General features: G+C 65.1%; 46 protein-coding genes and 1 pseudogene (2 of these 47 cut by a window edge). 27 read left to right on the top strand and 20 right to left on the bottom strand.

Features of this window, described 5'->3' with window-relative positions:
- Window positions 1–1,609 carry the 5' portion of a M16 family metallopeptidase gene (locus FR728_RS00535; RefSeq protein WP_188318747.1) on the bottom strand. 1,256 nt of this gene lie to the left of the window's left edge, so only the first 1,609 of its 2,865 coding nucleotides appear in the window; its start codon is at window positions 1,607–1,609; its stop codon lies beyond the left edge, outside the window.
- Between the two features lie 680 nt (window positions 1,610–2,289).
- Here FR728_RS00535 and FR728_RS00530 point away from each other — a divergent pair.
- The 10 genes from FR728_RS00530 to FR728_RS00485 all read left to right on the top strand — a co-directional run bounded on the left by FR728_RS00530 (window position 2,290) and on the right by FR728_RS00485 (window position 13,881).
- Entirely contained in the window at window positions 2,290–3,336 is a 1,047-nt protein-coding gene (locus FR728_RS00530) for a C4-dicarboxylate TRAP transporter substrate-binding protein (protein WP_149890714.1), read from the top strand.
- A 115-nt stretch (window positions 3,337–3,451) separates the two neighbouring features.
- Window positions 3,452–3,973, top strand: a complete 522-nt coding sequence (locus tag FR728_RS00525; protein WP_149890713.1) for a TRAP transporter small permease — start codon at window positions 3,452–3,454, stop codon at window positions 3,971–3,973.
- Complete coding sequence (locus FR728_RS00520; RefSeq protein WP_244304339.1) at window positions 3,970–5,313, top strand: TRAP transporter large permease; 1,344 nt, start codon at window positions 3,970–3,972, stop codon at window positions 5,311–5,313. The genes FR728_RS00525 and FR728_RS00520 overlap by 4 nt, the downstream gene beginning before the upstream one ends.
- 31 nt (window positions 5,314–5,344) lie before the next feature.
- A complete protein-coding gene (locus FR728_RS00515; protein WP_149890712.1) occupies window positions 5,345–6,145 on the top strand; it encodes an IclR family transcriptional regulator in 801 nt (266 codons plus the stop codon).
- A 92-nt stretch (window positions 6,146–6,237) separates the two neighbouring features.
- On the top strand, window positions 6,238–8,340 hold the full coding sequence (locus FR728_RS00510) for a 3-hydroxyacyl-CoA dehydrogenase NAD-binding domain-containing protein (protein WP_149890711.1): 2,103 nt from the start codon (window positions 6,238–6,240) through the stop codon (window positions 8,338–8,340).
- Window positions 8,337–9,512: an acetyl-CoA C-acyltransferase gene (locus FR728_RS00505; RefSeq protein ID WP_149890710.1), complete on the top strand. Its 1,176-nt coding sequence runs from the start codon at window positions 8,337–8,339 to the stop codon at window positions 9,510–9,512. The genes FR728_RS00510 and FR728_RS00505 overlap by 4 nt, the downstream gene beginning before the upstream one ends.
- Before the next feature lie 11 nt (window positions 9,513–9,523).
- Window positions 9,524–10,720 carry an acyl-CoA dehydrogenase family protein gene (locus FR728_RS00500; protein ID WP_149890709.1) on the top strand — a complete coding sequence of 399 codons (1,197 nt, stop codon included), beginning with the start codon at window positions 9,524–9,526 and terminating at the stop codon, window positions 10,718–10,720.
- Between the two features lie 9 nt (window positions 10,721–10,729).
- The gene (locus tag FR728_RS00495) at window positions 10,730–11,863 is read left to right on the top strand and encodes an acyl-CoA dehydrogenase family protein (RefSeq protein WP_149890708.1); all 1,134 of its coding nucleotides are present in this window, start codon (window positions 10,730–10,732) and stop codon (window positions 11,861–11,863) included.
- Window positions 11,860–12,306, top strand: a complete 447-nt coding sequence (locus tag FR728_RS00490; RefSeq protein ID WP_149890707.1) for a PaaI family thioesterase — start codon at window positions 11,860–11,862, stop codon at window positions 12,304–12,306. The genes FR728_RS00495 and FR728_RS00490 overlap by 4 nt, the downstream gene beginning before the upstream one ends.
- 69 nt (window positions 12,307–12,375) lie before the next feature.
- Entirely contained in the window at window positions 12,376–13,881 is a 1,506-nt protein-coding gene (locus tag FR728_RS00485) for a class I adenylate-forming enzyme family protein (RefSeq protein ID WP_149890706.1), read from the top strand.
- A 126-nt stretch (window positions 13,882–14,007) separates the two neighbouring features.
- Here the strand turns inward: FR728_RS00485 and FR728_RS19765 are convergent.
- Window positions 14,008–14,442 (bottom strand): annotated as a pseudogene (locus FR728_RS19765) (substrate-binding domain-containing protein); the annotation flags it as partial.
- Between the two features lie 139 nt (window positions 14,443–14,581).
- Between FR728_RS19765 and FR728_RS00475 the strand changes: the two are divergent.
- Window positions 14,582–15,463: a ribokinase gene (locus FR728_RS00475; protein ID WP_149890705.1), complete on the top strand. Its 882-nt coding sequence runs from the start codon at window positions 14,582–14,584 to the stop codon at window positions 15,461–15,463.
- Between the two features lie 165 nt (window positions 15,464–15,628).
- On the opposite strand, the gene FR728_RS00470 is transcribed toward FR728_RS00475, so the two are convergent.
- Window positions 15,629–16,807 carry an MFS transporter gene (locus tag FR728_RS00470; RefSeq protein WP_149890704.1) on the bottom strand — a complete coding sequence of 393 codons (1,179 nt, stop codon included), beginning with the start codon at window positions 16,805–16,807 and terminating at the stop codon, window positions 15,629–15,631.
- Window positions 16,808–17,058: 251 nt separating this feature from the next.
- On the opposite strand from FR728_RS00470, the gene FR728_RS00465 reads away from it, so the two are divergent.
- A complete protein-coding gene (locus tag FR728_RS00465; RefSeq protein WP_149890703.1) occupies window positions 17,059–17,985 on the top strand; it encodes a LysR family transcriptional regulator in 927 nt (308 codons plus the stop codon).
- Between the two features lie 8 nt (window positions 17,986–17,993).
- On the opposite strand, the gene FR728_RS00460 is transcribed toward FR728_RS00465, so the two are convergent.
- Entirely contained in the window at window positions 17,994–18,878 is an 885-nt protein-coding gene (locus FR728_RS00460) for a helix-turn-helix domain-containing protein (protein ID WP_149892129.1), read from the bottom strand.
- Between the two features lie 226 nt (window positions 18,879–19,104).
- On the opposite strand from FR728_RS00460, the gene FR728_RS00455 reads away from it, so the two are divergent.
- From FR728_RS00455 to FR728_RS00400, 12 genes are all read left to right on the top strand, one after another.
- Window positions 19,105–20,337 (top strand): ABC transporter substrate-binding protein, encoded by a 1,233-nt coding sequence (locus FR728_RS00455; RefSeq protein WP_149890702.1) that lies wholly within the window; start codon window positions 19,105–19,107, stop codon window positions 20,335–20,337.
- Between the two features lie 240 nt (window positions 20,338–20,577).
- The gene (locus FR728_RS00450) at window positions 20,578–21,396 is read left to right on the top strand and encodes an ABC transporter permease subunit (protein WP_149892128.1); all 819 of its coding nucleotides are present in this window, start codon (window positions 20,578–20,580) and stop codon (window positions 21,394–21,396) included.
- Window positions 21,396–22,247 (top strand): carbohydrate ABC transporter permease, encoded by an 852-nt coding sequence (locus tag FR728_RS00445; RefSeq protein ID WP_149890701.1) that lies wholly within the window; start codon window positions 21,396–21,398, stop codon window positions 22,245–22,247. The genes FR728_RS00450 and FR728_RS00445 overlap by 1 nt, the downstream gene beginning before the upstream one ends.
- Window positions 22,244–24,343, top strand: a complete 2,100-nt coding sequence (locus FR728_RS00440) for an alpha-galactosidase (RefSeq protein WP_149890700.1) — start codon at window positions 22,244–22,246, stop codon at window positions 24,341–24,343. The genes FR728_RS00445 and FR728_RS00440 overlap by 4 nt, the downstream gene beginning before the upstream one ends.
- Entirely contained in the window at window positions 24,336–25,445 is a 1,110-nt protein-coding gene (locus FR728_RS00435; RefSeq protein ID WP_149890699.1) for an ABC transporter ATP-binding protein, read from the top strand. Before FR728_RS00440 ends, FR728_RS00435 begins: the two co-directional genes overlap by 8 nt.
- Complete coding sequence (locus tag FR728_RS00430; RefSeq protein ID WP_149890698.1) at window positions 25,445–27,379, top strand: beta-galactosidase; 1,935 nt, start codon at window positions 25,445–25,447, stop codon at window positions 27,377–27,379. The genes FR728_RS00435 and FR728_RS00430 overlap by 1 nt, the downstream gene beginning before the upstream one ends.
- A gap of 277 nt (window positions 27,380–27,656) precedes the next feature.
- The gene (locus FR728_RS00425; RefSeq protein WP_149890697.1) at window positions 27,657–30,287 is read left to right on the top strand and encodes an AMP-binding protein; all 2,631 of its coding nucleotides are present in this window, start codon (window positions 27,657–27,659) and stop codon (window positions 30,285–30,287) included.
- Between the two features lie 122 nt (window positions 30,288–30,409).
- Window positions 30,410–31,090, top strand: a complete 681-nt coding sequence (locus FR728_RS00420) for a Crp/Fnr family transcriptional regulator (RefSeq protein ID WP_149890696.1) — start codon at window positions 30,410–30,412, stop codon at window positions 31,088–31,090.
- Between the two features lie 111 nt (window positions 31,091–31,201).
- Entirely contained in the window at window positions 31,202–31,411 is a 210-nt protein-coding gene (locus FR728_RS00415) for a YgaP family membrane protein (RefSeq protein ID WP_149890695.1), read from the top strand.
- A gap of 19 nt (window positions 31,412–31,430) precedes the next feature.
- Entirely contained in the window at window positions 31,431–32,315 is an 885-nt protein-coding gene (locus FR728_RS00410) for an MBL fold metallo-hydrolase (protein ID WP_149890694.1), read from the top strand.
- An 84-nt stretch (window positions 32,316–32,399) separates the two neighbouring features.
- A complete protein-coding gene (locus FR728_RS00405; protein WP_149890693.1) occupies window positions 32,400–34,079 on the top strand; it encodes a bifunctional protein tyrosine phosphatase family protein/NAD(P)/FAD-dependent oxidoreductase in 1,680 nt (559 codons plus the stop codon).
- A gap of 100 nt (window positions 34,080–34,179) precedes the next feature.
- Window positions 34,180–35,928, top strand: a complete 1,749-nt coding sequence (locus tag FR728_RS00400) for a SulP family inorganic anion transporter (RefSeq protein WP_149892127.1) — start codon at window positions 34,180–34,182, stop codon at window positions 35,926–35,928.
- A 78-nt stretch (window positions 35,929–36,006) separates the two neighbouring features.
- Here FR728_RS00400 and FR728_RS00395 read toward each other — a convergent pair whose 3' ends face one another.
- The 3 genes from FR728_RS00395 to FR728_RS00385 are packed head-to-tail and all read right to left on the bottom strand — an operon-like array spanning window position 36,007 to window position 41,900.
- The gene (locus tag FR728_RS00395; RefSeq protein ID WP_377175322.1) at window positions 36,007–37,503 is read right to left on the bottom strand and encodes an efflux transporter outer membrane subunit; all 1,497 of its coding nucleotides are present in this window, start codon (window positions 37,501–37,503) and stop codon (window positions 36,007–36,009) included.
- A 12-nt stretch (window positions 37,504–37,515) separates the two neighbouring features.
- The gene (locus FR728_RS00390; protein WP_149890691.1) at window positions 37,516–40,659 is read right to left on the bottom strand and encodes an efflux RND transporter permease subunit; all 3,144 of its coding nucleotides are present in this window, start codon (window positions 40,657–40,659) and stop codon (window positions 37,516–37,518) included.
- The gene (locus FR728_RS00385; RefSeq protein ID WP_149890690.1) at window positions 40,659–41,900 is read right to left on the bottom strand and encodes an efflux RND transporter periplasmic adaptor subunit; all 1,242 of its coding nucleotides are present in this window, start codon (window positions 41,898–41,900) and stop codon (window positions 40,659–40,661) included. The genes FR728_RS00390 and FR728_RS00385 overlap by 1 nt, the downstream gene beginning before the upstream one ends.
- Window positions 41,901–42,026: 126 nt before the next feature.
- Here FR728_RS00385 and FR728_RS00380 point away from each other — a divergent pair, with 126 nt between their 5' ends.
- Entirely contained in the window at window positions 42,027–42,719 is a 693-nt protein-coding gene (locus tag FR728_RS00380) for a TetR/AcrR family transcriptional regulator (RefSeq protein ID WP_149890689.1), read from the top strand.
- 9 nt (window positions 42,720–42,728) lie between these two features.
- Here the strand turns inward: FR728_RS00380 and FR728_RS00375 are convergent, their stop codons facing one another.
- The 9 genes from FR728_RS00375 to FR728_RS00335 all read right to left on the bottom strand — a co-directional run bounded on the left by FR728_RS00375 (window position 42,729) and on the right by FR728_RS00335 (window position 52,422).
- Window positions 42,729–43,760 carry an energy transducer TonB gene (locus tag FR728_RS00375; RefSeq protein ID WP_149890688.1) on the bottom strand — a complete coding sequence of 344 codons (1,032 nt, stop codon included), beginning with the start codon at window positions 43,758–43,760 and terminating at the stop codon, window positions 42,729–42,731.
- Window positions 43,757–44,155 (bottom strand): ExbD/TolR family protein, encoded by a 399-nt coding sequence (locus FR728_RS00370; RefSeq protein WP_149890687.1) that lies wholly within the window; start codon window positions 44,153–44,155, stop codon window positions 43,757–43,759. Before FR728_RS00370 ends, FR728_RS00375 begins: the two co-directional genes overlap by 4 nt.
- A gap of 25 nt (window positions 44,156–44,180) precedes the next feature.
- The gene (locus FR728_RS00365; RefSeq protein ID WP_188318746.1) at window positions 44,181–44,561 is read right to left on the bottom strand and encodes an ExbD/TolR family protein; all 381 of its coding nucleotides are present in this window, start codon (window positions 44,559–44,561) and stop codon (window positions 44,181–44,183) included.
- Complete coding sequence (locus tag FR728_RS00360; protein ID WP_149890686.1) at window positions 44,551–45,276, bottom strand: MotA/TolQ/ExbB proton channel family protein; 726 nt, start codon at window positions 45,274–45,276, stop codon at window positions 44,551–44,553. The genes FR728_RS00365 and FR728_RS00360 overlap by 11 nt, the downstream gene beginning before the upstream one ends.
- Before the next feature lie 208 nt (window positions 45,277–45,484).
- Window positions 45,485–46,273 carry an ABC transporter ATP-binding protein gene (locus FR728_RS00355; RefSeq protein ID WP_149890685.1) on the bottom strand — a complete coding sequence of 263 codons (789 nt, stop codon included), beginning with the start codon at window positions 46,271–46,273 and terminating at the stop codon, window positions 45,485–45,487.
- Complete coding sequence (locus tag FR728_RS00350; protein WP_244304336.1) at window positions 46,264–47,346, bottom strand: FecCD family ABC transporter permease; 1,083 nt, start codon at window positions 47,344–47,346, stop codon at window positions 46,264–46,266. The genes FR728_RS00355 and FR728_RS00350 overlap by 10 nt, the downstream gene beginning before the upstream one ends.
- Window positions 47,343–48,467 carry an ABC transporter substrate-binding protein gene (locus tag FR728_RS00345; RefSeq protein WP_188318745.1) on the bottom strand — a complete coding sequence of 375 codons (1,125 nt, stop codon included), beginning with the start codon at window positions 48,465–48,467 and terminating at the stop codon, window positions 47,343–47,345. The genes FR728_RS00350 and FR728_RS00345 overlap by 4 nt, the downstream gene beginning before the upstream one ends.
- A gap of 80 nt (window positions 48,468–48,547) precedes the next feature.
- Window positions 48,548–50,269, bottom strand: a complete 1,722-nt coding sequence (locus tag FR728_RS00340; RefSeq protein WP_149890683.1) for an alpha/beta hydrolase-fold protein — start codon at window positions 50,267–50,269, stop codon at window positions 48,548–48,550.
- Between the two features lie 11 nt (window positions 50,270–50,280).
- Entirely contained in the window at window positions 50,281–52,422 is a 2,142-nt protein-coding gene (locus FR728_RS00335) for a TonB-dependent siderophore receptor (protein WP_149890682.1), read from the bottom strand.
- Window positions 52,423–52,615: 193 nt separating this feature from the next.
- Here FR728_RS00335 and FR728_RS00330 point away from each other — a divergent pair, with 193 nt between their 5' ends.
- The gene (locus FR728_RS00330) at window positions 52,616–53,500 is read left to right on the top strand and encodes a helix-turn-helix transcriptional regulator (RefSeq protein ID WP_149890681.1); all 885 of its coding nucleotides are present in this window, start codon (window positions 52,616–52,618) and stop codon (window positions 53,498–53,500) included.
- Window positions 53,501–53,510: 10 nt separating this feature from the next.
- Here the strand turns inward: FR728_RS00330 and FR728_RS00325 are convergent, their stop codons facing one another.
- The 4 genes from FR728_RS00325 to FR728_RS00310 all read right to left on the bottom strand — a co-directional run bounded on the left by FR728_RS00325 (window position 53,511) and on the right by FR728_RS00310 (window position 57,212).
- Window positions 53,511–54,029, bottom strand: coding sequence for a glycine cleavage system transcriptional repressor (locus FR728_RS00325; RefSeq protein ID WP_149890680.1), 519 nt, complete (start codon window positions 54,027–54,029; stop codon window positions 53,511–53,513).
- A 113-nt stretch (window positions 54,030–54,142) separates the two neighbouring features.
- Window positions 54,143–55,432: an Hsp70 family protein gene (locus tag FR728_RS00320; protein WP_149890679.1), complete on the bottom strand. Its 1,290-nt coding sequence runs from the start codon at window positions 55,430–55,432 to the stop codon at window positions 54,143–54,145.
- A 125-nt stretch (window positions 55,433–55,557) separates the two neighbouring features.
- Window positions 55,558–56,754, bottom strand: coding sequence for an APC family permease (locus FR728_RS00315; RefSeq protein WP_208998599.1), 1,197 nt, complete (start codon window positions 56,752–56,754; stop codon window positions 55,558–55,560).
- Window positions 56,755–56,804: 50 nt separating this feature from the next.
- The gene (locus FR728_RS00310) at window positions 56,805–57,212 is read right to left on the bottom strand and encodes a carboxymuconolactone decarboxylase family protein (protein ID WP_149890678.1); all 408 of its coding nucleotides are present in this window, start codon (window positions 57,210–57,212) and stop codon (window positions 56,805–56,807) included.
- Between the two features lie 445 nt (window positions 57,213–57,657).
- Here FR728_RS00310 and FR728_RS00305 point away from each other — a divergent pair, with 445 nt between their 5' ends.
- On the top strand, window positions 57,658–57,671 hold the 5' end (the start) of the coding sequence (locus FR728_RS00305; RefSeq protein ID WP_208998598.1) for a DUF6732 family protein. 259 nt of this gene lie beyond the right edge of the window; only the first 14 of its 273 coding nucleotides appear in the window; the start codon lies at window positions 57,658–57,660; its stop codon lies off the right edge, out of view.

Genomic DNA, 57,671 nt, shown 5'->3' with positions numbered 1-57,671 from the left:
GCCCTGCATCCCCGGTCGCCTCAGACATTTCCGGAAGCTCCAGCCGCGCGGTCGGCTCTTCGACCTCCAGCTCCTCGTCCTCGTCCTTGGCCTCGGGGACGGAGACGCCCACGCCTTCGGTCACAGGGGAGAAACGCTGGCGCGCAAAACCGGCCTCGAGGGACATCACGTGTTCCTCAGTGGGCAGCTCCCGTTGAACGCTGCCCGGGACTTGATAATACACGAGCCGGTCTGCGGCGCCCAACCACTCGACAAGCCGCCGGTTCAGGTCTTCGAAGGTAATCTCGTCGAGCGCTGCCAGAATCTGGTCCCGCTCCGTTTCCGGATGGGTCAGGACCTTGCCCTGCACGAGGCTGCTCGCGATCTTGTCTTCCCAGGTCTGATACGTCCGCGATCCGGCCGCCTTGACGTTGCGCCGGGCGATGTCAGCGACCTTCTCCCTCAAAGCAGCAAACTCCGTCTCGCTCACGCCATTCTGCCGCAGCCGTTCCACCTCGCGCAGCAACACGGCCAGTCCCATGTCGTGGTCATGGGTCTTCGCCGCAAAGGCCAGGGTCAACCGCTCATTCGTGGTTTCCTGAAGCACGAAGGTCAGCCCCTCCACTTCCCCGGAAAATGCCGACGACTGGGCGGAAATGCGGTCACGGATCAGACGGCCGAGGAAATATTTCTCCAGATAGAAACGGAGCCCGTCGATGGTGTCGCGCTTTGGTGCGGAAACCCGAAACGCATAGGTTACCCGGGAAGACATTCCCGCCGGATCCTGAACTCGTCCGATGTGAATTCCGGGTCGGAGCGGGAGCACCAGGTAGGGACGCTCAGGAGCACTCAAAGAGGGATAGGACCCGAAATGCCGATCCAGAGCTGCGACCACCGTCGCCGGGTCCACCCGCCCGCTGACGATGACGGTCATGTTGGATGGGCGATAGAACCGCTCGTGAAACGCCTGGATTTCATCGATGCCGACGGCCTCAATCCGCTCACGGGTGCCGATCGGCGTCGTTGCGGCATAGTTCGAGCCATTGCGCACCTGGGCCTTCTTGAGACGATTGACCCGCTCCGCGACGGAGCTGTTGAGGCGCAGTTCCTCCAGAATGACCTGCCGCTCCCGGCTCCAGTCGTCCGCGCTCAGAACCGGCGCGAGGAGCATGTCTGCCAGCAGTGCCATGACCCCATCCACGTCGAGGGCGTCGTGGGGCCGCGTGCGGACCATGAACTGGGTCTCCGTGTCGCGGGTCATCGCATTGATCTGAACCCCGGTCCGCCAGCCGAGGCGAGCGATGTAGCGGTGGATGGTTTCCGGATGCGCCTTCGTGCTCTGGAACACCATATGCTCGAGAATATGCGCCAGCCCTCCGGGCGCGGCCTCGTCGACGGACCCGGCATTCACAATCAGGCGGATATTGTACGGATCTCCCTCCCGCTTGCTGTCATGGATGACGTAGGACAACCCATTGTCGAGCGTGCCACGGACGAGACGCGGATCCCACTCGAGAAGATCAGCGCTGTCCTGCTCCTGCGCCGGGACAGGCACGAAAGACAGGGTCAGGAAGACGGCGCAAAAAACGGAGAAAGAGAGAGCGGCGAGGCTCCGAAACAGGCTGGTCACGACAATGGCTCGGGATGGGAACGGCGTGAGGGCCATTCAAGGGAGGAAGGAAGGCCGGCAGCGGTTCAACGCCCGCCGCCAGATCCGCGTCGCGGCTCTCTACAATTTATAACTCTAATATTCAACATTTTGAGTCCGACGGTTTCGCTCGGGAAACGAGAGCCCTCCAGAGCCCCCCGTGATCGTCAGCACTCGCAAATCACAGCGAAACCCGAAGCGGCATCCAAGTATTTTTGGAGCAATCCAGGCTGCATCCATTTTTGGAAACGTCGCCGAAGATGGTCGCGCCTTGAGATGCGCACCTGCATCTAGAAGCTCACGGTTTTGCTCGGGTCAGCCTGGCGCTTCAGACCACGCCGCCAATTGATCGTCGGCATACCTTGCTAGCAGCCTGTGATCCCGACGCTCCATCCTCTGCGCCTTCACTTCGTAGCCACCGCCTGAGCCCGTGTCGGAAGAGTGCAGCGTCCTGGAAGGCATTCCTCGTTTTCTCAAGCACTCCTCCAAGAGGAACCGGGAGGGCTAGGGGATCGCCTTGGGTGAGCCATGTGAAGGCACGAGAAAAACGCTGTGAGGGATTGCCTCCACGCGCAACCTCCGTTAAATTTCCATTATGCAGTAGTTAGTTTCGCATAGTGGAATTACTGCCTGCGATCTTTGTCCAAGGGAGGGAGGCCCTTATGAAACATCTTCTTGCAGCCACCGCTGCGCTTGCCCTTTGCATGTCCGCCGGTGTTGCGGCCGCACAGACGACGCTCATCCTCGGCGAGGCCGGTCCGAACCGGGGCGCCCGCGCCAAGTCCCTCGAGCATTTCGTTGCCGAAGCCGAGAAGCGTTCCAACGGCGACCTCAAGTTCGACGTGCAGTGGGGTGGTGCCCTGTTCAACGCGAGCGGCGCGGTTCAGGCGATTGCCGATGGCGTCGCCGATCTCGGCACCGTGATCTCGGTCTATTTCCCGCAGGAAATGATCGGCTACGGCATCGCCGACCTGCCGCTCCTGAACGAGGATGCCTGGGTGGGCATGCGCGCGACCGACGAACTGATGCGCACCGCACCGAGCATCCAGGCCGACCTGGCCGAGAAGAACCTGGTGTTCATCGGCACCTTCACCACCTCGCAGGTTAACATCGGCTGCAAGAACGCCGCCATCCGCACCACCGAGGATATCGCCGGACTGAAGGTGCGCGGCACCGGGGCCTATGGCGACACCTTCGGCGACTTCGGCGCCAACATGGTCAACATGTCGGTCTATGACGCCTATCAGGGGCTGGACACCGGCCTGATCGACTGTTCCCAGGGCTATTCCTATGCAGTGGCCGCCCTGAAGCAACAGGAGGTCATGACCTCCTACACCCTGCTGAACTGGGGCCAAGTCGGTGGCCTGGGGATCCTGATGAACAAGGATTCCTATGACGCCCTGGACGACGCCCAGAAGACGGCCATGACGGAAGCCGGCGTCGCCATGGCCGACAAGCTGGGCGAGCTGATCAACGCCGACAATGACGCAGCCGTCGCGAAGATGAAGGACGCGGGCGTGGAGATCATCTCCCTGCCGGTGGCCGAACGCGACAAGCTGGTGGAAGCCGGCAGCAAATATGTGACCGAATGGGTGCAGCGGGCCGATGCCGCCGGCCTCGACGGCGAGGGTCTGCTGGCGCAGTACAAGAGCCTGCTGGAGAAATACGCCGCCGAACGGGACGAGAAGGGCTATCCCTGGACGCGCTGAGCGCGCCCTGCCCTTCGAGACATTCCGCAGGGCCCTTCCCTGCGCTGTCCCCGGCCGAATGGGCCGGGGACACTTCGGACCTGCGCCTTCTGATCATCACCCCCGGATCCCAGCCATGTTGCGACGCCTCGAACGCCTGCTGCTCGACCTCTCGGTCTGCGCAATTGCGGGTCTCTGCCTCCTGATCACCGTCAGCGTGCTGCTGCGGGCCCTGTTCAACTCGGGCATTCCCGACACGGTCATCATGGTGCGGGAACTGATGGTCGCCTCGATCCTGCTACCGCTGGCCGCAGCCACCACGGCCCGCAGTCACATCGGCGTCGAGTTTCTGGCCAAGATGATGCCCCTGCGCGTGCAGGCCGGCCTCGTCATCTTCGGCAGTTTCGTCGGCCTCTTCGCGCTCTGCCCGCTGATCTATGCCGGCTGGCGCGAACTGGCCCATACCTATTCGAGCGGATCCTTCTTCTTCGGGCAGTTCTCCCTGCCCAAGTGGCCGGGACGCCTGATCTTTCTCATCGGCCTGTGTGCCTGCTGGCTTCGGCTGCTGAGCTTCGTGATCTCCGACCTGCGCCTGCTCGTCTCCGGCGAGGACATCCGCGAGCTCGCCGACCCGAAACCCGCGATTGGAGACGAATGATGGACGGCACTCTCGTCGGACTGGCAGCCTTTGGCGCGGTCATTCTCCTCTTGGCAATCCGCGTGCCGATTGCCTTTGCCCTGGCCTCGGTGGCCACGATCGGCAGCTTTGTCATGTTCGCCTTCCGCACAGGGACCTTCACCCCGGAACGGGCGATCAAGCCGACAACCTCCATGGTCTTTTCGAATTTCTTCGATCTGATCCATTCCTACGACCTGTCGATGGTGCCGCTCTTCGTGGCCCTCGGGCACATTGCCTACCGCTCCGAGATCACCACGCGCATCTATGACGCGGCACGGGTCTGGCTGGTGCGCATTCCCGGCGGCGTGGCCATGGCGTCGGTGGTTGGCTGCGGCGGTTTCTCCGCCATCACCGGCTCGTCCATCGCCTGCGCCTCGACCATGGGCCGCATCTGCTCGCCGGAAATGCTGCGCATGGGCTATGACAAGCGCTTGGCGACCTCCTCGGTTGCCGCCGGCGGCACGCTCGGCTCGCTCATTCCCCCGTCCGTGCTCTTCATCATCTACGGCATCTTCACCGAGACCTCGATCAGCAAGCTGTTCCTGGCCGGCATCCTGCCCGGCCTGCTGACCCTCGCCGGCTTCCTCGTGGTGATCTACCTCTGGGTGCGCAAGGACCCGGCTTCGGCACCGACCTTCACGGGTGAGATCCGCCGGGGCGCCAAGCGCCGCGCCGCGCTCAAGGCCTGGCCCGCCATCGCGCTCTTTGCCGTCATCATCGGCGGCATCTACGGCGGCATCTTCACGGCCACCGAAGCGGCAGCCATCTGCGTCTCGGCGGCAGTTGTCATCGGCTTTCTCCAGAAGAAGCTCACCTGGGACGGTCTGCTGCGCTCCTTGCGCGAAACCGCCCTGCAGTCGGCGGCCATCTTCGTCATCGCCGCCTCGGCCAAGATCTTCGTCGCCTTCGTCGCCCTGACCGGTGTCGCCAGCGCGCTGGGGGAAAGCATCACGGCCGCACAGCTCTCGCCCGTCGTTCTTCTGGCCGCCATTGCCGTCCTCTATCTGGTGCTCGGAATGTTCCTCGACCCGATCGGCATCATGGTGCTCACCCTGCCGCTGATGATCCCGCTGGTGGAAGGCTACGGCTTTGACCTGATCTGGTTCGGTGTGGTCATCATCAAGCTGCTCGAAATCGGGTTGATCACGCCCCCCGTTGGCCTGAATGTCTTCGTCATCGGCAACGTGGTGGGCAAGCAGGTCAGCATCGACCAGATCTTTGCGGGCATCGTTCGCTTCCTGGCTCTGGACTTCGTCGTTCTCCTGCTTCTTATGGCGTTTCCGATAATCTCCACGCTCATTCCGTCGACGATGCAATGAGCCTGAAACGACGCGCAGCCGAGGGCCCGAGATGAGTGATTTCGAGAATGACAGACGGTTCGCAACGACCCTTGCCCGGGGTCTGAGTGTGCTGCGCGCCTTCCGCGTTTCCGACAATGGCCTCGGCAACGCGGAAATCGCCGAACGCACCGGCCTGCCCAAGTCGACGGTCTCCCGGCTGACCTTCACCCTGCAGGCGCTGGGGTATCTGAGCCATGCGCGGCGGCACGACCGCTACCGGCCGGGCCCCGCCCTGCTGGCCCTCGGCAACATAGCAAGCGCGGCCATTTCCTTCGTCGACCTGTCCGAAACGCTGATGCAGCGCCTGGCGGACGACACCGGGACCATGGCCTTGCTGGCGGTGCAGGACCAGGACCGGATGATGCTGGTGAAGACCTGGCGGCCGCGCACGGTGGCATCGATCTGGCTCGAGATCGGTCATCGCCTTCCGATCAACGGATCCTCCTCCGGTCACGCGCTGATGGCGTCCCTGTCCGAGGAAGGGTTCGACCGGCTCTATGCCGAGATTGCCTCCGACGAGCTGCCGCGCGAGCGGGCGATCGAGATGCGGCGCAAGGCCAATGGCCAGCTCATGTCGCGCGGCTTCGTTATTGCCGACCCGGCAGACTATTTCTCGCGCAATGTGAACGCGGTCTCCGTGCCCTTCTATGCGCGCGACCTGAGCGAGCCGGTCATCTTCACCTGCGGCGCGACGCCCGAGGACCTGACCATGGAGCGGATGATCAGCGAAGTCGGCCCGAAACTGAAAACTGCGGTGCGGGAGCTGGAGCGCATGATGGGTCAGGCCCCAAGCGGAGCCGGAGGTCTGTAGCGCCGGTATAAATTCCGCAAAGTGGAATTAATTTTGACATGCCGAAATTAGACGCTGTCTGACGGCAGGACATCACGAGAGGAACGAAGGGTATGACGGAAACCGTCACTTATGAGCTGATCGACGGGATCGCCGTCCTGACGATCGCGCATCCCCCGGTCAATGCGACCTCGCAGAAGGTCCGCGAAGCCCTGAAGGACGCGGTGCTGCGCCTGAACGACGATGCGGACGCCCTCGGCGGTATCCTGACCGGGGACGGCTCGATCTTCGTCGGCGGCGCGGACATCCGCGAGTTCGGCAAGACGCCGATGCCCCCCGCCCTGCCGGAGATCATCAACCTGATCGAAGACAGCGCCAAGCCGATCGTCGCGGCCATCAACGGTGTGGCTCTGGGCGGCGGCTGCGAGCTGACGCTCGGCGCCCATGCCCGCATCGGAACCCCGGGCGCGCGCATCGGCTTGCCGGAAGTGACCCTCGGCCTCATTCCCGGTGCCGGCGGAACCCAGCGCCTGCCCCGCCTGATCGAGATCGGCACGGCGCTCGATCTGATCACCAGCGGCCGGCAGCTGACGGCGGCCGAAGCCCTCGACTGCGGTCTGTTCGACCAGATCGCGGAGCCGGCGGATCTGCTGGCGAGCGCATCCGCTTTAGCTCGGGAGCTCGCGGCCGCGCCCCAGACCATCCGCCGTCTGAGCTATCTGCCCGCCCCCCAGGCCGATGCGTCGGTCTTTGAAAAGGCCCGCGCCGCCTGCCGGGCCAGATACAAGGGCCAGATCAACCAGCTTGCCGCGGTCGATGCGGTCGAGGCCGCAACGCGGCTCGACAGGGAGGCCGGCATGGCCGAGGAACGCCGCCTGTTCCTCTCGCTCATGTCCACGCCGCAACGCGCCGCCCTGATCCACGCCTTCTTTGCCGAGCGCAAGGCGGCCCATGTGCCGGACATCAAGGACATCGCGGTCGAGCCGATCGAAGAGGTCGGGATCATCGGTGGCGGCACCATGGGGGCGGGCATTGCCACCGCCGCCGCGATGGCCGGATACAGGGTGACCCTTGTCGAGCGCGAGGAGGAGTTCGCGGCCAGGGCCCGGGCAACCATCGAGAAGAACCTCGCACGTGCGCTTGAGCGCAAGACGCTCAAGCCGGCGGACCACGCGGCCATTCTGGGCGAACGGCTCAAGACCTGCGTCGGATACGAGAACCTCTCGACGGCCGACGTGATCATCGAGGCGGTCTTCGAGAACATGGACGTCAAGCAGGAGGTCTTCCGCGCGCTCGACGGCATTGCCAAGAAGGGCGCAACGCTGGCAACCAACACGTCCTATCTGGATGTGAACGCGATTGCCGCCGTCACCTCCCGGCCGGAAGATGTCATCGGTCTGCACTTCTTCTCGCCAGCCCATGTCATGCGCCTGCTCGAGGTCGTCGTCGCCGACAAGACCTCCGGCACCCAGGTCGCACGCGCCTTTGCCCTGGCCCGGCGCATGAAGAAGACGGCGGTGCGTGCAGGCGTCTGCGACGGTTTCATCGGCAACCGCATTCTCGCCCATTACCGCCTGGCGGCCGACTACATGATGATGGACGGCGCCAGCCCCTATGACATCGACGCGGCCCTGACCGACTTTGGTTTCGCCATGGGCCCCTTCCAGGTGGCCGATCTCGCCGGCATCGACATCGGTTACGCCACGCGCCAGCGCCGCGCTCCCGCCCGTCATCCGGACGAGCGCTACGTCGGCTTTGCCGATGCCCTGTATCACAAGGGCTGGCTGGGCCAGAAGACCGGACGCGGCTTCTACATCTATGACGCCGAGGCTCCGAAAGGCCGCCCGGACCCCGAGGTCAGCGCCATGCTCGACGGCGCCCGCAAGGCCGAAGGCATCGCGCCCAGGACTTTCACCGCGGAAGAGATCCAGGATCGCTACATGGCCGCGATGATCAACGAGGGCGCGCGCGTTCTGGAAGACGGCATCGCTCAGCGCCCCTCCGACATCGATGTGGTGTTCCTCGCTGGCTACGGCTTCCCGCGCTGGCGTGGTGGCCCGATGCAATATGCCGACGAGATCGGCCTGGACACGGTCCTGAACCGGATCCGGACCTACGCCGCCGAAGACGCTCACTACTGGTCCCCTGCACGGCTGCTGGAAAAGCTCGTCGCAGAGGGAAAGACTTTCAAGGATCTGAACGAGGCCTCCGCATGAACCGCGCCGTCATTGTCTCCACTGCCCGCACCCCCGTCGGAAAGGCGGCCCGCGGCTCGCTGAACATCACCCACGGGGCCGACATGGCCGGGCACGTTCTCGCCCATGCCGTGTCCCGCGCCGGGATCGATCCGGCCCTGATCGAGGACTGCGTGCTCGGCTGCGGCTATCCGGAATATGTCACCGGGGGTAACATCGCCCGTCAGGGACTGATCCGCGCCGGTCTGCCCGTGTCCATCGCCGGCACCACGGTCAACCGCTTCTGCGCATCGGGCCTGCAGGCCATTGCCATGGGCGCCCATCAAATCGCCCATGAAGGGGCGAAGGCCATCCTCGCCGGCGGGGTCGAGAGCATCTCCATGGTGCAGCCGCCGGTCCGCTCGTCGAAGAATAGCTGGATCGAGGCGCACAAGCCCGAACTCTACATGACGATGATCGAGACCGCCGACATTGTCGCTCATCGCTACGGCGTGTCCCGCGAGGCTCAGGACGAACTGTCCCTGATCTCCCAGCAACGCACCGCCCACGCCCAGGCAAACGGTCTCTTCGACGACGAGATCGTGCCGATGGACGTCACCAAGGCGGTCACCGACAAGGCCACCGGCGAGACCTCGGAGGTTCAGGCGCTTTTCGCCAGGGACGAATGCAACCGTCCCTCGACCACGCTCGACGGCCTCGCAAGCCTCAAGCCGGTGCGCGGCGAGACCGACTTCGTCACCGCAGGCAATGCCTCCCAGCTCAGCGACGGGGCCGCAGCACTGCTGCTGATGGACGAAGGCGAAGCGGAGCGTCAGGGCCTGACGCCGCTCGGCGCCTTCAAGGGCTTTGCCATTGCCGGTTGCGAGCCCGACGAGATGGGGATCGGCCCGGTCTTCGCCGTGCCGCGCCTGCTGGAACGTCAGGGCCTGAAGGTCGACGACATCGACCTTTGGGAACTGAACGAGGCCTTCGCCAGTCAGGCTCTTTACTGCCGCGATCAGCTCGGCATCGATCCGGACCGCTGCAACGTCAACGGCGGCTCCATTTCCCTCGGCCACCCCTTCGGCATGACCGGCGCCCGCATGACCGGCCACCTTCTGATCGAAGGTCGCCGTCGCGGGGCAAAGCTCGGGGTCGTCACCATGTGCATCGGCGGCGGTCAGGGCGCTGCCGGCCTGTTCGAGATTTTCTGAGAGAGACCCCCATGGACCTGACCTTCACTCCGGCGGAAGAGGATTTCCGCAAAGAAGTTCGCGCCTTCCTGGAGGCAAAGCTGCCTGAACGTCTCGCGGAAAAGGGACGGCTCGGCCGTCACCTGTCCAAGCAGGACCACGAGGAATGGCACGCAATCCTGAACGAACGCGGCTGGCTGGCCGGCAACTGGCCGAGGGAATATGGCGGCCAGGGCTGGAGCGCCGTGGAGCGCCACATCTTCGAAGAGGAAATGACCCGCGCCTGCGCCCCGCGCATCGTGCCCTTCGGCGTCGCAATGCTCGGCCCCGTGCTGCAGACCTTCGGCTCCGAGGAGCAGAAGGCGTATTATCTGCCGCGCATCCTCAACGGCACCGACTGGTGGTGCCAGGGCTATTCCGAGCCGGGCGCCGGGTCGGATCTGGCCTCTGTCAAGACCTCGGCGGTGCGCGACGGTGACCACTATGTGGTCAACGGGCAGAAGACCTGGACCACTCTGGGCCAATACGCCAACATGATCTTCTGTCTGGTGCGCACCAACACCGAGGGCAAGCCGCAGGAAGGCATTTCCTTCCTGCTGATCGACATGACGACGCCGGGCATCACCGTGCGGCCGATCGTGCTGATCGACGGTCAGCCGGAGGTCAACGAGGTCTTCTTCGACAACGTGCGCGTTCCGGCCGCAAATCTGGTGGGCGAGGAAAACAAGGGCTGGACCTATGCCAAGTATCTTCTCACCCACGAGCGGACCAACATTGCCGGCGTCGGTTTTGCCCAGGCCGGTCTCGAACACCTGAAGTCCATCGCCCGGCTCGAGCAGGATAACGGACGTCCCCTGATCGAGAACCCGCATTTCGCCGCGCGCATCGCCCAGGTCCAGATCGACCTGATGGCCATGGCGACCACCAATCTGCGCGTCCTGTCGCAGGCGGCCTCCGGCCAGGCGCCCGGTGCCGAGAGCTCCATGCTCAAAATCAAGGGCACGCAGATCCGTCAGGAAATCAATGCGCTGACCCGCGTGGCCGTCGGCCCCTACGCCATGCCCTTCGTGTCCGAAGCGCTTGAGGACGGCTGGAACGGCGACCCGATTGGCCCGGATTACGCCATGCCCGCCACCGCCACCTATTTCAACAATCGCAAGCTGTCGATCTACGGCGGATCCAACGAGATCCAGCGCACGATCATCAGCAAGGCCATCCTCGGGCTGTAAGGACGCGCCATGAATTTCGAACTGACCCAAGAACGCCGGATGATGCAGGACGCCCTGCGGCGCTATCTGGCAAACACCATCACCACCGCGACCCGCGAGGCCGCCGAGGCCAGCCCCACCGGTTTCAGCGACCGGATCTGGGAAGGTCTGGCGGAACTCGGCGTGATTGGCGCGCTCTTCACCGAGGACCAGGGCGGCTACGGCGGCAGCGGTTTCGACCTTGCGACCGTCTTTGAGGAAATCGGGCGGGCCGGAGCGGTCGAGCCGCTCCTCGACACCGGCGTTCTGGCCGGCGGGCTTCTCGGCGCGCTCGGCGGCGATGCGGCCGCGCAGACCCTCGAGGCCGTCATCGCGGGGACCCATCAGCTGGCGCTGGCCCACACCGAACCCGCGAACCGCTATGCGCTCGACCGGGTGTCGCTGACGGCGGAGAAGACCGCTGGCGGCTACTGTCTCGAAGGCCGCAAGTCCGTGGTCGTCAATGCCTCTGCCGCCCACGACCTGCTGGTGACGGCCCGAACCAGCGGCCAGGTCTCCGACAGCGCCGGCATCTCGGTCTTCCGGGTCGCAGCCGATGCGCCCGGCCTCGAGATCCGGGACTATCCGCTGTCGGGCGGTGGCCGGGGGGCGGAACTGACCCTCACCCGGGTCGAGGTCGCCGACGCGGCGCTGCTGGGCGTGGAGGGCGAGGCCCATGCGGCCCTGGTCCATGCACATGCCCGGGCAACGCTCGCCATCTGCGCGGAAGCCTTGGGCCTGATGGACCGTATCCGCGTTCTGACCACCGACTATCTCCAGACCCGCAAGCAGTTCGGCAAGCCCATCGGCAAGTTCCAGGCCCTGCAGCACCGCATGGCGGATGTGCTGGTCGAGATCGAGCAGGCCCGCTCCGCCGTGATCAATCTGGCTGGCAACCTGGACGGACCGTCCGCCCTGCGCGACCTGCATGTCGCCGCCACCAAGAACCTGATCTCCCGGGTGGGCAAGCTGGTCGCCGAGGAGAGCATCCAGCTGCATGGCGGCATCGGCATGACGATGGAATATGACCTCGGCCATCTCGCCAAGCGGCTGACCATGGTCGATCACCGCTTCGGCGACGGGATCCATCACCTGGACCGCTTCATCCGGCTGGCCGTCGCATGAGCGAGGCACCTCTCTCCACGCTGATTGAAAACGAGACGGGCGCGCAGCGCCTGCTCGGCTACGTTCTCGATGTCGGCCAGGGCGACGGCTGTGCCCGCTGCTGGCTCGACGTCGAGGAGCGTCATGCCAACCGCCATGGCGTCCTGCATGGCGGCTTCAGCACCGTGCTGCTCGACAATTGCATGGGGGCCACCGCCAGCCTGACCCTGGATGACAGCGGCCGCCGCCCCTTCCTCACCGTCTCCATGACGACGCAGTTCCTGGCCCCGGCCCGGGTCGGCTCGCGCATCACGGCGACAGGCCGGATTGTCGGCGGCGGCAAGTCCCTGCTCTTCCTCGAAGGGGTCGTGAAGGACGAGGACGGCACCATCATCGCCACGGCCCAGGGCGTCTTCAAGAAGGTGCCCGACGCGGCGCTGAAGACACCACCCGTTTCCGCCTGAGGCGCGACGGCCCTGCACACCAGCACGTCACAGAGCGTGCGCCAGACAAGATTTTCGGGAGTGATCCGGATGACGGCCAGTTTGATCCACGATCTGATCTTCACAGCCTCTCGCGCCAACAGCGGCGCCCTCGCCATGGTCGACCACAACTGGTCGCGCTGGACCTGGGCCGAATATGCCGGAGCCGTGCGCGAAGCGGCCGCCATCCTCGGGGAAACCGGGATCACCGCCGGGGAACGGGTGCTGATCGTCTGTGAAAACAGCCTGATGGCCGCCTCCTTCGTCTTCGCCAGCTCGCTCGTGGGCGCCGTTGCCGTGCCGGTGAATGCCCGCATGAACAGCCATGAAATCAAGCGCATCGCCGACCACGCCAAGCCGCATGTGACGGTTTGGGCCTGCGACGTGTCGGCAGAAGCCGCCGCCCATGCGGAGGCAGCAGGTGCCGAGCTGCGGACCGCAAGTTTCGGCAGCTATGGCCTCAAGGCACATGAAGGCCTCGACAAGGGTGCTCCGGTCGGCGCTCACGTGGCCGTGCTGCTCTACACGACCGGGACCACCGGCGACCCGAAGGGCGTGATGCTGACCCACGGCAACCTTCTCTTTGCCGGCAACGCGTCCGCCACCCTGCGCGGCATGACCTCCCAGGACCAGATCTATGGCGCCCTGCCGATGACCCATGTCTTCGGGCTGGCCTCGATGCTCGTTGGCGGGGCGACGGCGCGCGCCTCGATCCGCATGGTGCCGCGCTTCCGGGCAGACCGGTTGCTGGAGGCCCTGCGCGAGGAGGCCACGATGCTGCCCGCCGTGCCCCAGATGCACGCCCTGCTCATGCAGCACACCGCCAGCCTGGGCGAGGAAAAACTTACCGGCTCGCCGCTGCGCTATGTCTCCTCCGGCGCGGCCCCGCTGGATCCGGCGTGGAAGCGCAAGGCCGAGGCCTTCTACGGCCTGCCCCTGCAGAACGGCTATGGCCTGACCGAATCCACCGCCGGCGTCTCCAGCACGAAGAACCCCATCGGCTCGCCCGATATTTCCGTCGGCAAGCCCCTGCCCGGCGTCGAGGTGCGCATCGACGAAACCCTCGGCAACGAGCCGGGCGTCGGCGAGGTCCTGACCCGCGGCCCCCACGTGATGGGCGGGTATTTCCGCAATGCGGAGGAGACCAGCCGGGCGATCACCCCCGACGGCTTCCTGCGCACGGGCGATCTCGGCAGGATCGACGCGGAAGGCAACCTGCACATCGTCGGCCGGGCGAAGGAACTGATCATCCGCTCCGGCTTCAACGTCTATCCGCCGGAAGTGGAAGCCGCCTTCAACGACCATCCGCAGGTGGTGCAATGCGCGGTGGTCGGCCGCAAGACGGAGGATGGCAACGAGGAGGTTCTGGCCTTCGTGCAATGCGCCGACCCGAACGCCGTGGACATGGCAGCCCTTAAAGCCTTCACCGACGAACGGCTGACCAGCTACAAGCGCCCGTCCCGCATTGTCCTCACCACGAAGCTGCCGGCTGCCTCCACCGGCAAGATCCTGAAGGCGGATCTCATCAGAACCTTCGCCACCGAGCTCTCGGCCTGACCAATCGGACGTGCGGGTGGCGCGGCACTCCACCTCCAGTGAAACGCTGGTCGGACCAGGCATTGTCCGGTCCGGCCTGGCCTCCACCAGATGTAGCGCTCCGCCGCGCAGGTGGGAGTCCCGCAGCACCAGCGGACAGGGCTGGCGGACTTCCTCCGCGGTCAGCGGTTCGGGGCTGAGCAGGGCGTCGACGGCCCATTGCCCCATTTCCCGGTGCGGCAGAAGCACGGTGGACAGGGGCGGGTAGAGCTGCTGGGCGGTTTCCTGGTCGTCATAGCCCATCACCGCCACATCCCTGCCAACCCGCAGGCCGAGCTCCTTCAACGCCTCATAACAGCCGACGGCCGTCAGATCGTTGGCACAGAAGATCGCGTCCGGCGGCGCCTCCCGACTCATCAGCTCGAAGGTCGCGGTGCGGCCACCCGAGGGCAGGAAATTGCCTTCCACCACCAGTTCCGGATGGATCGGCAGGCCCGCAGCGATCATGGCCCGCTCGAACCCTTCCATGCGCTGGCTTGAGGCCTCCATCCAGCGCTCGCCGGAAATGAAGGCAATGCGACGGCATCCGGCTGTAAGCTGGGTCTGCGGAGGTTCGGGAGGCGGGCGTAAAGATCCTTGCGGCCTCTGCTGTCGCGACGGCGCGCCAGTTGTCGTGCTACAGGCTCAAGCTCCACACGCAAGCGTCTCGGGAAACGAGTGAATGGCAATCCTGAACCTCGGCTCTATCAATGTCGATCGAGCCTATCACCTCAAGTCATTGCCCTTGCCCGGCGAGACCGTGACGGCGCTCTCGGAGCAGATCGGTCTAGGGGGCAAAGGGGCAAATCAGTCCGTCGCGATTGCCCGAACCGGTGGATCCGTCGTTCATCTCGGGGCGATCGGCCATGGCGACGGCTGGCTGACGGACTTCCTCCAGTCCGCCAAGGTCGATACCGGTCACGTTCATTTGCGCAAAAACGTTCAGACGGGTCAGGCCTTCGTGATGGTCGGCGAGGACGGAGAAAATTCCATCGTTCTCTCCCAAGGTGCAAACGCGACGCTCACGACCTCGGAGATTTCCGCAGCGATTGCGACCATGGCAGCCTATGACTGGCTGCTCTTCCAGAACGAGACGAATGGCATCGCGGAAGCCGCCCGGCTGGCCCGTGCGCACGGAATGAAGGTGGCCTTTGCAGCAGCGCCCTTCGAGGCCAGCTCCGTCCTGCCGCTGCTGCCGCTGATCGACCTTCTGGCGCTCAACGAAGTCGAGCATGCCCAGCTGCAAGCTGCGTGCGGAGACCAGCCGATCACGCTGCCAGCGCTTCTGGTGACGTCCGGTGCAAGAGGCGCGCGCTACGTGGATCACACGCAAAGCATTGCAGTCGAGGCCCTGACTGTGACGGCGGTGGATACGACCGCTGCCGGAGACACCTTCCTGGGGACCTTCCTCGCCTGCCTCGACGGCGGAGACGACGTGAGGCAGTCACTCCACTACGCCAACGCCGCAGCCGCCCTCAAGGTCACACTCAAGGGCGCGGCAACCGCCATTCCCTCTCGGCAAGACGTCGAATCCTTCCTGAAAGGTCGGCCTCCTCACATCTGACGTGGCCGCTGCTGGCGGGCGCGTTCAAGCGTCCACGTCGGCGAACAGCCCAGACCGTGCACGTCATGCTCATTTCACCGACGTCACACGAGGGGCGGCACCGGAAGGCGCCGCCCCTTTCTGCATGCGTTTTCAGGATCTGCCGCGGCCGCTTGGAACGCCGGATCAGGCGTCACACAGACGCTGTGCGGCAGCGGACTTGCGGCGACCGAGCACCAGCAGACCAAGTGCTGCCGCTGCAGTCAGCGCTCCGGCTGCGGGCACGGCCCCGTAACCCAGCCCTGCACTGATGACCGCACCGCCCAGCGCCGCGCCGATGGCATTGCCCAGATTGAACGCGCCGATGTTGATCGACGAGGCCAGTCCCGGCGCTTCGGCGGCAGCCTTCATGACCCGCATCTGCACCGGCGGGACGATGGCGAAGGCGGCCGCGCCCCAGAAGAACAGCAGGGTAATGGCAGGGACAAGCGACCCGAGAACCAGGGGCAGGCCCAGCATGATCGCGCTGAGCGCTGTCAGGAACAGGGCCGTCGCGCCATCGAGAGACCAGTCGGCGACCCGTCCGCCCAGCCAGTTGCCGACCGTGAAGCCGAGGCCGATCACCACGAGCGCGATCGACACTCCTTCCGGGGAGGCGCCGGCAAGGGTCTGCAGGACCGGCGAGAGATAGGTATAGAGCGCGAACATGGCACTGGAGCCCAGAACCGTGGTGAAGAGGGCTGCCACCACCGGGCCGCGGGTCAGGACCTTCAGCTCCTTGCGCAGATCGGGCGCCTGTCCCGCGCCACCCCTCGGCAGGGCGAGAGCAAGGGCGATCATCGCAACGACGCCAAGGCCTGCGGTGCCACAGAAGGCGGCGCGCCAGCCGATCTGCTGCCCGACCCAGGTCGCGAGGGGAACCCCGCCCACATTGGCAAGTGTCAGGCCCATGAACATGGTCGCGACCGCACTCGCCCGCTTGTCCGGCGCAACCACACCGGAGGCGACCACAGCACCCAGGCCGAAGAACGCCCCGTGGTTCAGGCTGGTGACGACCCGCGAAGCCAGAAGCGTCCAGTAGTCGGGCGAGAGGGCGGAGAGGAGGTTGCCGAGGGTGAAGATGGACATGAGGGCGATGAGCGCGGTCCGCTTGCCGAACCGGGCAAAGAACAGGGTCATGAGGGGAGCCCCGACCATGACCCCGAGGGCATAGCCGCTGACCAGAAGCCCTGCAGCGGGGATCGAGACCCCGACACCGTCCGCGATGACCGGAAGCATGCCCATGGGCGAAAATTCGGTCACGCCAATGCCGAAGGCGCCAATGGCCAGCGCCATCAGGGGCCAGAATGAGGTGTCTGGTTTCATCGGGTCTTTCCTTGTTTTTGTCACGCGCTCCACACGGGCGCCGGGAGAGGCGATGATCCGTGGCGGCGGCGCAGCGCGATTGTCTGCAGGCCTGCCGAACCGAGGCGTGGTGATGGGGATTTGAGAACGAGGAGCCTTGCCGGATATCCGGACTGGAATTCACAAAAGCTCAGATAATCGACCTGCGGCGGCACGAGAATGCCCTGTGGAGCCGCTTCACTTGTGAATTCAGTTCACCTATCCTGCCTCTCATGGACAATCGCATCGGAGAAATGCAGGTCTTCCTGCGGGTGGTGGAGCTGGGCAGCTTTTCGGAGGCAGCGCGACACCTGCGCATGGCGTCCTCCACCGTCTCGAAACTGGTGGGCCGGATCGAGACGCGCCTCGGCGTGCAGCTCCTGCGGCGCTCCACGAGACATCTGGCCCTGACGGAGGAGGGCCGCATCTATTATGAGCGCAGCCAGGGGCTTCTGTCAGATCTCGATGCGGTCGAGCGGGAGCTGGCGCAGGGCGCGGCGCGGGTCACGGGCACCATTCGGGTCAGCGCCTCGGTCGGGTTCGGGATGGTGGCCGTCGAACCGCTGCTGCCGCAGTTCTGGAAGGCCTATCCCTCGGTCGTGGTGGATCTGTCGATCTCCGACGAGATCGTTGATCTTCTGCTCGATCACACGGACGTCGCCTTCCGCGTGGGTGCCCTTGTGAACTCCACGCTCATGGCCCGCAAGCTTGGAACGGCACCGCGCAAGATCGTGGCCGCGCCAGAGTATCTCGCACGGCGCGGCACCCCGTTGACCATCGAGGATCTGGCGCAGCACGACTGTCTCGGGTTCAACTTCCGCCGGTCCATCCCCACCTGGCCCCTGCATGACAGCGGCAGGGTGATCGACCGGGGCATCTCCGGATCGCTGCTCGCCAACAACGGCGAGACGGTGCGGCGCATGGCGGTTGCCGGGGTCGGTATTGCCTGCATCGGAGAATTCCATGTGCGCGAGGACCTGCGCTCCGGACGCCTGGTGGAGGTCCTTCCCCGGGCGGTGGAAGGGAACACGGAAGACGTCCACGCGCTCTATCTTGGCGGCCAACGGCTGCCTCATCGGGTGCGAGTGTTCCTCGACTTCATGGTTCCCCGGCTTCAGGCCTTCCTTTCGGCCGCAGACGCGCCCACCCAAACGGGGTGACTGCCGCCTCAACCCGGCGTGCTGACGTTCCAGCCGGCGGCGAGGGCGTGGGAGCGGGCCTTTTCGCGCATGCGCTTGCGGAAGGCGGTGGGCTTGTCGGAGAACCGCTGGGCAAAGGCCTCGTAGAAGCGGGAGACCGATCCGAAGCCGGATTCGAAGGCAACGTCCACAATCGGCAGATTGGTGGAAATGAGCAGGGACTGGGCCGTATCCAGGCGGTTGCGGGAGATCGCCTGGTTGATGGTGTGCCCCACCGCCTTCTTGAACAGGGTCATGGCATAGTTGGGGTGCAGCCCCCGGTCCCGCGCCACATCGGCCACACCGATATCTTCGACCGCGTGCTCCGTGATGAAGCGCAGCATGCCTTCCACATGGCGGGCACGCTCGGTGTCGGTGGCACTCAGGCTGGCGATGGCCGAGCCCTCCTCGCGCAGGTCGCGCCAGCCATCGCGCGAGATGCGCAGAAGACGGGCGGTGAGCTCGTTGCGGACGATTTCCGCCAGTCCCTCGTCGCCGGACAGCAACTCCTCCCGCCAGCGCAGGAAGATGTCGCGGTCATAGCTGCGGATCTCGCGGGCCTCGACCATGGCGCCGCGGAAGACCGCATCGCGCAACTCGCCGAGGTTGGCCAGCCCGAGGAAGACCGACATGGGCACATAGAAACAGGCAAAGCGGGTGCCCGGATCCACATCGATCACCTGATGGGGGATCATGCCCCAGAACAGGCAGAGCCGGCCCGCATCCAGGGTGAGTTCGCGCCCGTCGAACCAGTAGGTCATGCGCCCCTCGAGCAGAAAGTTCAGCTCGATCTGGCTGTGCATGTGCGGTCCGGGCATCCGCTGAACGTCCAGCGCCATGCCGGCGCAGAAGCGGTGATCGTCGAAGATCACCATCGGGTGGCGCGGGTTCAGCTCCGGATGCACCGGAACCGATTCATCCCTCGGCTGGATGGCAGGCGCACTCACGATCTTAGGATCCCGGAATGGTTCTGAGAAATATGGGTAGAAGCTACGAGGATTTTCCCGAAAATCAAGACCATGCCCAGCGAGGGATCCCAAGAGGAGACGGATCCCGGCCGGGCCCACAACATGACTGACAAGTGGTCATCGGGAGGAAATCATGCGTTTCTTGAAGAGCCTGGCAGGCCTGTCCCTGTCTGCTGCCCTGCTGTCGTCTTCCGCCTTTGCCGGCGAGATCATTCTCAATTCCGACCAGTCCGATCCGGCGCCGAGGCAGGCGATGGAAGAACTGATCGCCGATTTTCAGGCCAAGCATCCGGACATCACGGTGAAGTGGAACAACTTCGACCATGAGGGCTACAAGTCCGCGATCCGCAACTTCCTGACCGCCGACGCGCCGGACGTGGCCGCCTGGTATGCGGGCAACCGCATGGAGCCCTTCGTCAAGGCAGGCCTGTTCGAGGACGTGAGCGACGTCTGGGAGGCGAACGGCCTGAACGACGAACTGAAGTCGGCCGCCGCCTCCATGACCATCGACGGCAAGAAGTGGGGCGTGCCCTATACCTACTATCAGTGGGGCATCTACTACCGAAAGGACATCTTCGCCGAACAGGGCATCACCCCGCCGAAGACCTGGGACGAGCTGCTGGCCGCCTGCGCCAAGCTGAAGGAAGCCGGAATCTCGCCCTTCACCATCGGCACCAAGGCCCTGTGGCCGACCGGCGGCTGGTTCGACTATCTCGACCTGCGGGTCAACGGCTACGAGTTCCACATGGACCTGACCTCCGGCAAGGTGCCCTACACCGACCCGCGGGTGAAGGCCGTGTTCGAGAAGTGGGCCGAGCTGGTGGAGCCCGGCTATTTCGTCGAGAACCATGCGGCCATCGACTGGCAGGACGCCATCCCGCACCTGGTGCAGGGCAAGGCCGCCATGTATCTGATGGGCAACTTCGCGGTTGCCGCCATGAAGGACGGCGGCCTGAAGGAAGACCAGATCGGCTTCCTGCAGTTCCCGCAGATCAACCCGGATCTGCCGATGGCGGAAGAAGCCCCGACGGACACGTTCCACATTCCGTCCGGCGCGAAGAACAAGGAGGACGCCAAGGTCTTCCTCGCCTATCTCGCCTCGCCCGAAGCCCAGTCCAAGATGAACAAGACCCTTGGCCAGCTGCCGGTGAACAGCAAGTCGGAAACCCCGGAAGACCCCTTCCTCGATGCGGGCTTCAAGATGCTGTCCAACGCCTATGCCCTGGCGCAGTTCTATGACCGGGACGCCCCGGCCGCGATGGCCAAGGCCGGCATGGAAGGCTTCCAGGAGTTCATGGTGAAGCCAGACAAGGTCGACGACATCCTGGCCCGCCTCGATAAGGTCCGCGAGCGCGCCTACAAGTAACCGCGCCGAAAGCGCCGGGTGCCCGCCCCGCCCAAGGGGGACGGGCACCCGTGGCTTCGGCGCTCCCGTCACCGCTTATCCTTTTACCGCCCCGCCCGCTCCTGTCCTCATGGCCCGGGCGGAACGGACACGGACTTCAGGACGACACTCGTGCCCCTCGCCCCTGCCCGGCCGCAGACCTTCTGGTCCCGGCACAAGCGCAGCCTGACCCCCTGGCTCTTCCTGGCGCCGGGTCTGGTGATGTTTCTGCTTTATGTGCTCATTCCGATCGTCCAGTCGGTCTGGATCAGTTTCCACGACTGGGACGGACTGGGCGAAAAGGTCTGGATCGGGATCGAAAACTATGTCGAGCTGCTGGATGACGATACGTTCTATGTGTCGCTCAAGAACAACGTTCTGTGGCTGCTGCTCTATCTTCTGGCCATTCCGGGGGGACTGGCGGTCGCGCTCTTCCTGAACCAGACCGTCTTCGGCATCCGCCTCTACAAGTCCCTGTTCTTCTTTCCCTTCGTGATCAGCCAGGTCGTCGTCGGCCTGATGTTCACCTGGTTCTATGCGCCCGACTTCGGCCTGTTCTCGGCGCTGATCGAGTGGCTGACGGGCGAGCAGGTCGCCATCCTCGCCGATGAGCGCTTCGTGACCTATGGCATCATCGTTGCCGGCCTCTGGCCCCAGACCGCCTATTGCATGATCCTGTATCTGACAGGGCTCAACAACATCAATCCGGAGCAGGTGGAAGCCGCGCGCATGGACGGGGCCAAGGGGCTGAAGCTGCTGTGGCACGTGATCCTTCCCCAGCTGGCGCCGGCCTCCTTCATCGCGCTGGTGGTGACCGTGATCGGGTCGCTCAGGTCCTTCGATCTGGTGTCGATCATGACCGCCGGCGGGCCCTATGGCTCCAGCCAGGTGCTCTCCTACTTCATGTACGAGCAGGCGCTGTCCGAATACGGCTTCCGCATGGGCTATGGCGCGGCGATTGCCGTGGTGCTCTTCCTCATCATGATGGTCTTCATCACCGTCTTCATCGTGCGCATGCTGTCGCAGGAAAGGAACGGCTGATGTTCCCGACCCCCATCCAGAAATCCGCTCCCTGGGTCCGCATCGGCTACAAGCTGCTGCTGCCCGTCGCGCTCATCGCGTGGCTGCTGCCGCTGATCGGCGTCGCGATCACTTCCGTGCGCCCTGCGGGCGACCTGGCGGCCGGCAACTATTTCGGCATTCCTTCAGGCTTCGCCGGCGTCGAGAACTACAGCGCCGTCTTCGCCAACTCGCCCATCGGCTGGTACATCCTCAACTCCTTCAAGGTGACGATCCCGACCGTGATCGGAGCGGTGGCGCTGTCCTGCCTGACCGGCTTTGCCCTGGCGGTCTACAACTTCCGCGCCAACCTGCTGCTGTTCTTCATGTTCGTGGCGGGCAATTTCATTCCCTTCCAGATCCTCATGGTGCCGGTGCGCGACATGACCCTGAAGGCGGGGCTCTATGACACGACGATTGGGCTCGTTCTCTTCCACGTCGCCTTCCAGACCGGCTTCTGCACGCTCTTCATGCGCAACTTCATCAAGGGCCTTCCCTTTGCCCTGATCGAGGCCGCGCGGGTGGAAGGCGTCAGCGAATGGAAGATCTTCAGCCGCATCGTTCTCCCCCTCATGCGGCCGGCGATCGCAGCACTCTCCGTGCTCGTCTTCACCTTCATCTGGAACGACTATTTCTGGGCCACGGTTCTGGTTCAGGGGCAGCACGCCATGCCGGTGACCGCCGGTCTCTATTCCCTCAACGGCCAGTGGGTCGCGGCCTGGCATCTGGTTTCCGCCGGATCGATCATCGCCGCCCTGCCGCCGGTCCTCATGTTCTTCCTCATGCAGCGGCATTTCATTGCCGGGCTGACACTCGGAGCCACCAAGGGATGAGTTCGATCGTCTCCTTTTCCTCCTCCGCGCTGGGGCTGACCCTGCGCCTTCCCGAAAGCGGCATGCCGGAGATCCTTGCCTTTGGCGCGGCTGGCGAAAGCGAAGCGCCGCTGATCGAAAGATCAAGCCGGATCAACGGCATGGATGCGGCGGTGCCGTCCTGCGTGCTTCTGCCGACCGGGGGCATGGGCTTCTTCGGCTGGCCGGCGATCTCGGGCCATCGCGACGGCAGCGACTTCCTGCTCCATTTCAGCGGCTGGTCTGCCACGAGGGGGGACAACAGCCTGACGCTGAGCGCTCGCGACGGCGTTGCCCGGATCGCGATTGCCATCACGCTGAACGCCCACGAGGGCGGGCTGATCTCGTCCCGCGTCACCCTGACCAACGACGGTGAGAGCGCCTATCAGCTCGATCGTTGCATGGCGGGCAGTTTCGCGACCACCGGAGCGGATCTTCTGGTCGAACACACCACCGGAATGTGGGGGCGGGAATTCCAGACCCGGCGCGACGTAATCGGCCAGGGGCTCTGGTCCCAGGAAAGCCGACGCGGCCGCACATCTCACGACCGGGTGCCCATGCTCTTCGTGGAGAGTGGTGGCGAGCGGTTCGGCGTGGCCCTGGGCTTTTCCGGAAACCACCAGATCGTGATCGACAGCTGCGACGACGGACGGCGGCTCGTCCATCTGGGCGAGCTCTTCGAGCCGGGCGAGATGCGCCTGGCGCCGGGCGACACTTATGAGAGCCCGGTTGCCTATGCGGGGTCGGACAGCGCCGCCTTCCACGCCTTCCTGCGCGAGGAGCTGGTGCCCTGGCCGGAAGGCGGGATGCGACCGCGACCGGTGACGCTGAACACCTGGGAAGGCAATTACTTCGACCACAAGATGGACAGTCTCAAGGCTCAGGCGACCGCCGCCGCCGAGATCGGCATCGAGCGCTTCGTTCTCGACGACGGCTGGTTCGGACGCCGGGACGACGACACCACGAGCCTGGGCGACTGGGACATCGACCCGACGAAATATCCGGACGGGCTGGCCCCGCTGGTCGATCATGTGACCGGCCTCGGCATGGAGTTCGGCATCTGGTTCGAGCCGGAGATGATCAACCCGGTTTCCGAGCTCTACAAGGCACATCCGGACTGGGTGCTGCAGGTCGAGGGGCGTCCGCTGCTGCTGTCGCGCAACCAGCTGGTTCTCGACCTGTCGCGGCCCGAAGTCTCCGACCATCTCTTCTGCAAGATCGACGCGGTGCTGCGCGCCCATGCGGTTGCCTACATCAAGTGGGACATGAACCGGGACCTGACCCATGTGGGCGGGCGCAAGGGCCGCGCCATGACCGCGCGCCAGACCCGCGCCGTCTATGCCCTGATGGAGCGCATCCGGAAGGCCCATCCGGCCGTGGAGATCGAAAGCTGCGCTTCGGGGGGCGGCCGGGTCGATTTCGGCGTGCTCGCCCAGACGCACCGGGTGTGGACGTCGGACTGCACGGATGCGCTGGAGCGGCTGGAGATCCAGCGTGGAGCCTCGGCCTTCCTGCCGCCGGAGCTGCTCGGCTCCCATGTCTCGGCGAGCCCCAATCACCAGACCGGCCGGATCCTGAGCCTGTCGTTCCGGGCACTGGTGGCCATGGCCTATCACTTCGGCGTGGAACTCAATCCGCTGGAGATGAGCGCGGCGGAGCGCGAGGAGCTGGGCGGATATATCGCAACCCACAAGCGCCTGCGATCCCTGCTCCATGCGCCGGGCGCCGCCTTCCGGCTCGATCCGGTGGACGGTCGCCACGTCTGGGGTGCAGCCTCTGCGGATCGCATCGCGGTGATCGTGGCGCAAGGGCCGCAGATGGTGGCGGAACAGCCCGCCCCCTTGCGCCTGCCCGCTGCCGCGACCCGCTTCGGTGGCCGCTGGCGCATTGCCTCCCATTCCCCGCAGGCTCCGGAGTTCATCCGCAGCTCGCAGGCCCAGCGCGACCTGCTCGCCGGCGCCGTCTCCTTCGATCTGGCGAACCTCACGTCCGCCGGTCTGCCCCTGCCGATGCTGCGCCCCGAAAGCGCCCTGCTCCTCGAACTCGAACCCATCACCGGAGACCCCACCCATGGCTGACGTGACCCTTCGCGGCATCCGCAAGCAATATGGCGCCGTCACGGTGATCAAGGGCATCGATCTGGAGGTGAAGGACGGGGAGTTCTGCGTCTTCGTCGGGCCTTCGGGCTGCGGCAAGTCCACGCTTCTGCGCATGATCGCCGGGCTGGAGGAGATCACCGACGGGTCGCTTTCCATCGGCCATCAGGACATGACCCATGTGGGCCCGTCCGAGCGGGGTGTGGCGATGGTCTTCCAGTCCTACGCGCTCTATCCGCACATGACGGTGGCCGAGAACATCGGCTTCGGCCTGAAGATGACCGGACACCCGAAGGCCATGATCGCGGAACGCACCGCAATGGCCGCCAAGATGCTTCAGCTTGAACCGCTGTTGCAGCGCAAGCCGGGCCAGCTCTCGGGCGGCCAGCGGCAGCGCGTGGCCATCGGCCGTGCGATCGTCCGCAATCCGGAGGTCTTCCTCTTCGACGAGCCGCTCTCCAACCTGGATGCGGCCCTGCGCGTGCAGATGCGCGCCGAGCTTTCGGCCCTGCATCAGGACATCAAGGCCACGATGATCTACGTGACCCACGACCAGGTGGAAGCCATGACCATGGCCGACAAGATCGTCGTTCTCTCGGCCGGTCACATCGAGCAGGTGGGCTCGCCGCTGGAACTCTATCACCGCCCGGCGAATCTCTTTGTCGCCGGGTTCATCGGCTCGCCGAAGATGAACTTCCTCAAGGTCGATGTCGCTCTGGAAGGAGACGCCGCGCGGGTGACGCTTCCGGGTGGAGGGCAGATCGACCTGCCGCTGAACGGGCGTACCCTTGCCGGCACACCCGTGCAGGCGGGCCCCATGACCCTCGGTATCCGGCCGGAGCACATGAACGCGGACGGACGGGGCGACGGTGTGCTGACAACCCGGGTCCGGCTTGCCGAACATCTGGGCTCGGAGACGATCTTCTTCGCCGACCTGACGGATGGCACCGAAGTGACCGTGAAGGCCGACGGTCTGGCCCCGCAGCGGGCGGGCGATTCCATCTCCATCGGCCTGAACGCAAGGGCCTGCCATCTCTTCGACCAGAACGGCCTGGCCGTGCTCAACGGGGATCTGACACGATAATGCTCGGCGTCTGCTACTATCCGGAACACTGGGACGAAAGCCGCTGGGCCAAGGATGCCCGGCGCATGCGCGAAATCGGCATCTCCCACGTACGCATCGGCGAGTTCGCCTGGTCACGGATCGAACCCTGCCGTGATCACTTCACCTTCGAGTGGCTCGACCGGGCCATCGACGTGCTGCATGCGGCCGGTCTCAAAATCGTTCTGGGCACGCCCACCGCGACCCCACCGAAATGGCTGGTGGACGAATACCCCGACATCCTGCCGTTCGAGGAAAACGGCCAGGTGCGCGGCTTCGGGTCGCGCCGCCACTACACGTTCTCGTCACGGACCTGGTGGCGGGAAAGCGCGCGCATCGTGGAGAAGGTCGCCGCCCGCTATGGCACCCATCCGGGGATCGTCGGCTGGCAGACGGACAATGAATATGGCTGCCACGACACCACGCTCTCCTGGGGCGAGGAGGACCGGAAGGCCTTCGCCTCCTGGCTGCGCCGGCACTACCAGAGCGTCGACCAGCTGAACGAGGCCTGGGGCACGGTGTTCTGGTCCATGGAGCTCGCCAGTTTCGAGGATGTCGCCCTGCCCGCGCGCACGGTGACCGAGCCGAATCCGGCCACGCGCCACGATTTCTGGCGCTTCCATTCCGACCAGATCGCCGACTATGACCGGATGCAGTGCGAGATCATTCGCAAGCATTCGCCGGGGCGCTGGATCACCCACAATTTCATGGGCTTCGTCTCGGATTTCGACCATTTCAAAGTGGGCGACAATCTGGATCTCGCCTCCTGGGACAGCTATCCGATCGGCTTCGTGGAGAAATTCCCCTTCTCCGAGGCGGAGCGCACCCGCTGGGCCGAAACCTCTCATCCCGACATCGCCGCATATCACCACGACCTTTACAGGGCTGTGGGACGCGGGCGCTTCTGGGTCATGGAGCAGCAGCCCGGTCCGGTGAACTGGGCGCCCTGGAACCCGGTGCCCAAGCCCGGAATGGTGCGCCTGTGGACCTGGGAGGCACTGGCCCACGGGGCGGAGGTCGTCAGCTATTTCCGCTGGCGCCAGGCCGATTTCGCCCAGGAGCAGATGCATGCGGGCCTGAACCTCGCCGGCAGCGACGAGTGGTCGGTCGGTGGGCGGGAGGCCGCCCAGGTGGGCCGCGAACTCGCAATGCTCGGCACCCTGCCGGACAGCGGCCGCGCCCAGGTTGCCCTCGTCTTCGACTATGCGTCCTACTGGTCGACCATGGTGCAGCCGCAGGGCAAGGACTTCCGCTTCGAGGAACTCTGCTTCCGCTGGTACGAGGCCCTGCGCCGTCTCGGGCTGGATGTGGATTTCGTGCGGCCTGGCGGTGACCTCGCCGACTACCGGCTCGTGGTCGTGCCCACGATGGTGCATGTGGACGAGGCCGCGCGTGCCGCGCTCGCAGGCGCAGAGGGCGTGGTGCTCTTCGGCCCGCGCAGCGGATCCCGCGACCGCAGCTTCCGCATTCCGCAGGAGCTGGCGCCCGGCCCGCTGCAGCCCCTGACCGGCACCCGGGTCACCCAGGTGTCTACCCTGCGCCCGGGTCTCAGCGATGCGGTCTCGGGAGAGGTTTCCGGCGCAGGCATCCGCTGGCGCGAATATGTGGACGCCCGGGACTGTGCGGTTCTGGCCCGCTTCGCCAACGGGGATCCGGCCCTGACCCGGCGCGGCAACGTGATGGCGCTTGCCTGCTGGCCCGACGAGGACCTGCTGACCGGCACGTTGAGGCTGGCGGTCGAGGCGGCCGGGCTCGACACCCTGCCCGTGCCCGACTTCATCCGTCTGCGCCGGCGCGGAGACCTGCTCTTTGCCTTCAACTATGGCACGCAACCCTGGGACCTGCCGGAAAGCGCCAATCCCCTCCTCGGCACCCGCCGCCTCACCCCGCAACAGGTCGCCATCTGGCGGGGGTAGGCGGGCGACAGCCCAGCGCGTGGCGGCAAGCCTACCGCTCGGCACCGCCTGACGGGGTGAAAGGACACGTTCCCTCCACCCCGTCAGGGCGCGCCCATTCACCATGATGGGCATTCTTCCAGACCCTGATCGCCAGAAATCGCGATGGGCCCTTTCCCTCTGTCAGACCGGTGATGTAGCTTAGGCCGCGACGGCACCTGCCCGTCGCGCCATTTGCAAATAGCTTTTTTCTGTTTCGAGTCCGTTTTTTCAAGGCTCGCCACTCCGGATCTCCCTGATGCTGACCGAGACCCAGACCTTCTTCTTTTCCGACCTGGCCCGTCATGCCGATCGCTGCGCCCTGATCGCGCAGGATGGTCGCCGCATCAGCTACCGGGAGCTCGATGATCTCGCTCGCGGCTTCGGTGCCGATCTGCGGCGGATCTCAGGCAAGGATCGCGGGCTCCTGCTTCTCGAAATGAGCAATACGCCGGAAGCGGTGACTGCCTATCTGGGTGCCCTTCAGGCGGGGTGGCCGGTTGTGCTGGCGGCGGAGGGAACCGTTGCCCATGACGGTGCGCTGGTCAGCACCTTCAAGCCGGACCTGATCTGGCAGGCGGGAACGTTGACCTCCGGCCCCGGCAGTTCCGACCCATTGCACCCCGATCTGGGGGTCATGCTCTCCACCTCCGGGTCGACAGGGTCCACCAAGCTCGTTCGGCTGTCTCACACCAACCTGCATGAGAATGCCCGGTCGATCGCGGAGTATCTCGGGCTTGGCCCGGAGCGCGTGGCTGTCACCACGCTGCCCATGCATTATTCCTACGGTCTGTCCGTGCTGAATTCCTTCCTGAAGGCAGGCGGAACCATCGCCCTCACCAACCTGTCGGTGATTGATGGCGCGTTCCGCCCCTTCCTCGATCAGGTGGGGGTGACGGATCTCGCCGGTGTTCCCTACACCTACGAATTGTTCGAACGGCTGGGGCTGCGAAACGCGCCGCCCAGGACATTGAAGACGCTGACCCAGGCCGGCGGGCGGCTATCGCCGGATCTCGTCCGCACCTACGCCGAGTTTGCCAAGAGCCATGGGCTGTCCTTCGTGGTCATGTATGGCCAGACGGAGGCCACGGCGCGCATGGCCTATCTGCCGCCGGATCTGGCCCTTGCGCATTCGAGCTGCATCGGTCTTCCGATCCCGCGCGGCTCCTTCGAGATCCGCGACAGCGAGGGCAACACCGTTTCCGAGCCGGGGATTTCCGGCGAGCTGGTCTATCGCGGCCCCAACGTGATGATGGGCTATGCGCTCGCGAGATCCGATCTGGCGAAAAGCGCCGAACTTCAGGAACTTGTGACTGGAGATCTGGCCGAGCGTACGGCCGAAGGATTGTACAGGATCGTTGGCCGGCTCAGCCGCTTTGCCAAGATTGCCGGACTGCGGATCGGCTTCGACGACGTGGAAGCCCTTCTGCGCAAGGCGGGCTTCGATGCGCTCGTGACGGGCAACGACGGGGCGTTGCTGCTCGCCATGCGGTCCGGTGATCCGGATGCCGCGCGGACCCTTGTCGCCCGCGAATGCGGATTGCCGCCGGTTGCGATCTTCGCCTGGACGGTCACCGATGTGCCTCATCTATCGTCCGGAAAGGTGGATCTGGTCACCTTGCGCGAAACCGGACTGACGAAGATGGCCGCCGCCGAAGCCGCCTCACGGGCCACGCGCGGTCGGGAGATGAGTGTCGCCGAGCTTTACGCCCGCGCGATGAACCGTCCGCTTCCGGACGAGAAGGACAGCTTCGCCGGCCTCGGTGGCGATTCCCTCGCCTATGTCAGCGTCTCCATTGGCCTGGAGGAACTGATCGGCACGATCCCCGAAGGATGGGAGACGCTGCCCGTTGCTCAGCTTCAGGCAAGGGCTGACGCGCATCAGCCGGAGGTGGGGACGGCAGGTCCGGTCCGCCGGCGGCTCACCATGGGCACGGATGTTCTCCTCAGGCTGCTGGCGATCTCCCTCATCTTCCTCGGACACAGCAATCCGGATCATACGGAATTCCTGCGCGGAGGCTCCGGGATTCTCTTTGCGCTGGCCGGCTACAGCATGGCGATGATCCATCTCCCGAAGCTGCTGATGGGGGAAGTGCGGGCCTTTCTCGTGGGCACCGCGACGCGACTGCTGATCCCCTACATGCTGCTGATGACGGCTCTTCTGGTGGTCACACCGGCCGCGAAGTCCATCTCCTGGTATCTTCTGGGCAGCGTCTTCGTGCTCACTCCGGAAGAGCGAAGCGTTCTCTTCAGCTTCTGGTTCGTGGAAAGCCTGATCCACGCCATGGTCATCACCTGCGGACTGTTTCTCATTCCGGCGTTCCGGTACCTGATGCGGGAGCGACCCTTCGTCGTCATGCTGGGGCTGTCCATACTTGCCGGCGGTCTGAGCATTCTGGGGCGGGCCGCATGGCCCAACGGGAACGAGATCAATCTCACGGTCGATGGCTGGCTCTATCCCTTCTTCCTCGGCTGGGCTGCCTTCTTTGCACGGAGCTGGCTTGAAAAACTGGCTGTTCCGCTGGTGGCCCTCGGCTTTGCGCTCGCCCAGTTCGGTGCGGAAACCGGCCGTCCCTGGTGGCTCGCAGGTGCCCTGGCGATCCTCCTACTGGTCGCCACGGTCCGCATCGAGTACCGGATCGGCAAGCTGCTCGTGCTGCTCGCCGGAGCCACCTACTTCATGTATCTCTGCCACCCGCTGGTGGTCCACGTCGTCCGGTTCAAGCTCGGCGCCCTGCTGCCCACGCCGGCCATCATGCTGGCGGTCTATTTCGGCTCCATTGCCGCCGGGCTCGTGGCGTCTGTCGTCTGGTCGCGGCTTCTGTCGGGAGTTCGAAGCGCGAGCGACCGCATCCGCCACCGGCAAAAGGTCGCAACCCACGCCTCATAGGCTTGTGAGCTGCCCCCACCCTTTTCCTTCGCGGCGAAAGGGCTTATCACATTGCGGAGCGGGGCAGGTTGCATCAGACGCGGCGGCCCGACTGCATGCCGAGAGGACTGGACGAGACCCGCATGGCGACCGAGACCGCGAGCTGGATTGAACGTTTCGAGGGGCTGAAGCGCCTGCCGGAAGACCTGAAGCAGGCGCTTGTCGCCGGATCGCAGATCGTCTCCGTTCCGGCGGGCACCCAGGTGTTCGAGCCCGGACAGTCCGCCGATGCGCTGCTCCTCCTGCTCGAAGGCACCGTGCGGGTTCAGCAGAAGTCGGACACGGGCCGCGAAGTGTTCCTCTACAGGGTGCATGCAGGGGAAAGCTGCGTGCTGACCACCGCCTGCATGCTGGCCTTCGAGGATTATTCCGCCGATGGCATCGCCGAGACGGACGTGCGGGCTGTCGCCATTCCCCGGGCCACCTTCGATGATCTGGCCGGGCGGTCGTCGCTCTTCCGCGAGTTCATCTTCAAGGCCTATTCCCGGCGTATCACCGATCTCTTCACCCTGATCGACCACATCGTCTTCCAGCGCATGGACGTGCGGCTGGCCGCCCGCCTGCTGGAGCTAGCAGACGAGACCAACGTGGTGCACGCCACCCATCAGGCCCTTGGCACCGAACTCGGCACGGCGCGGGAGGTGATCTCGCGCACGCTGGCCGAGTTCCAGCGGCGCGGCTGGGTGGAGCAGGCGCGCGGCGAAGTGCGCCTGGTGGGGCGCAGCGCCATCGAACGGCTGGCGCGTTCCGCCGGAGAGCGCTAGGCTCTCCCGGTCTCTTTTCAAAAAATCTCCGGCTTTGGTGACCATGTCACCGAGGGCCCGGCCCGTTGCAGGTTAAGGTGTTCCATCGGTCTAACCCGAGGAGGAAGAACCATGACCAGGAATATGGGAATCGTGGACCGGGCGCTGCGCGTCATTGCAGCCGCCCTCCTGATCTATGCAGCACTTGTCCTGCCCATGCTGGGACACGGCATCCTGCACTGGCTCGCCCTCGCGGTGGCAGCGATCTTCCTTCTGACGTCGGTGGTGGGCAACTGCCCGCTCTATTCCCTCGTCGGGCTGAAGACCTGCCGGGACTGTTGACCGTTTCAAGGAGGACCCCATGAGCTACACCACCCATCCCGACATCAAGCCGGACGTGACCGGCTTCTTCGATCAGGCCACCAACACCATTTCCTATGTGGTGAAGGACCCTGCCTCCAATGCCTGCGCGATCGTCGACTCCGTCATGGACATCGACTATGCGGCCGGTCGCATCTCCTACACCCATGCGGACGAGCTGATCGCCTTCGTCGAGAAGAACGGCCTGAAGCTGGAATGGCTGATCGAAACCCATGTCCATGCGGACCATCTGTCGGCTGCGCCCTACATCCAGGCGAAGCTCGGCGGGAAGCTGGGCATCGGCCGCAACATCACCGTGGTGCAGGACACGTTCGGCAAGATCTTCAATGAAGGCACCGAATTCCAGCGCGACGGGTCGCAGTTCGACCAGCTGTTCGACGACGGCGACACCTACAAGGTCGGCGAGATGGAATGCCTTGCCATCCACACGCCCGGCCACACCCCGGCCTGCATGACCCATGTGATGGGCGATGCCGCCTTCGTCGGCGACACCCTGTTCATGCCGGACGGCGGCTCGGCCCGCGCCGACTTCCCCGGCGGCGATGCGGCAACGCTCTATGACAGCATCCAGAAGGTGCTGAGCCTGCCGGACGAGACGCGCCTCTTCATGTGCCACGACTACGGCCCGAACGGCCGCGACATCCAGTGGGAAACCACGGTGGCCGAGGAAAAGGCCCACAACATCCATGTGGGTGCTGGCAAGACCAAGGAAGAGTTCGTCAAGTTCCGCACAGAACGAGACGCGACCCTGGACATGCCGAAGCTGATCATCCCGTCGCTGCAGGTGAACATGCGCGGGGGCGATCTGCCGCCGGCGGATGAAAGCGGCAAGCGTTTCCTGAAGGTGCCGGTCAACGGTCTCTGACCGTTCCCGGAGGACATCAAGACGAGGACCATGCGTGCGAAGCCGGACGGAAAAGCGGCCGCACGCATGGGCGAGGAGGACCCCATGGAACTGCGTACCATTGACGAGCGGCTGAGTGTCAGCCCCCAGATTGCCGCCGACGACATTGCCCGAATCAAGGCTCTGGGTTTCCGCAGCCTCATCTGCAACCGCCCCGATGGCGAAGGCGCGGATCAACCGACCTTCGAGGAAATTGACCGGTCCGCGAAGTCTGCCGGTCTCGAGACCCGCTACCTGCCGGTGCAGAGCGGCCTGGTGCGGGACGAGGACGCCGCCGCCTTCGAAGGGGCCCTGCGCGAGCTTCCGGGGCCGATCCTCGCCTATTGCCGCACGGGCACCCGTTCGGCCACCCTGTGGTCGCTGTCCCAGGCGGGCAAGCGCCCCCTGCCCGACATCCTGCAGAAGACCAAGGCCGCCGGCTACGACATGAACGGCGTGGCCCGGCGCATTGCCAACGGCGGCAAGACCCCGACGGAAACCGGCGACGCCAGCTTCCAGGTGGTGATCGTCGGCGCAGGCGCCGGCGGCATCTCGGTCGCCGCGAGCCTCAAGGCCCGCAAGCCGGATCTGGAGATCGCCCTGATCGACCCGGCCGACATCCATTATTACCAGCCGGGCTGGACCATGGTGGGCGGCGGCATCTTCGATGCCCAGGTGACCGCCAAGACCATGGGCAGCCTCATTCCGAGCGGCGTTCACTGGATCAAGTCTGCCGTGGCCGCCTTCGAACCGGCCAACAATGCGGTGATCCTCGACGGGTGTCGGGTGGTGAAATATGACCGGCTGATCGTCTGCCCCGGACTGAAGCTCGACTGGAGCAAGGTCAAGGGCCTGGAAGAGACCCTGGGCCGCAACGGCGTGACCTCGAACTACCGCTATGATCTGGCACCCTATACCTGGCAGCTCGTGAAAGAGATGAAGGGGGGCAAGGCGATCTTCACCCAGCCGCCCATGCCGATCAAATGCGCAGGCGCGCCGCAGAAGGCCATGTATCTGTCGGCGGACGCCTGGAAGCGCCGGGGCGTTTTGTCGAACATCGACATCCGCTTCTGCAACGCGGGCGGCGTGCTCTTCGGGGTGAAGGAATATGTTCCGGCCCTGCTGGAGTATGTGAAGGCCTATGAGGCGGAGCTGTCCTTCTTCCACAATCTGGTGGAGATCGACGGACCCAACCGCAAGGCGACCTTCCAGGTCTCCAAGCCGGACACCACGCCGGAGACGGTCACCTACGACTTCGACTTCATCCATGTGTGCCCGCCGCAGACGGCGCCGGACTTCATCCGGGTATCGCCTCTGGCAGATGCGGCCGGATGGGTGGACGTGGACCAGATCACCCTGCGCCACAAGAGCTACGACAATGTCTGGGCGCTCGGCGACGTGATGAACGCGCCGAATGCCAAGACCGCAGCGGCGGCCCGCAAGCAGGCGCCGGTGGTGGCGGACAATGTGGCCGCCGACATCGACGGCCGCTCGCCCACGGCCCAGTATGACGGCTACGGCTCCTGTCCGCTCACGGTCGAGCGCGGCAAGATCGTGCTGGCCGAGTTCGGCTACGGCGGTGCGCTGAAGCCCTCCTTCCCCAGCTGGCTGATCGACGGCACCAAACCGTCCCATCTTGCCTGGCTGCTGAAGGAGCGGATGCTGCCGCCGCTCTACTGGAAGGCCATGCTGCGTGGCCACGAATGGCTCGCCAAGCCTGAAAAGATCACCGTGGCGGCAGAGTGACCCCATCCCCCTCGGCGCCGGTTGCCCCTCGGCGCCGCTGACAGGCGGCTCCGTTCCCACTCAGGACGGAGCCGCCCTAATTTCCGGAATGACCCGAATGATGAAGCTGCTTCGCCGCTATCTCCCCATTCTCGAATGGGGCCGGACCTATGATCGCAACGCGCTGACCAACGACCTCGTGGCCGCCGTCATCGTCACGATCATGCTGATCCCCCAGTCCCTCGCCTATGCCCTTCTGGCCGGCCTGCCGCCGGAAGCAGGCATCTATGCCTCCATCGTGCCGATCCTGCTTTATGCGGTCTTCGGCACGTCGCGGGCGCTGGCCGTCGGCCCCGTGGCCGTCGTCTCCCTGCTGACGGCCTCGGCGGTCGGTCAGGTTGCGGCCCAGGGCACCGCCGGCTATGCGGTCGCGGCCCTGACGCTTGCCGGTCTCTCGGGCGGGTTCCTGATGATCCTCGGCGTGCTGCGCCTCGGCTTTCTCGCGAACTTCCTCAGCCATCCGGTGATTGCCGGCTTCATCACTGCCTCGGGCCTGCTGATCGCCACGAGCCAGCTCAAGCACATCTTCGGCATCAAAGCGGGGGGCGAGAACCTGCTGGAGATGGTCCTCTCGCTCTTTGAGCATCTGGGTCAGACCAACCTGATCACCCTGGTCATCGGCGTCTGCGCCACGGCGTTCCTGTTCTGGGTCCGCAAGGGCCTGAAACCGCTTCTGCGCCGCATCGGTTTCGGCCCGCGGCTCGCGGACATGATCACCAAGGTCGGGCCTGTGGCCGCCGTCGTCGTCACCACGGCGCTCGTCAGCACCCTGCATCTGGATGAAAGCGGCGTCTCCATCGTGGGCGCCGTGCCCCAGAGCCTGCCGCCCTTCACCCTGCCGGACTTCTCGCTGGATCTGGTCTCCCAGCTGGCCCTGCCCGCAATCCTGATCTCGATCATCGGCTTCGTGGAATCCATTTCCGTGGCCGAGACCCTGGCGGCCAAGAAGCGGCAGCGGATCAACCCGGATCAGGAACTCATCGGCCTGGGGGCGGCCAACCTGGGCGCGGCCTTCACCGGGGGCTATCCGGTCACCGGCGGCTTTGCGCGCTCGGTGGTGAATTTCGATGCGGGTGCGGAAACGCCAGCGGCCGGCGCCTTCACCGCCGTCGGTCTGGCGATTGCCGCCGTCGCACTAACGCCTCTGGTCTATTTCCTGCCCAAGGCAACGCTGGCCGCGACCATTGTCGTGGCGGTGCTCAGCCTCGTCGACTTCTCGATCCTGAAGAAGACCTGGACCTATTCCCGCTCGGACTTCGCCGCCGTCATCACCACCATCCTGCTGACCCTCGGGCTCGGGGTGGAAATCGGGGTGGCCTCCGGCGTGGTGCTCTCGGTTCTGCTGCATCTCTACAAGACCTCGCGCCCCCATGTGGCCGAGGTGGGCCTTGTGCCCGGCACCCAGCATTTCCGCAATGTCGACCGGCACAAGGTTGACACGAATGCCGGACTGCTGAGCCTGCGGATCGACGAAAGCCTCTATTTCGTCAACGCCCGCTTCCTCGAAGACCTGATCCAGAACCGGGTTCAGGAAGGTACCCGCATCCGCAACGTCGTGCTGATGTGCTCGGCGGTGAACGAGATCGACTATTCCGCGCTGGAGAGCCTGGAGGCCATCAACCGCCGGCTCAAGGACATGGGTATCGGCCTGCATCTGTCGGAAGTGAAGGGACCGGTCATGGACAAGCTGAAGACCTCCCATTTCATCGACGACCTGAACGGAGAGGTCTTCCTCTCCCAGTACCGGGCCTGGGATCAGCTCACCCGCTTCCCCTATCCGGTCTCCTCGATGGATGCCGCATCCCTCTGAGGCGCACGCCGCGCCGCGCAAAGCAAAAGGCCGGAGCAGCGATGCTCCGGCCTTTGTCGTGTTTCAGGTTCCGATCGCTCAGCCGGTGACGGCCTTGGCGAGACGCGGGCCGGTGTTCTGGTCCACCACTTCCGGCGTGTCGGCGTTGGCAGCGCCGTTCCAGCCCCCGCCAAGCGCCTTGTGCAGGGAGATGTAATAGGTGGTCAGATTGACCTGGCTCTGGATGAGCGTGTCCTCGGCCGAATAGGTGGAGCGTTCCGCATCCAGCACGTCGAGGAAGCTGACCGCGCCAGTCTGATAGAGCGACTGGGACAGCTTTGCCGCTTCGCGGTAGCTGTCGGCGGACTTGCTGAGAGAGGCCAGACGCCGGCGTTCCTGGGTGAAGCCGACCAGAGCGTTCTCCACATCCTCCAGCGCGCCAAGCACGGAGGCCTGATAGGCAAGGAAGGCCTGATCCCGCTGGGCTTCGGTCACTTCCACGGCTGCGGCCAGCTTGCCGGCATTGAAGATCGGCACCGAGAGGCTCGGGCCGAAGGACCAGCTGATGGTGGAGTTCTTGCCGAGATCGCCGAAGTCGGTAGCTGCCGTCGAGACGGCACCGCTCAGGCTGACGGAAGGATAACGGGCGGCTTCCGCCGCGCCGATCTTCGCCGTGGCCTGGGCCAGCTGACGCTCGGCGAGGCGCACATCCGGACGGGACAGAAGGATATCCGCCGGAACGCCGGAGGGCAGCGGCAGGGCCGGACGCGGGATGCGCTTGGACGCCGCCAGCTGAGCAGACAGCGCCGTGGGCTCCTGACCCGTCAGCACGCCGAGCCGGTGAACGGCTGCGGCGAGCGCGGTCTTGAGCGTCGGGATGTTGGCCAGGGTGGAGGACGCCAGACCTTCCGCATTGGCGACATCCACGCCGGAGGAGGACCCGGCCTGGAAGCGGTTGCGGGTGAGCTTGGCGGTTTCGCCCTGGGACTTGGCGGTGCGTTCGGCCAGAGCGAGGCGCTGCTGATAGCCGCGGGCTTCCACATAGTTGGTGGCCACGTCCCCGATCAGGGTGAGCAGGGTCGAGCGCAGCTCTTCTTCCGCCGCATCCAGACCATACTGGGCGGCTTCCCGGGAGCGGCGGTTGGCGCCAAAGAGATCCAGCTCCCAGCCTGCATCGAAGCCGCCGTTCCACACCGTGTCGACGCTTCCATTCGACTTCTGACGGGTCACGCCGGCACTGCCGTCGAGGCTCGGGAACAGGGACGCATTGGCCTGCTTGTAGCTGGCACGGGCTTCCCGGATCTTGGCCTTGGCGCTGCGCACGTCCAGATTGCTGGCAATCGCCTGCTCGACAAGACGGTCAAGCTGCGGGTCGCCAAGACGGGTCCACCAGGACGCCAGATGCGGCGTGGAGGCCGGCGTGGAGGCATCCGTGTTCTTCCAGTGACCCGGCAGGTTCATGCCCGGGGTCTGATAGTCCGGGCCCACCGCGCAACCGGCGAGAAGGGCAGCCACCAGAGCTCCGGTTGCCAGCCGGGACCATCCGGCGGCCTTCTTGTGTGCGGCGGAAACCCGCCGACCGTTCGACACCATCATCATGTCCTGCTCTTAGAGTGTTTCGCCGCTGTGACCGGCTGCCGGAGTGGCGGGCAGCATGGCCTTCTTGCCGCCGAAGATGCGCCGGACACCCACAAAGAGCAACGGCACGAAGAAGATACCCAGAACCGTGGAGGAGATCATGCCCCCCATCACGCCGATACCGATGGAATTCTGCGCTCCCGAACCGGCCCCGGTGGCAATCGCCAGAGGGGTCACGCCCAGGATGAAGGCGAAGGACGTCATCAGGATCGGGCGCAGACGCTGGCGGGCGGCATCGAGGGTGGCCTCGATGAGGCCCTTGCCCTCGCGCTGACGCTCGATGGCGAACTCCACGATCAGGATCGCGTTCTTGGCCGCAAGACCGATCGTCGTGAGCAGACCCACCTTGAAGTAGACGTCGTTGGTCTGACCGAAGATCAGGGCGGCAGCCAGCGCCCCGAAGATGCCGATCGGAACCGACAGCATCACGGCGAAGGGGATCGACCAGCTTTCATAGAGGGCCGCCAAGCAGAGGAAGACCACCAGGATCGAGATCGCATAGAGGTAGACCGCCTGGTCGCCGGAGAGACGCTCCTGATAGGAGAGACCCGTCCACTCGTGAACGAAGCCCACGGGAAGCTGCGAGACGATGTTCTCGATCTCCGCCATGGCATCGCCGGAGGAGATGCCCGGCGCGGCCTGGCCCTGAAGCTCGACGGCGGACGAGCCGTTGTAGCGCTCCAGACGCGGCGAACCATAGGTCCAGCGTGCCGTGGAGAAGGCATTGAAGGGCACCATGTCGCCGTTGGAATTGCGCACGTGCCAGGCGTCCACGTCGGAGGGCTGGCTGCGATAGGGCGCATCCGCCTGAACGTAGACCGGCTTGATGCGGCCGCGGTCGATGAAGTCGTTCACATAGTCCGAGCCCCAGGCGATCGACAGGGTGTTGTTTACATCGGAAATGGACAGGTCGAGGAGACGGGCCTTTTCCGTGTCGATGTCGATCTTGAACTGAGGCTGATCCTCCTGCCCGTTCGGGCGGGTGGCGACCAGCTTCGGAGACTGCGCTGCCATGCCGAGAAGCTGGTTGCGCACCTGCATCAGCTGCTCGTGACCGGCCCCGTTGATGTCCTGCAGGTAGAAGGTGAAGCCGTTGGTGTTGCCCATGCCCTGGATGGCGGGCGGGGCGAGCGCGAAGACGCGGGCTTCATTCAGCTGCGAGAAGGCGCCCATGGCACGGCCGGCCACCGCCTGGGCGGCAAGGCGCGGATCGGTGCGCTCGGCGAAGTCCTTCATGCGGACGAAGGCGAGACCAACGTTCTGGCCCTGACCACCGAAGCCGAAGCCGGCGACGGTGAAGACGCTCTCGACCGCATCCTTCTCATTCTCGAGGAAGTGGTTGCGGACCTTGTCGAGCACCCGCAGCGTCCGGTCCTGGGTGGCACCCACCGGCAGGGAGACGGAGGAGATCAGGATGCCCTGGTCTTCCTGCGGCAGGAAGGAGCTCGGCAGGTCCTTGAACATGTAGCCCATGCCGCCGGCAATCGCGAGGAAGACGATGAACCCGCGAATGCCGCGCTTGATGATGCCGCCGCTGGCCGCACGATAGCCGTCGGCACCCCGGTCGAAGGCCCGGTTGAACCAGGCGAAGGGGCCGCGCTGATGACCATGGCTGCCCCTCTTCAGGATCGTGGCGCAAAGGGCCGGCGTGAGGATGAGGGCGACCAGCACCGACAGCACCATGGCGGACACGATGGTCACGGAGAACTGGCGGTAGATGATGCCGACCGAGCCGCCGAAGAAGGCCATGGGCACGAAGACGGCGGAGAGAACCACCGCGATGCCGATGAGGGCGCCGGTGATTTCCTTCATGGACTTGCGGGTGGCTTCGCGCGGGTCGAGACCTTCCTCGGCCATCACGCGCTCGACGTTTTCAACCACGACGATGGCGTCATCCACCAGAAGGCCGATGGCCAGCACCATGGCGAACATGGTCAGGGTGTTGATGGAATATCCGAACAAGGCCAGCACCCCGAACGTGCCGAGAAGCACGACGGGAACCGCCAGGGTCGGGATCAGCGTGGCGCGGAAGTTCTGGAGGAAGACGAACATCACCAGGAAGACGAGCACCACGGCTTCGATCAGGGTGTGAACCACCTTCTCGATGGAGAGCTCGACGAAGGGCGTCGTGTCATAGGGATAAACCACCTCGACACCGGCCGGCAGGGTCGTCGACAGGCGGTCGATGGTGTCGCGGACGCGGGCAGCCGTGTCGATGGCGTTTGCGCCGGTGGCCAGCGAAATGGCCAGACCAGACGCGGGCGAGCCATTATAGGCGGCCGCAGTGGTATAGCTTTCGTTGCCGATTTCCACGCGCGCCACGTCGTTCAGGCGCACGATGGACCCGTCTTCCGAGGACTTCAGGATGATGTCGCGGAACTGCTGCACCGTCTGAAGGCGGCTGGAGGCGGTGATGGTGGCGTTGAGCTGCTGGCCCTCGGTCTGGGGCAGACCGCCGAGCTGACCGGCGGAGACCTGGGTGTTCTGCGCCTCGATGGCGGAGCTCACGTCGCCCGGCATCAGGCTGTACTTGTTCAGCTTGGCCGGATCGAGCCAGATGCGCATGGCATAGCCAGAGCCGAAGAGCCGGGTTTCGCCCACACCTTCGACGCGCTTCAGCGTGTCATTGAGGGTGTTGTCCACGTAGTCGGCAATATCGGTGGAGGTCATGCGGCCGTCGGTGGAGACGAAGCCGAGCACCATCAGGAAGCCGGTGGTGGACTTGGTGACCGTGACGCCCGTGGCCTGAACCACCTGCGGCAGCTGGCTGGTGACAAGCTGCAGCTTGTTCTGCACCTGCATCTGCGCAATGTCCGGATCCGCCTCACTGGAGAAGGTGAGCGAGATCTGGGCCGAACCGGTGTTGGAGGAGGTCGCGGTCATGTAGTCGAGGTAATCGATCCCCGACATGCCCTGCTCGATCACCTTGGTGACCGAGTTCTCGACCGTTTCCGCATCGGCGCCCGGATAGTTGGCGGAGATGTTGACGGTGGTGGGCGCGATCTGCGGATATTGCGCGACGGAGAGCTGGGTGATGGCAAGGGCGCCAGCCAGCATCGTCACGATGGCAATGACCCATGCGAAGATGGGTCTGTCGATGAAGAACGCGGACATCAGTTGGACTTCCCGCCCTGGTTCGAGACCGCGTCGCCGTGGCTTTCCACTTCGCCGGTGGTCGCGTTGATGGTCACGAGGGTGCCGATGGCCTCGCCGCCGGCCTTCACGAAGAGCATGCCCTCGACGATCAGGCGTTCGCCGGCGCTCACCCCTTCGGTGACCAGCCAGTTGTTGCCAACGTTGCCCTCGACCTTGAGAACACGCTGCTCGACCTTGCCGTCAGCGCCAAGGAAGAAGCCTGTCGGCTCGCCGCGGGCATTGCGCGACACGGCGCGCTGGGGCAGCAGGAACGAGTTCTGGGCAACGCCCTCTTCCACCACGGCCTGGACATACATGCCCGGCAGAAGCAGACGGTCCGGATTGGGGAATTCGGCGCGCAGGGTGTAGGTGCCGGTGGTCGGATCCACATAGGCCTCGGAGAACTCCAGCTTGCCGGTCTCCGGATATTCCTCGCCGGTTTCCAGGAACAGGCGGACCTGCACGTTGTCGCCGGAGAGCTTGACCCGGCCTTCGCGCACGGCCTTGCGCAGGTTCAGCAGGTTGGTGCTCGACTGGGTGACGTCGACGTTGATCGGGTCCAGCTGGCGAATGGTGGTGAGCGCGTCGCTCTGGCTTGCGGTGACCAGGGCGCCAACGGACAGGGACGACACTTCCACGCGGCCGGAAATCGGGGCGCGGATCTGGGTGCGATCCAGATTGATGCGGGCGGTCTCGACCGCGGCCTTGGCGGAGGCAACCTCGGCCTTGGCCTGCGCGAGGGCTGCGCGGGCATCGTCAAGATCCTGCTTGGCGACGGCGTTCTGGCCGATCAGCTCTTCGTAGCGCTGGAGCTTGGTCTCGGCACTCGGCAGGGCAGCTTCCGCCTTGCGCAGGGTCGCCACGGCGGCGTCATAGGAGGCCTGATAGGCGTCGTCGTCGATGCGATAGAGCACATCGCCGGCCTTCACCTCGGAGCCTTCCTTGAACATGCGCTCCTCGATGATCCCTCCCACCTGCGGGCGGACTTCGGCGTCGATGGAGGCGACCGTGCGGCCGGAAAGCTTGGCGGTGATGGCGACCGACTGGGGCTGAAGCTCGATCACGCCGACCTGCGGCTTGGAAGCCGCACCGCCCGGCATCTGGGCGTAAACTTCTGAGTTTCCACCTTGCGCCGCGATGGCCAGGATCGCCGTTGCAGCGAAGGCCGTGGCACGCCATCCGCGCGAGGTCTTTCGGGTCACTTCAGGGAGGAGGAACATCCGCAGCCGTCCTTTTCGCACTCGAACTCACGTCGAGTTTTACAAAACTGGTCAGTACCACTAGTGTGGGGACGGACCTCGAGTCAACAAAATAAGCGTATCCTTTCGTAACACGCAGGCAAGGTGATGAACCAATTGGCAGATGAGTGCAAAACGGGCACAGATGGAAACTCTTCAGTTTCCGCTCCGTCCGCTGCCTGCCGCCCGCGAGGGCGCCAGAAGGTTCACGACAGCGAGGCTCTGCGCGCCGAGATCATCGAGCATGCGTTCCGGACCTTTCAGAAGCGTTCGTTCCAGCGCACGACCATGAGCCATATCGCCGCCGAATGCCGGATTTCGAAGCGCACCCTTTACGAGATGTTTCCCGGCAAGCACGAGCTCTTCGCCGAAATGGCGATCCGGCACCGGGAGAAGATCCTCAATCTGGCGAGCCTCGATCGCGACCTGCCTTTGGAGCAGGCGCTGATCGAGATCTTCCGCGCGGACCGCAGCGAGGAAGAACACCTGCGTCAGGCGGCAGAGATCCGCCTCTTCTATGTTGAGGCGGTGGCCAATCCGGATCTCGGGGACATCCTGCGCCAGCATTGCGGCCTCAGCCTGCACGGATTGCTGACCGGATGGGTCAGCCGGCAGGCGGACCTGGGGCGGCTGGTCACGCCCAATGCGACCGATACGGCGAAGTTCATGATGAACGTGCTGGTGGCCGCCCAGATCTTCCGGCCGGAGAACGAGGAGGACCTGCCGGGCATCTCCGATCCCCGCACCTTCATGCGCCACTCCATCCGCATGCTGGTGCAGGGCATGGCGCCGCGCAGGTAGCGACGCTGCCTATTCGAAGCGGATCGGAATGCTGAAGGCCTTGGACGTGCCGGGAAACTCCGGCGGCAGGTCCGGCATGCGGCCCGCGCGCTGGACCATATAGAGCGCGGCCTTGTCAGCGCGGGCATCGCCCGAGGACCCGGCGATGCGAATGTTGCTTACCGCACCATTGCGGCTGACCACGAAGGCCACCTGAACCTTGCCCCGCAGGTTCCGGTCGCGCACATAGCGCTTGGCGCGGGAAATGCGGGATTGCACCAGGCCATTGTAGTTTGAACGCGCGGCATTGCCCTGCTGTTCGGCCGCACCGCCTTCCGCGCCCTGACGTGCAGCCTGCCGCTGGTTGGGATCGCGGGTGTCCGCCCCCTTGCGAGAGGACACGGTGGTGCCGCGCGGCTTGGCCGGCTTCTTCGGCTCCGCGCGCTTTTCAGGCTTCTGCTCGGGAGGCTCGGGCTTTGTGAGCGGCAAGGCGGCGAGCACCTCCTCCGGCACCTGCACCTCTTCCTCCTCGACCGGAGGCTCGATCGCCTGCTCCACGGGCTGGACCGCCGCCACTTCGACGGACGTCTGCTCGATCGGTGCCTGTTCCACGGGTGTCTGCTCGACCACCGGCGCCTGGTTGACCGGTTCGACGGCCTGGGCAGGCTGAACCTCGACAGGCTTGGCCGGCTGGACCTCCTCGAGCGGCCGGGCTTCCTCCGCCAACGTGGCGGTGACGGGCGCAGTATCGGTCACGCCCTGGATCACCGGCTGGACCTGAGGCTGCACCGCCGCGACCTGCACCCGCTCCACCGGGGTCTCAACGGGCGTCTGCGGACGCGGGCGCTGCACCTCGACCTCTTCCACCACCGCCTCGACGGGCTCGACCGGGGCATCCGAGCCCTCGACGAGATCCTCCAGCGAGCCGATGACGACGACCGCACCGCCACTGCTGGCCGCAATCAGGGTCTCTTCCGGGTCGGGCGCGAAATAGGCGGAGCCGGCCCCGTGGACCACGAGGGAGAGGACCCCACCAGCGATGACGAGACGTGCGAATTTCACGGCGCTGCCCTTCGGGTGATCAGAACCACGTCAGCCTTTTCCAGCCCGCGCACCTCCGCGAGGACTTCTTCCAGCTTGTCGGCCGTGAGCGTTCCGTCCACGGCGATCTTCAGCGGCTCGGCGGCGAGATCGGAGGCCTCATGCGCCGCGATCCAGGCGCCAACCGTCGTCTCGTTGTCCCCGGCATGCAGGGTTCCGTCGGCCGCGATGATCAGCGCGCCGGTCGAGCGGATGTTCTCGTCTTCCGTGATGTCGACCGGCGGCTCCACCTGACGGGCATCGTCGCGCGCGACGGAGCCCGCGAAGAGGAAGAAGATCAGCATCAGGAACACGACGTTGATCAGCGGAATGGTGTTTTCCGGCGGCTGACGCCGCATCGGCTTGTTCAGGCGCATGAGTGTCGGATGCCTCTTGAGAACCCTATCTGCCCGTGACGATGACGGCGTTCAGCCCCGCCAGACGGGCGGCCGACATGACATCCACCACCTGCTGCACCGAGGCTTCCGGACCGGACCAGATGGCCACCAGCTTGCCGTCGCGGGCGACCAGCTCGGCAAAGCGCGCGGAGAGATCCTCCCGGCGCACGGGCTGCCCGTTCAGGTCCATGGTCTCGGCGGAGTGGACCCGTACATAGGCCGGCTTGACCTCGGCACCACCCCCTTGCGCTCCGCTTGCCAGCGGCAGGAACTGGTAGCGGCTGAAGCTGGAGGCCAGCATGAAGAAGAGCAGCAGCAGAAAGATCACATCGATGAGGGACGTCAGGCCAACGGCCTTCCGCTTCGCCCTCGGTTCAAATCGCATAGCGGGCTTCCGAAGCCTTTGCCGGAGTTTCCAGGGAGACCACACGGCTTGCGGGACGTTCGGCCGCCGCTCCGGTGAAGAACGCGGTGACGATGCTTTCCATCTCCGCCTGTTCCGCCTCGATGCGGCTGTCGAACCAGCCGACGATGGCCGAGACCGGAATGGCGATGGCCAGACCGACGGCCGTGGTCAGGAGCGCCACCCAGATGCCACCGGCGAGAACGGACGGGTCAACGGCAGCACCTGCACCCTGCATGGCCTGGAAGGCCTCGATCATGCCCAGAACCGTGCCGAGCAACCCGATCAGCGGTGCCGTCTGCGCGATCATGTCGAGAGGCCGAAGCCAACCGCGCAGGGTGTGGATGCGCTGATTGCAGATGCGCTCGATGTCTTCCTTCAGAAACTCGCGATTGACCTCTGCACCCGAGGCCGCCTGAAGCAGCTTGCGCAGGACCTCGCTCATGACCGCGTTGCTGGCCATCACCTGCTTGCCCGCTTCCGCGCGACGTCCGGCGAGCCAGTGACCGAGCGCCTTGCGCGCGGCACCGTGACGGCCCACGCCCAGAAGCTGGAACTGGAACACCTTCGCCAGGATCAGCGCCAGCGACACCACGGAGAGCCCCAGAAGGATCGTCACGACCGGGCCACCGGACCGGACTAGCTCCGCAAGCGGCTGGGCGAAGGGCGGAAGGGTGTTCAGAAACTCTGCGAACATGGTCGGATCCACGGGTTATGACGATAGATGGCGAACGGAGCGTGGCCTGATGCGAGGCCGGGAGACTGCCCGGAAGCACCGGAAAGGGCGGCGCTTCAATATGAGTTTTATGTTCAGGTTTATGCCGCGTGAGGCATCTTTTTGCAAGAACCCGGCAAAAACAATTTCCGTCGGGTTCCGTTACCGGGTTTGCGGCGATCTGCCGGGCTTAGACGGGCGCGGGCTGCGCCACCGCATCGGCGATGAGAACCGGCGCCCCCTGACTGCAACGCTCGAGCCTCGCCGAAACGCCGTAGACCCTGGCGAGAAGCTCTGCGGTCATCACCTCTTCCGGAGCACCGGCGGCTGCGAGGCGGCCCTGATCGAGAACCACGAGCACATCACAGAAGCGCAGGGCCAGGTTGATGTCGTGCAGGGCGGCGATGCAGACGGCACCGCGATCGCGGGCGAAGTCGCGGGCGACGGAGAGGGCAGTCAGCTGCCATCTAAGGTCCAGCGCCGAGGTCGGCTCGTCAAGGAGCAGGTATTCCGGTTCGCCGATCATCGCGAGACAGAGACCGACAAGCTGGCGCTTGCCGCCCGACAGCTCGTTGAGCCGCCGGTGGGCATCGGGCAGAAGACCCAGCTGCCCGAGCAGCCCTGCCATGCGCTGCCCCAGATCCCGGTCGGAGACGCTCAGGCGCGTTGCCCTTGCGTAGCTGCGCAAGAGCTCGAACGGGGTCAGGGTCGACCCGATCGGCGGCGTTTGCGGCATCAGGGACAGGCGCTGCGCCCGGTCGCGGCGCGACAGGGAGAGGACCGGCGCTCCGTCGAGCGCGATCTCTCCGGAGAAAGCGCGCCCCAAAGCGAGAGTGCGCAGCAAGGTCGACTTGCCGGACGCATTGGGCCCCACGAGGCCAACGACCTGCCCGCCCTGAAGCGTGGGAAGGGTCACGCCCTTGAGGATCTCGCGGCCCGAAAGCCGGACGCCGAGATCGCTCACCTGCATCACTGCCATGAGGTTTCCTTTCGACGCCAGGAGATGAGCACAAGGAAGACGGGCACGCCGATGATGGCGGTGATGATGTAGACGGGTACGATGGCTCCGGGAACGATCACCTTGGAGAGCCACGACGCCAGGGAGAGAAGCGCCGCGCCCGTGCAGCAGGCGCCGGGCACCAGGAAGCGATGGTCCTCGCCCAGAAGCATGCGGGCAATGTGGGGCCCGACAAGACCGACGAACCCGATGGTGCCGACAAAGCAAACCGCAACGGCGGAGAGAATGGCGACGCGGATCATCACGATGATCCGGATGCGGGTGACCGACAGACCTGCGCTTCGGGCCTGATCCTCCCCGCCGCGCAGGGCGGTGAGACGCCAGACATCGCGCAGGGAGAAGGGCAGGATGACCGCCAGAACGGATGCGACCACGGCAACCTCCGGCCAGCCGGCGCGGGTCAGGTTGCCCATGTTCCAGAAGACGATCTGCTGGATCACCTCGGCACTCGCCACATACTGCAACGCGGCGGTCATGGCCTCGCAGAGAAAGACCAGCGCGATGCCGTAGAGCACGATGGTGGTCGACGATCCGCCATGCAGGCCTGAGAAACCGAGAATGGCGGCGGCGGCGATCATCGCGAAGGAGAATGCGAAGGCGGGAAGCAGCAAGGTCTGGCCAAATCCGCCCACAGCGGGGGCGACAACGATGAAGAAGGCAGCCCCCAGGGTCGCAGCCGCGGAAATCCCGAGGGTGAAGGGGCTGGCGAGCGGATTGTTGAGGGTCGTCTGGGTCTCGACCCCGGCCAGACTGAGAGCGGCCCCGACCACCAGGGCGATGAGCGCATCGGGCAGTCGCACATCCCAGATGATCACATGGGTGCGCCGGTCGAGGGACGCGGGATCGAGGATACCGGAGATCACGTCACCAAACCCGAGACCCGCAGGCCCCGCCGTGATGTCCAGCAGGAAGGCGAGGCCGGCAAGGAGCAGAAGCGCCGCCACCGTCACCGCCCGCCGCAGGGCAATTCGCCGGTACTGGTCGAAGAGGCCGGAGGTTGCCGCCTCCTGACCCTCATGCAGGGCCTTGCTCACCGGGTGACCTGCCAGGAATAGAGACCGGGGTTGTCGAGGGGCAGGAAGGTCTCATGCACCTGACGGAAGGTGGCTTCCGGATCGAGATCCGCAAACAGATCCGAATGGAACCACTTGGCGAAGGTTTCCAGCACATAGATGTTGAAGGGAGAATTGTAGAACCCGTGCCAGATCGTGTAGGCGCGTCCGGCCTTCACCGCATCGAGTTCCATAAGGCCTGCGCTTTCCAGCCCGGCAATGGCGGACGACTGGGCCATTTCCGCACTGACATGCATGCCGAGTGCGGCGAAGGGCTTGCCCTCGGCGAGATCCGCAGGGGTTCCCGATGCGGTGCCGATCCAGATGTCCGGGTTGGCGGCCAGCAGGAATTCCTGGGTGTGACGCCCGACCGGACCCGGCACGGCCTCGGCGGAGATGTTGCGCCCGCCGGCTGCCTCGACGAAGGGACCCAGCATGCCGTTCGCCATGGCCACGCAGCACTCGAAGCGGCCGATGTGCGCCTGAAGGAAGACCGTCGGCCGCGCGCCGGTGAAGTCGGCAAGACGGGACTCGATCCGCGCTATCCGCTCCTTGTAGAAGGTGGCGAAGGCCCCTGCCCTGTCCTTGCGGCCAAGCACCTCGCCCATGATTTCAAGCGACGCGACCGTGTTCTTCAGGGGGTCCAGACGGAAATCGATGAAGACGACGGGAATCCCGGCCGCTTCGAGCTGATTGACGAATTCCTCGTCCTCGATGCTCGGGCCGTGACCGGACATGGAGAGGATCGCCACATCCGGACCGATGGTGATGACCTGCTCGACGGAGGCGCCTGTCTCCACACCGGTGACCATCGGGATGGTCGCGGTGCGCGGGAAGCGCGCCTTCATGTAGTCCAGCAGCTCCGGGTCGGTCTGCTCCATATTGGACAGCATGGCCTCCACCTTGGCCACCGGGTTCTCGGGTTCGAGAATGGCCATGGCGGACAGCGCCCGGCCGTCCCCCAGAACCACCGTGCGCGCCGGTTGATCAAGGTGGACCGGGCGTCCGGCCACGTCCACCAGATCGATGGCATGGGCTGCCCCGATCCATCCGGACAGAAGGGCTGCGGCCAGGGCCGCGGTGCGAAGGAAAGCAGCAAGCATCTCGGACATGTCTCCCGAAAGGATGCGCCGGGTTCCTTTCCCGGCACTGATGAAGGTCTTGGGACGGGTGGCGGGGCCGGTCACGGGGCTGGCCCGAAGAGCGCGAGAAGGCCGTCGGCAAGGGCACCGCGCCAGACCAGATAGTCGTGGGCGCCGGCATATTCGCGCAGGGTCACGGGATAGCCCCTGGCTTCAAGGACATCGCGCAGATGGCGGTTGGTGTTGAGAATGTCGAGCGATCCATCGCGCGAGGTCTCGAACAGGCCTGCGGTCAGAAAGACGCGGAGATCCTTCCGGGGTTCGGATACCGCCCGCCGGGCGATGAATTCCGCATCCGTCGCGGGTGTCCCCTCGGGCGACCACCAGAAGGATCCGGACATCGAGAGCACGTTGCCGAAGACCTCCGGGTGATCGAGGGCAAGACGCATGGAGGCCAGGCCGCCGTAGCTCGATCCGGAGAGGACGGTGCGGGCGGCCGGTACCGCCAGTCCCAGACGTTCCTGACCGAAGGGCACGATCTCGCGCGCCATGACTTGCGAGAAGTCGGCGCTGCCGGGGAGTTCCGCCGAACGGGCCTTGCCATCGGGATTTGACACGAGAATGGCCGCAGTCTGCGGAATGACGCCATCGGCCTGCATCTGGTCCAGCATTGCCGGAACATCCACGTCGCTCTGATAGCTGGCGCCGTCGAAGAGAACGAGAAGAACCGTCTCCGGATCCTGCGGGTCGAAGTCCGCGGGGCGATAAAGCGACACCTGCCGGGTGTTGCCAAGGGAAACGCTCGTAAAGTCGACGGTCTCCACCGTTCCGGCCGCCGTTCCCGGCTGGCGGGAGACGAAGGGCTGGGCGGGCGCCTGCGGCAGCTCCACAACGGACTTCTGCCTCCAGGCATCGGGGGCCTCCGCTGGCCAGGGCGCCTTGTTGAGCGGATCCCGACGGGCGGTTGCCAGGATCGCGACCCGGTTCTCCCAGAAGGTGCCGGGAACATCGGGAATGTCGGGCGCCAGCCGGTAGGACAGGCGGGTGTCGTCGGGCACCAGATAGGTGCGATACCAGACGTCCGTTCCGGGCAGCTGATGCATTAGGTCATGATCGGCGGAGGGCGACCCAAGAATGCGCACGTTGCTGCGCGCGCCGCGATAGAGGAAGGTCAGCCGGGACTTGCCGTTCTCCGCCGGTTCGACCAGCGGCGTCCCCTGCTCGGCCATCTCGTCCCAGAACGCCTGAAGCAGCGCCTGCGGCGCCTCCGCCGTGGCAAGGCCCTCGACCAGAGCGCGGAGGCGCGGGCTGTCCACCGGAGACGTATCGGCCCGGGCGTGAAGGTCGGAAGGCGCGACCAGCCTGTCGAATGTCAGGACCAGTGGCCCTGCCTGAGCGGCATCGGACGGCCCGCCGCGAAAGCGGGCGACAAGGCGCTCGCCACGGGAGCCGATCACGAGGTTGAAATCGCCCCGCGCGTCGCCCGGCTGAAGCAGGCGACGCAGGAAGGCCCCGTCAGGAGCCTCCAGGTCGAGGGTCAGGGATGCGGTGGTGACCGGAAAGGAGGCAAAGAGATAGGACCCCGGTTCGAGATCCAGAACCAGCTCTGCGGTTTCCCTCCCCGTCGGAGCGAGACCCCATCGGGCCCCTTCCTGACCATCCGTCAGGCGATCGGTCACGATGACGTCTTCCTTGCTGGCGGGAATCGCGACAGAGGCCTCCCCCGCCGCGGACCCGGATTGCTGTGCGGCCAGTGCCGGTGAAAGCAGGGCCAGGATCGTCACCAGGCCAATCAGGATTCGCGACGGGATAAGCATCTTCATGATCGCACCGGTTACCAGGTGTACTTCAGCTGAGCGGTGAGCGTGCGACCGGCGCCGGACCAGCAGGCATATTTAGACGCGCAGCTCGCGGTGTAGCGTTCATCCAGAAGATTGGTCGCATTGAGCTGCAGCTTGACGCCATCCAGCTTGGCGGAGGCTCCGCCGAAGTCATAGGCTGCCATGGCATCCAGAAGCGTCACGGACGGAACGGTCAGCGTGTTGGTGCGGTCGGTGCTCTCGCCGATGTGGCGAACGCCGAGACCCAGCGCCAGACCATCGAGCGGCCCATCGAGGAACTCGTACTTGCCCCAGATAGAGGCCTGCTGTTCCGGCAGCCGATCGGGCGTCAGGCCAACCTTGGAGGCATCCTCGTCCTCGGTGATCTCGGCATCCACGAAGGTGTAGGAGGCAATCAGCGAGAAGCTGTCGGTCACCTTCGCACGGCCTTCCACCTCGAAACCCTGGGACCGCTGTTCGCCGGTCTGGAAGATCTCGTTGGTGCTCGGGTCGGTGGAGGACTTGTTCTGCTGCAGGATATGGAACAGGGCCGCATTGACCATGAACCGCTGATCGGCCGTCTCGAACTTCACGCCGGCTTCCCACTGCTGGGCCGTTTCCGGATCCAGCGGCAGACCGTTGTGGTCGACGCTGAGGGAGGGATCGAAGGAGGTCGAGTAGCTGACATAGGGCGAAATGCCGCTGTCGAAGTTGTAGATCGCCCCGGCGCGCCAGGTGAAGGCGCTGTCGGAATAGGAGGCGTCGCTGGAGGTGGCGTTGTCGATCTCGGTGCTGGCATAGTCATAGCGGGCGCCGAGCTGGACGTTCAGCTTGCCGAACTTGACCTGATCCTGAAGGTAGAGACCGCTCTGCCAGGCCGTGGTGACATAATCGGACACCCGGTCATTCAGCTCGAAGACCTCTCCGGTGCCATAGGTCGGGTTCAGCCAGTTCTGGGAGCTGGTCGTGAAGTCATAGCCCCACTGGTAGTTCCGCATGGAGTGCTTGAAGTCGACACCGCTCAGCAGCGTATGCGCGAGGGGACCCGTGTCGAACTCGCTCTGGAGCTGGTTGTCGACGACGAACTGGTTCAGGTCGGTCGAACCACCGCTGGCCGTGCGGGTGATGGTCTCCTCATCGGCCTGCAGCGCGCCCCAGGTCAGGGTCTGATGATAGGTGTCGATGATGTTGTAGGCGACATTCTGACGGACCTTGAAGGTCTCGTTGATGCGGTGCTCGAAGTCATAGCCGATCTGCGCCTGGGTCCGGCGATACTCGTCATAGTCCTTGTCGCCGACCAGGAAATCGTCCGGGATGTAGCCGTAGGAGGTGGCATAAAGTGTGCCCGCTGCCTCGCGGAAGTTGCGATAGCCCGCGTCCGGCTCATGGGAATAGAAGGACACCAGCGTCAGGGCCGTGTCTGCATCCGGGGCCCAGCGCAGGCTCGGGGCGATCACGCCGCCCTGCTCGATGAGACCATCTTCCACAAGGTCCGCACGATCGGCCTGACCGACCAGACGATAGCTCCACACGGCTGCCGGATCGAAGACGCCCTGGATGTCGAAGCCGACGCCCACCTGGTTGTTGGTGCCAACGGTGATCTCGGCCTCACGCGCCGTCTCGCCGGTGGGCTTCTTGGTGGTCAGGTTGACGATCCCGCCCGGATTGGCCTGACCGTAAAGGATGGACGCCGGGCCCTTGAGCACCTCGACCCGTTCCAGCAGGTAGGGATTGATCTTGCCGAGCGAGCTCCAGCCGAACTCCAGACCGTTCACATAGCGCGGAACATAGCCGAAGCCGCGAATATACATCTCGTCGTGGAAGTTCGAGCTGCCGCGGTATTCGGCCGCCACACCCGGAGTGTAGCGCAGGGCCTCGGAAACGCTCGTGGCCCCCTGATCCTCGATCTGATCCTTCGGGACCACGGAAATGCTCTGGGGCGTCTCGATCAGCGGGGTGTCCGTCTTGGTGCCCGAAACGCTGCGCTCGGCAATATAGCCTTCCACCGGGCCATCGCCCTTTTCGGTCGTCGCCTGGACGGTGACCTGCTCCAGTTCGGTGGTTGCGGCCGATTGAGCCTGGGCGGAGGTCAGAGCCAGAAGGCTGACGGTTGCGGCCAGTTGCGCAGCGATCATCGCTCGTGCGGGACGGATCATTTCGCTTGGTTCCCCATGTCCTTAGAAATGCTGCCAAGTGCGATACGGACGGCTTCCGTAAAACTTGACTTATAAACTCAGCTATTTAAAAACTGCACCGTGACCTGTCCACCGGGCGATTTACGAGCAAGCGCCAAAGATTGCGCTGCCCACGCCAATCGCCCCCTGACGGCAACCCGAAAGTCCGATCCCGATGACCGCCCTTGATGCCGCTGCCCCCAGAACCCGCAAGCTGGTCGAAGTCGACTGCAAGAGCTGGCAAACCACCAGCATCAGCACGGTGAAATGCGCGCGGGTTCAGACCAAGTTCCAGACCTTCATCTTCCTGGAGGGGGAGCAGAGCTTCTGGCTGGACGGCACGTTCTTTCATGTGGATGCGGGTCATGGAGAGACCCTGCGCCCCAAGGCCCTGACCTTCGTGCTGACCCGGGAAACGGACATCCGTCTGCTGCGCGGCAGCAGCCAGCCCCTGCGCAAGATCTCGCTCACCTCGCCGATTTCCTGGATGGAGGAACTGCGGATCGACCAGACGGCCTGCCACCGTGAGGTAACGCATTTCCTCTCCGGCCATCTGAACCATCTGCTCTGGGAGCCCGGTCCGGAGGTTCTGGGCCTGTGCAAGCAGATCCAGTCCCCGCCGTCATGGCTGGAAGGCGAGATGCGCGAGCTCTATCTCTCGGCGCGCGGTCTCGACATCCTGATGCTGGTCTGCCAGCGGATCTCGCAGGCTCACAAGCCTGTGGCCGATACGACCCTCGGCCAGCAGGGACAGATGGAACGGGTGCGGGATTATCTGCTCGCCCATCTGGACGATGATCTGAACATCAGCCGCGTGGCCCGGGACACGGGCACGAGCGTGCGGTCGCTGCAGCGCAAGTTCCGTGATCAGTTCGGGGAAACGGTGTTCGACTACGTGCGCCAGGCCAGGCTGTTCCGAGCCCGCGAGGCCTTGCTGCGCGACGGCATTTCCGTGTCCGAGGCCGCGACGCTCGCGGGCTATTCCCGGATCGGCGGCTTTTCGGCGGCGTTCAAGCGGCAGTTCGGCGAGTGCCCGAGCGACACCCGCCTGAAGTTGTGAAACGCCGCTCTCAGTCGATCAGATTGATGTCGGCCATCATGTCCGCGGCGGTGGCCTGCAGGGCCTCGGCGAGGGTCGCCTGGGAGAGGCCGACGGGCAGGCGCAGGTCGGCCGTCGCCTTGAAGAGCGATTCCCCCGACATGGAGCCGGGAACCACGGCGGTTTCCAGAAGCTCGATGCTCACTTGATGGTCGGCAAGCACCCTCGTCACCTTGCGCAGGATGCCCGGGTGGTCCTGGGAGACCAGATCGATATGGGCGAGCTTGCCTTCCGGCTCGGCCGCACGGCGGTCGCCGGAGCGGCGGGAGATGGAAAAGCCCTCGCCTTCCAGAGCCGCAAAGCGGGCCTCCAGATCCGCAAGGCTGGCGGTGTCGATATCGACGCTGACGATCCCGGCGAACTCGCCTCCCAGACGCGCCATGGAGCTTTCCACCCAGTTGCCCCCGGCCGACGCAATGGCATCCGCCAGGCGATCCACCAGACCGGGGCGATCCTTCGAGATAACGGTAAAGACCAGATGGCTCTGCATGGGACTTCCTCCTTATGCGTCTCGCGGCGCAGACGTTTCGGCAAAGCCTAGCGGCAAATCACGGGAGCGTCGACACCCTCGCAAGCGCTTGGCGCCCCCTGCGACCTGTGGCCTCAGCCCGCCACCCAGCGATGGGCATCTTCACGCGCCCCGATGAGCGCCAGGCCGTTGGCGATGGAAGAGAGCTCCTCGCCACCCGTCAGTCTGTCGGCGCCGAAGCGTTGCGCGAACATCGCCCGCAGAGCCGGAACAAAGGACGTGCCGCCGGTGAGGAAGACCCGGTCGATTTCGCTCTCGTCGATGCCCGCCCGTTCGATCGTCTCGTCCAGCGCCCGGTTCATCCGCTCCAGATCCTCGGCGATCCAGCTGTCGAAGTCGGCGCGGCGCACGGTCACGCCGAAGTCGCGGCCGATGGGCGCAAAGCGCAGCTCGGCCGCCTCCTCGGAAGAGAGCTTCGCCTTGACCTCGGACACGGCCTTGTAGAGCGGATAACCCTGATCTTCCTCGACCAGCTCGATGAAGAGCTCGATCTTGTCCTCGTCCTCGCAATAGCGCGCGAGCTTCTTCAGCTCGGCAAAATCCTGGGAGGCCTTGAAGAAGGAGAGCTGGTGCCAGCGGGCGAAATTGGCGAAGAGGTTCGGCGGCACTTCCAGCGACTTGCCCATGCTGGCGTAGTAGCTGCCCTTGCCGAGCTCCGGCAGAACCACCTTGTCGATGATGCGGTAATCAAAGGTGTCACCGGCGATGCCGACACCGCCGCGGCTGATCGGCTCGGCATGGAGCACACCGGCAGCGCGGGAAAAGCGCATGAGCGAATAGTCGCTGGTGCCGCCGCCGAAGTCGGCGACCAGAACGGTTGCGTCCTGTTCCAGCCGCTGGGCAAAGGAGAAGGCGGCCGCAACCGGCTCATAGACGAAGAGCACTTCCGAGAAGCCGAATCCTTCGAGTGCCCGGCGGTAACGGTCCATGGCCAGGGTCTCGTCCGGCGCGCCGCCGGCAAAGATCACCGGGCGGCCGACGACGATGCGCGCGCCCGCCAGATCCCCCTGGATGTCCGTGCGCTTGAAGGCCGTCTCGAGCAGTGTGTGCATCAGGCCTTCGAAATCGAAACGGCGGCCATAGACACCGGTGCCCTTGAACTGGCCGCTGGCCACGAAGCTCTTCAGCGACTGGATGAAGCGCACGTCGCCCATATGCTCGATGAACTGGCGGATGGCCCAGGGACCGACCTCAGCCAGTGGCTCCTGACCGGGATCCGGCCGCAGGAAGCTGAGGATGGAAGCGATGCCCTCGTGCACGTCGTCGCCCGCGCCGAAACGCACCCGCTCCACCGCGCGCTCGCCTTCGCTGACGGCCAGCACCGTGTTGGACGTGCCGAAATCGAGACCGAAGGCGCGGGGCATGGGAAACCTCGTGAGGATTGGGACAGAGCGTCAGGGTGGACCGGAACCGGGGCGCGCGTTCTAGCCTCTGTGCCGCCCGGGGGCAAGGGTGCAGGGGCGGCTTTCTCCTCGAGCCGTGCGGAAGCTCACGCCGCCACCGACTGCCCGAAGATCACGACGGCGCCGGCCAGCACGGTGAGGACAGCAAAGCCAAGCGCCAGAGCTGGCCGTCCGCGCCGGGCCGCCAGCACCATGGCGATCGCCGATTGCAGCAGGTAATAGGCGGCAAAGGCCCGGGAGGCATAGGTGATGATCTGGAACACGTCGGCGGTCCAGGTGAGCGTCAGGGCCACGGCGCCCAGCACGAAATAGGCCATGCGCTCCGACAGGCGACCGCCACTTGCCTCCATGATCAACCCGCCGGACCCGCCCGTGTCCGCGATTGCCGCACTGAACTGGGCCGCAAGCGCGGCCGCAACCAGCATCACCGGCAGGATGGGGGAGACCCGGCGCATGAGATCGATGATGGCCGTCTCGCTCAGGCTCAGGTCCGCCGCCGGGAAGACATAGGCAATCAGCACGATATAGACGAGATAGATGGCCGTGGAGAGAAGCTGAGCCCCGCGCATGGAGCGGATGCGCAGGCCGGCATCGTATTCGGAGCCCAGATAGCGCGAGGTCTCGAAACCCTGCACGGTGATCAGAAGACCGAAAGCCAGGGTCAGCGCGGCCCATCCCGCCTCTGTCGGCGGATCCAGGATCAGACCGCCGCCGAGGGCCTTGCCTGCCGCAAAACCGGCGAGCCCCACGAGAAGCCCGGCGATGATGGCAAGCTTCACGGTGACGCTGCCATATTCCAGATGCTCGAGCGAACGGAAGCCGAAAGTCGAACCGACGACGATGATGATCAGCAGGACGACGGTTGTCAGCACTCTCGGCCAGAGGTCTCCCTCGAAGGGCAGGAGATCGAGGCCGAAGGCGCCGAACAGATTGAGGTAATAAGCGACCGAAACGAAATAGGCGAAGGCCAGCGCCCAGGACGAGATCTCCTCGAGCCCGGTGAGCAGGACACCGCGCATCTGTCCGTCCTCCCGCTCGGCAATGTTGAAGCGGATCGCCGCGCCGAAGAGATAGGCCCCGGCGCAGAGCCCCAGCATCACCGCCGGGGCCCAGGCCCCGTAGGCATGCATGAGAATGGGGCCGAGCACGAGGAACCCGCTGCCGATGATGGAGGCGAGCGGTGTCACCATGGCCCGCCAATACCGCCATTCCCTCAAGCCGGGTCGCAGGAGAAGCGCCCCGGTGACGAGCAGCGCGAGAAGAATGGCGGCAGAGGGGATCATGACGTCTCGACGGTCTGTTGCAGGGGGCCCGGCCCCCTGTCGTCGGCCATTCAGCCTCGGGCGAGGTCGAACTCCGGATCGACGGGCACCTGAAGGGCCGTGACGATATGGTTTGTCTTGGCGGCGAGGCCGACGATGCCCAGCAGCTCGCCATACTGGCCCTCGGTCATGCCCTTGGCCCGGGCACTCGCCGTGTGGGAATGGACGCAATAGGAGCAGCTGTTGGCGACCGAGACCGCGATATAGATCAATTCGCGGGTCAGGGGATCAAGCTCGCCGGGTGCGACCATCACGTCCTTGACCTCTTCCCAGGTGGATTTCAGCCGTTTCGGGTCCACGGCCAGGGCGCGCCAGAAGTTGTTGATGAAATCGGTTCCCCGTGTCGCGCGGATGTCGGCAAAGACCGCCCGCACCTCGTCGCATGCCTCGTCGTCCGTGACCAGTCTGACCGTTGCCATGTCGTCCTCCCGTGTCATCCGGCCAGATCCCTGACCGTTCTTTCGCGCCCCCGTGTCCGTCTGCCGGGGTGTCCGTCTCCCAATTGAGCCGGTTTGGCGCGCTGCGCCAAGGGGGCAGGCTGCAAAGGAGGTGCAAGCTGTCGCGATCCGGACGCCATGCGCGGTCCATTCGTCGAAGTCCCTGAAATTGTCGCGCTTCCCGGTTGATTGCACTGCACAGCTCGCCTAGCTTAGGCGCAAATCTGGACGGCGCCCGGCAACGGGCTGAAAGCGATTCCGGTGGCGGTCGACCCATGTCGGGGACCCAGTCCGGAGCTGTCTGCATGACAGGAACCCTGCGACACCCGTCTGCGGGGGTTCGTCCTGCATCCGCTTTCTCCCCAAGATCGCCGCCGCCATCCGCCGGACACACCGGAACACGATCCTCGTGAGGGAGAACGACATCATGGGCCTGCCCAT

It is taken from the genome of Roseibium aestuarii (assembly GCF_008477545.1).
Taxonomy (GTDB): domain Bacteria; phylum Pseudomonadota; class Alphaproteobacteria; order Rhizobiales; family Stappiaceae; genus Roseibium; species Roseibium aestuarii.
The sequence above is the reverse complement of the archived record's forward strand: the minus strand, read 5'-3'. Positions and strand labels throughout refer to the sequence as shown.

What these genes read in the sequence shown, in the direction of transcription:
- FR728_RS00370 (WP_149890687.1), bottom strand. Translation starts at nt 44,155, where the DNA reads ATGCGCCTGAACAAGCCGATGCGGCGTCAGCCGCCGGAAAACACCATT.
- FR728_RS00345 (WP_188318745.1), bottom strand. Translation starts at nt 48,467, where the DNA reads ATGCTTGCTGCTTTCCTTCGCACCGCGGCCCTGGCCGCAGCCCTTCTG.
- FR728_RS00475 (WP_149890705.1), top strand. Translation starts at nt 14,582, where the DNA reads ATGGCAATCCTGAACCTCGGCTCTATCAATGTCGATCGAGCCTATCAC.
- FR728_RS00505 (WP_149890710.1), top strand. Translation starts at nt 8,337, where the DNA reads ATGAACCGCGCCGTCATTGTCTCCACTGCCCGCACCCCCGTCGGAAAG.
- FR728_RS00310 (WP_149890678.1), bottom strand. Translation starts at nt 57,212, where the DNA reads ATGGCAACGGTCAGACTGGTCACGGACGACGAGGCATGCGACGAGGTG.
- FR728_RS00330 (WP_149890681.1), top strand. Translation starts at nt 52,616, where the DNA reads ATGACCGCCCTTGATGCCGCTGCCCCCAGAACCCGCAAGCTGGTCGAA.
- FR728_RS00395 (WP_377175322.1), bottom strand. Translation starts at nt 37,503, where the DNA reads ATGATGGTGTCGAACGGTCGGCGGGTTTCCGCCGCACACAAGAAGGCC.
- FR728_RS00365 (WP_188318746.1), bottom strand. Translation starts at nt 44,561, where the DNA reads ATGCGATTTGAACCGAGGGCGAAGCGGAAGGCCGTTGGCCTGACGTCC.
- FR728_RS00360 (WP_149890686.1), bottom strand. Translation starts at nt 45,276, where the DNA reads ATGTTCGCAGAGTTTCTGAACACCCTTCCGCCCTTCGCCCAGCCGCTT.
- FR728_RS00520 (WP_244304339.1), top strand. Translation starts at nt 3,970, where the DNA reads ATGATGGACGGCACTCTCGTCGGACTGGCAGCCTTTGGCGCGGTCATT.
- FR728_RS00385 (WP_149890690.1), bottom strand. Translation starts at nt 41,900, where the DNA reads ATGTTCCTCCTCCCTGAAGTGACCCGAAAGACCTCGCGCGGATGGCGT.
- FR728_RS00355 (WP_149890685.1), bottom strand. Translation starts at nt 46,273, where the DNA reads ATGGCAGTGATGCAGGTGAGCGATCTCGGCGTCCGGCTTTCGGGCCGC.
- FR728_RS00440 (WP_149890700.1), top strand. Translation starts at nt 22,244, where the DNA reads ATGAGTTCGATCGTCTCCTTTTCCTCCTCCGCGCTGGGGCTGACCCTG.
- FR728_RS00430 (WP_149890698.1), top strand. Translation starts at nt 25,445, where the DNA reads ATGCTCGGCGTCTGCTACTATCCGGAACACTGGGACGAAAGCCGCTGG.
- FR728_RS00445 (WP_149890701.1), top strand. Translation starts at nt 21,396, where the DNA reads ATGTTCCCGACCCCCATCCAGAAATCCGCTCCCTGGGTCCGCATCGGC.
- FR728_RS00325 (WP_149890680.1), bottom strand. Translation starts at nt 54,029, where the DNA reads ATGCAGAGCCATCTGGTCTTTACCGTTATCTCGAAGGATCGCCCCGGT.
- FR728_RS00460 (WP_149892129.1), bottom strand. Translation starts at nt 18,878, where the DNA reads ATGGTGATCTTCGACGATCACCGCTTCTGCGCCGGCATGGCGCTGGAC.
- FR728_RS00530 (WP_149890714.1), top strand. Translation starts at nt 2,290, where the DNA reads ATGAAACATCTTCTTGCAGCCACCGCTGCGCTTGCCCTTTGCATGTCC.
- FR728_RS00410 (WP_149890694.1), top strand. Translation starts at nt 31,431, where the DNA reads ATGAGCTACACCACCCATCCCGACATCAAGCCGGACGTGACCGGCTTC.
- FR728_RS00390 (WP_149890691.1), bottom strand. Translation starts at nt 40,659, where the DNA reads ATGTCCGCGTTCTTCATCGACAGACCCATCTTCGCATGGGTCATTGCC.
- FR728_RS00405 (WP_149890693.1), top strand. Translation starts at nt 32,400, where the DNA reads ATGGAACTGCGTACCATTGACGAGCGGCTGAGTGTCAGCCCCCAGATT.
- FR728_RS00495 (WP_149890708.1), top strand. Translation starts at nt 10,730, where the DNA reads ATGAATTTCGAACTGACCCAAGAACGCCGGATGATGCAGGACGCCCTG.
- FR728_RS00525 (WP_149890713.1), top strand. Translation starts at nt 3,452, where the DNA reads ATGTTGCGACGCCTCGAACGCCTGCTGCTCGACCTCTCGGTCTGCGCA.
- FR728_RS00510 (WP_149890711.1), top strand. Translation starts at nt 6,238, where the DNA reads ATGACGGAAACCGTCACTTATGAGCTGATCGACGGGATCGCCGTCCTG.
- FR728_RS00400 (WP_149892127.1), top strand. Translation starts at nt 34,180, where the DNA reads ATGAAGCTGCTTCGCCGCTATCTCCCCATTCTCGAATGGGGCCGGACC.
- FR728_RS00415 (WP_149890695.1), top strand. Translation starts at nt 31,202, where the DNA reads ATGACCAGGAATATGGGAATCGTGGACCGGGCGCTGCGCGTCATTGCA.
- FR728_RS00515 (WP_149890712.1), top strand. Translation starts at nt 5,345, where the DNA reads ATGAGTGATTTCGAGAATGACAGACGGTTCGCAACGACCCTTGCCCGG.
- FR728_RS00455 (WP_149890702.1), top strand. Translation starts at nt 19,105, where the DNA reads ATGCGTTTCTTGAAGAGCCTGGCAGGCCTGTCCCTGTCTGCTGCCCTG.
- FR728_RS00500 (WP_149890709.1), top strand. Translation starts at nt 9,524, where the DNA reads ATGGACCTGACCTTCACTCCGGCGGAAGAGGATTTCCGCAAAGAAGTT.
- FR728_RS00435 (WP_149890699.1), top strand. Translation starts at nt 24,336, where the DNA reads ATGGCTGACGTGACCCTTCGCGGCATCCGCAAGCAATATGGCGCCGTC.
- FR728_RS00315 (WP_208998599.1), bottom strand. Translation starts at nt 56,754, where the DNA reads ATGATCCCCTCTGCCGCCATTCTTCTCGCGCTGCTCGTCACCGGGGCG.
- FR728_RS00380 (WP_149890689.1), top strand. Translation starts at nt 42,027, where the DNA reads ATGAACCAATTGGCAGATGAGTGCAAAACGGGCACAGATGGAAACTCT.
- FR728_RS00485 (WP_149890706.1), top strand. Translation starts at nt 12,376, where the DNA reads ATGACGGCCAGTTTGATCCACGATCTGATCTTCACAGCCTCTCGCGCC.
- FR728_RS00425 (WP_149890697.1), top strand. Translation starts at nt 27,657, where the DNA reads ATGCTGACCGAGACCCAGACCTTCTTCTTTTCCGACCTGGCCCGTCAT.
- FR728_RS00490 (WP_149890707.1), top strand. Translation starts at nt 11,860, where the DNA reads ATGAGCGAGGCACCTCTCTCCACGCTGATTGAAAACGAGACGGGCGCG.
- FR728_RS00340 (WP_149890683.1), bottom strand. Translation starts at nt 50,269, where the DNA reads ATGAAGATGCTTATCCCGTCGCGAATCCTGATTGGCCTGGTGACGATC.
- FR728_RS00470 (WP_149890704.1), bottom strand. Translation starts at nt 16,807, where the DNA reads ATGAAACCAGACACCTCATTCTGGCCCCTGATGGCGCTGGCCATTGGC.
- FR728_RS00420 (WP_149890696.1), top strand. Translation starts at nt 30,410, where the DNA reads ATGGCGACCGAGACCGCGAGCTGGATTGAACGTTTCGAGGGGCTGAAG.
- FR728_RS00450 (WP_149892128.1), top strand. Translation starts at nt 20,578, where the DNA reads ATGTTTCTGCTTTATGTGCTCATTCCGATCGTCCAGTCGGTCTGGATC.
- FR728_RS00335 (WP_149890682.1), bottom strand. Translation starts at nt 52,422, where the DNA reads ATGATCCGTCCCGCACGAGCGATGATCGCTGCGCAACTGGCCGCAACC.
- FR728_RS00320 (WP_149890679.1), bottom strand. Translation starts at nt 55,432, where the DNA reads ATGCCCCGCGCCTTCGGTCTCGATTTCGGCACGTCCAACACGGTGCTG.
- FR728_RS00465 (WP_149890703.1), top strand. Translation starts at nt 17,059, where the DNA reads ATGGACAATCGCATCGGAGAAATGCAGGTCTTCCTGCGGGTGGTGGAG.